The 55,633-nt window shown below is 73.6% G+C and carries 48 protein-coding genes, 1 tRNA gene and 1 riboswitch (1 of these 50 cut by a window edge); of the genes, 26 read left to right on the forward strand and 23 right to left on the reverse strand.

Annotated features, from left to right (window positions below; all coding sequences use genetic code 11):
* Positions 1–89 precede the first annotated feature (89 nt).
* The gene (locus tag ACFQ6N_RS28205; protein ID WP_380654745.1) at positions 90–842 is read right to left on the reverse strand and encodes a DUF5324 family protein; all 753 of its coding nucleotides are present in this window, start codon (positions 840–842) and stop codon (positions 90–92) included.
* Between the two features lie 221 nt (positions 843–1,063).
* Between ACFQ6N_RS28205 and ACFQ6N_RS28210 the strand changes: the two genes are divergently transcribed.
* Positions 1,064–1,957: a rhomboid family intramembrane serine protease gene (locus ACFQ6N_RS28210; RefSeq protein WP_380654748.1), complete on the forward strand. Its 894-nt coding sequence runs from the start codon at positions 1,064–1,066 to the stop codon at positions 1,955–1,957.
* 338 nt (positions 1,958–2,295) lie between these two features.
* Here ACFQ6N_RS28210 and crgA read toward each other — a convergent pair whose 3' ends face one another.
* Positions 2,296–2,544, reverse strand: a complete 249-nt coding sequence (gene crgA, locus ACFQ6N_RS28215; RefSeq protein ID WP_380654752.1) for a cell division protein CrgA — start codon at positions 2,542–2,544, stop codon at positions 2,296–2,298.
* Between the two features lie 166 nt (positions 2,545–2,710).
* Here crgA and ACFQ6N_RS28220 point away from each other — a divergent pair, with 166 nt between their 5' ends.
* From ACFQ6N_RS28220 to ACFQ6N_RS28240, 5 genes are all read left to right on the forward strand, one after another.
* Complete coding sequence (locus ACFQ6N_RS28220) at positions 2,711–3,475, forward strand: DUF881 domain-containing protein (RefSeq protein ID WP_380654754.1); 765 nt, start codon at positions 2,711–2,713, stop codon at positions 3,473–3,475.
* Between the two features lie 68 nt (positions 3,476–3,543).
* Positions 3,544–3,723 (forward strand): hypothetical protein, encoded by a 180-nt coding sequence (locus ACFQ6N_RS28225; protein ID WP_380654757.1) that lies wholly within the window; start codon positions 3,544–3,546, stop codon positions 3,721–3,723.
* A gap of 55 nt (positions 3,724–3,778) precedes the next feature.
* Positions 3,779–4,441, forward strand: coding sequence for an aminodeoxychorismate/anthranilate synthase component II (locus tag ACFQ6N_RS28230; protein WP_380654760.1), 663 nt, complete (start codon positions 3,779–3,781; stop codon positions 4,439–4,441).
* 5 nt (positions 4,442–4,446) lie between these two features.
* Positions 4,447–5,634, forward strand: coding sequence for a class E sortase (locus ACFQ6N_RS28235; RefSeq protein ID WP_380654763.1), 1,188 nt, complete (start codon positions 4,447–4,449; stop codon positions 5,632–5,634).
* 37 nt (positions 5,635–5,671) lie between these two features.
* Positions 5,672–6,487 carry a class E sortase gene (locus ACFQ6N_RS28240; RefSeq protein ID WP_380654765.1) on the forward strand — a complete coding sequence of 272 codons (816 nt, stop codon included), beginning with the start codon at positions 5,672–5,674 and terminating at the stop codon, positions 6,485–6,487.
* 185 nt (positions 6,488–6,672) lie between these two features.
* Here ACFQ6N_RS28240 and pknB read toward each other — a convergent pair whose 3' ends face one another.
* The 6 genes from pknB to ACFQ6N_RS28270 all read right to left on the reverse strand — a co-directional run bounded on the left by pknB (position 6,673) and on the right by ACFQ6N_RS28270 (position 15,155).
* Complete coding sequence (pknB, locus tag ACFQ6N_RS28245; protein WP_380654768.1) at positions 6,673–8,781, reverse strand: Stk1 family PASTA domain-containing Ser/Thr kinase; 2,109 nt, start codon at positions 8,779–8,781, stop codon at positions 6,673–6,675.
* A 260-nt stretch (positions 8,782–9,041) separates the two neighbouring features.
* Positions 9,042–10,499 carry a peptidoglycan D,D-transpeptidase FtsI family protein gene (locus tag ACFQ6N_RS28250; protein WP_380654771.1) on the reverse strand — a complete coding sequence of 486 codons (1,458 nt, stop codon included), beginning with the start codon at positions 10,497–10,499 and terminating at the stop codon, positions 9,042–9,044.
* Entirely contained in the window at positions 10,496–11,872 is a 1,377-nt protein-coding gene (locus ACFQ6N_RS28255; RefSeq protein ID WP_380654865.1) for an FtsW/RodA/SpoVE family cell cycle protein, read from the reverse strand. The genes ACFQ6N_RS28250 and ACFQ6N_RS28255 overlap by 4 nt, the downstream gene beginning before the upstream one ends.
* Before the next feature lie 154 nt (positions 11,873–12,026).
* Entirely contained in the window at positions 12,027–13,643 is a 1,617-nt protein-coding gene (locus ACFQ6N_RS28260) for a protein phosphatase 2C domain-containing protein (protein ID WP_380654774.1), read from the reverse strand.
* Positions 13,644–13,696: 53 nt separating this feature from the next.
* Complete coding sequence (locus tag ACFQ6N_RS28265) at positions 13,697–14,242, reverse strand: FHA domain-containing protein (protein ID WP_380654776.1); 546 nt, start codon at positions 14,240–14,242, stop codon at positions 13,697–13,699.
* 46 nt (positions 14,243–14,288) lie between these two features.
* A complete protein-coding gene (locus tag ACFQ6N_RS28270; protein WP_380654778.1) occupies positions 14,289–15,155 on the reverse strand; it encodes an FhaA domain-containing protein in 867 nt (288 codons plus the stop codon).
* A 421-nt stretch (positions 15,156–15,576) separates the two neighbouring features.
* On the opposite strand from ACFQ6N_RS28270, the gene ACFQ6N_RS28275 reads away from it, so the two are divergent.
* Positions 15,577–15,660: transfer RNA gene (locus ACFQ6N_RS28275), tRNA-Leu, on the forward strand.
* A gap of 177 nt (positions 15,661–15,837) precedes the next feature.
* On the opposite strand, the gene ACFQ6N_RS28280 is transcribed toward ACFQ6N_RS28275, so the two are convergent.
* Together ACFQ6N_RS28280 and ACFQ6N_RS28285 are read right to left on the reverse strand one after the other, a co-directional pair.
* Positions 15,838–16,986, reverse strand: coding sequence for a sensor histidine kinase (locus ACFQ6N_RS28280; protein ID WP_380654781.1), 1,149 nt, complete (start codon positions 16,984–16,986; stop codon positions 15,838–15,840).
* The gene (locus tag ACFQ6N_RS28285; protein ID WP_363442505.1) at positions 16,983–17,636 is read right to left on the reverse strand and encodes a response regulator transcription factor; all 654 of its coding nucleotides are present in this window, start codon (positions 17,634–17,636) and stop codon (positions 16,983–16,985) included. The genes ACFQ6N_RS28280 and ACFQ6N_RS28285 overlap by 4 nt, the downstream gene beginning before the upstream one ends.
* A gap of 339 nt (positions 17,637–17,975) precedes the next feature.
* Between ACFQ6N_RS28285 and ACFQ6N_RS28290 the strand changes: the two genes are divergently transcribed.
* Entirely contained in the window at positions 17,976–19,805 is a 1,830-nt protein-coding gene (locus ACFQ6N_RS28290) for a phosphatidylglycerol lysyltransferase domain-containing protein (RefSeq protein WP_380654783.1), read from the forward strand.
* Between the two features lie 256 nt (positions 19,806–20,061).
* Positions 20,062–20,775, forward strand: a complete 714-nt coding sequence (locus ACFQ6N_RS28295; RefSeq protein ID WP_380654785.1) for a hypothetical protein — start codon at positions 20,062–20,064, stop codon at positions 20,773–20,775.
* 236 nt (positions 20,776–21,011) lie between these two features.
* Here ACFQ6N_RS28295 and ACFQ6N_RS28300 read toward each other — a convergent pair whose 3' ends face one another.
* Positions 21,012–23,804, reverse strand: coding sequence for a SpoIIE family protein phosphatase (locus ACFQ6N_RS28300; RefSeq protein WP_380654787.1), 2,793 nt, complete (start codon positions 23,802–23,804; stop codon positions 21,012–21,014).
* 249 nt (positions 23,805–24,053) lie between these two features.
* Between ACFQ6N_RS28300 and ACFQ6N_RS28305 the strand changes: the two genes are divergently transcribed.
* The 4 genes from ACFQ6N_RS28305 to ACFQ6N_RS28320 all read left to right on the forward strand — a co-directional run bounded on the left by ACFQ6N_RS28305 (position 24,054) and on the right by ACFQ6N_RS28320 (position 29,479).
* Positions 24,054–25,241: a rhodanese-like domain-containing protein gene (locus ACFQ6N_RS28305; RefSeq protein WP_380654789.1), complete on the forward strand. Its 1,188-nt coding sequence runs from the start codon at positions 24,054–24,056 to the stop codon at positions 25,239–25,241.
* Between the two features lie 111 nt (positions 25,242–25,352).
* On the forward strand, positions 25,353–26,015 hold the full coding sequence (locus tag ACFQ6N_RS28310; protein ID WP_380654791.1) for a DUF5819 family protein: 663 nt from the start codon (positions 25,353–25,355) through the stop codon (positions 26,013–26,015).
* Positions 26,012–27,277, forward strand: coding sequence for an HTTM domain-containing protein (locus ACFQ6N_RS28315; RefSeq protein WP_380654793.1), 1,266 nt, complete (start codon positions 26,012–26,014; stop codon positions 27,275–27,277). The genes ACFQ6N_RS28310 and ACFQ6N_RS28315 overlap by 4 nt, the downstream gene beginning before the upstream one ends.
* 9 nt (positions 27,278–27,286) lie before the next feature.
* A complete protein-coding gene (locus tag ACFQ6N_RS28320) occupies positions 27,287–29,479 on the forward strand; it encodes an FUSC family protein (protein WP_380654796.1) in 2,193 nt (730 codons plus the stop codon).
* Positions 29,480–29,714: 235 nt separating this feature from the next.
* On the opposite strand, the gene ACFQ6N_RS28325 is transcribed toward ACFQ6N_RS28320, so the two are convergent.
* Complete coding sequence (locus tag ACFQ6N_RS28325) at positions 29,715–30,380, reverse strand: hypothetical protein (protein WP_380654799.1); 666 nt, start codon at positions 30,378–30,380, stop codon at positions 29,715–29,717.
* A gap of 105 nt (positions 30,381–30,485) precedes the next feature.
* On the opposite strand from ACFQ6N_RS28325, the gene ACFQ6N_RS28330 reads away from it, so the two are divergent.
* Together ACFQ6N_RS28330 and ACFQ6N_RS28335 are read left to right on the forward strand one after the other, a co-directional pair.
* Positions 30,486–31,133, forward strand: a complete 648-nt coding sequence (locus ACFQ6N_RS28330; RefSeq protein WP_380654801.1) for a TetR family transcriptional regulator — start codon at positions 30,486–30,488, stop codon at positions 31,131–31,133.
* A 5-nt stretch (positions 31,134–31,138) separates the two neighbouring features.
* On the forward strand, positions 31,139–31,888 hold the full coding sequence (locus ACFQ6N_RS28335; protein ID WP_380654804.1) for a TrmH family RNA methyltransferase: 750 nt from the start codon (positions 31,139–31,141) through the stop codon (positions 31,886–31,888).
* A gap of 40 nt (positions 31,889–31,928) precedes the next feature.
* Here the strand turns inward: ACFQ6N_RS28335 and ACFQ6N_RS28340 are convergent, their stop codons facing one another.
* From ACFQ6N_RS28340 to ACFQ6N_RS28360, 5 genes are all read right to left on the reverse strand, one after another.
* Positions 31,929–33,260 carry a peptidoglycan-binding protein gene (locus ACFQ6N_RS28340; protein ID WP_380654807.1) on the reverse strand — a complete coding sequence of 444 codons (1,332 nt, stop codon included), beginning with the start codon at positions 33,258–33,260 and terminating at the stop codon, positions 31,929–31,931.
* A gap of 203 nt (positions 33,261–33,463) precedes the next feature.
* Positions 33,464–34,375, reverse strand: coding sequence for a pyridoxamine 5'-phosphate oxidase family protein (locus ACFQ6N_RS28345; RefSeq protein ID WP_380654810.1), 912 nt, complete (start codon positions 34,373–34,375; stop codon positions 33,464–33,466).
* A gap of 59 nt (positions 34,376–34,434) precedes the next feature.
* Positions 34,435–34,905 (reverse strand): VOC family protein, encoded by a 471-nt coding sequence (locus tag ACFQ6N_RS28350; protein ID WP_380654813.1) that lies wholly within the window; start codon positions 34,903–34,905, stop codon positions 34,435–34,437.
* Between the two features lie 216 nt (positions 34,906–35,121).
* Positions 35,122–36,165, reverse strand: coding sequence for a hypothetical protein (locus tag ACFQ6N_RS28355; RefSeq protein ID WP_380654815.1), 1,044 nt, complete (start codon positions 36,163–36,165; stop codon positions 35,122–35,124).
* Positions 36,166–36,484: 319 nt separating this feature from the next.
* Positions 36,485–38,641 (reverse strand): protease pro-enzyme activation domain-containing protein, encoded by a 2,157-nt coding sequence (locus ACFQ6N_RS28360; protein ID WP_380654818.1) that lies wholly within the window; start codon positions 38,639–38,641, stop codon positions 36,485–36,487.
* A 255-nt stretch (positions 38,642–38,896) separates the two neighbouring features.
* On the opposite strand from ACFQ6N_RS28360, the gene ACFQ6N_RS28365 reads away from it, so the two are divergent.
* Entirely contained in the window at positions 38,897–39,463 is a 567-nt protein-coding gene (locus ACFQ6N_RS28365; protein WP_380654821.1) for a CGNR zinc finger domain-containing protein, read from the forward strand.
* 105 nt (positions 39,464–39,568) lie between these two features.
* On the opposite strand, the gene ACFQ6N_RS28370 is transcribed toward ACFQ6N_RS28365, so the two are convergent.
* The 3 genes from ACFQ6N_RS28370 to ACFQ6N_RS28380 form a co-directional block, all read right to left on the reverse strand.
* On the reverse strand, positions 39,569–41,059 hold the full coding sequence (locus ACFQ6N_RS28370; protein ID WP_380654824.1) for an FAD-dependent monooxygenase: 1,491 nt from the start codon (positions 41,057–41,059) through the stop codon (positions 39,569–39,571).
* Positions 41,060–41,205: 146 nt separating this feature from the next.
* Positions 41,206–42,906 carry a phenylacetic acid degradation protein PaaN gene (paaN, locus tag ACFQ6N_RS28375; protein WP_380654827.1) on the reverse strand — a complete coding sequence of 567 codons (1,701 nt, stop codon included), beginning with the start codon at positions 42,904–42,906 and terminating at the stop codon, positions 41,206–41,208.
* Positions 42,907–43,170: 264 nt separating this feature from the next.
* Positions 43,171–44,436, reverse strand: a complete 1,266-nt coding sequence (locus tag ACFQ6N_RS28380; protein ID WP_380654829.1) for a hypothetical protein — start codon at positions 44,434–44,436, stop codon at positions 43,171–43,173.
* 152 nt (positions 44,437–44,588) lie between these two features.
* Between ACFQ6N_RS28380 and ACFQ6N_RS28385 the strand changes: the two genes are divergently transcribed.
* A complete protein-coding gene (locus ACFQ6N_RS28385; RefSeq protein WP_380654831.1) occupies positions 44,589–45,173 on the forward strand; it encodes a TetR/AcrR family transcriptional regulator in 585 nt (194 codons plus the stop codon).
* A gap of 91 nt (positions 45,174–45,264) precedes the next feature.
* Here the strand turns inward: ACFQ6N_RS28385 and ACFQ6N_RS28390 are convergent, their stop codons facing one another.
* On the reverse strand, positions 45,265–45,711 hold the full coding sequence (locus ACFQ6N_RS28390; protein ID WP_380654834.1) for an Lrp/AsnC family transcriptional regulator: 447 nt from the start codon (positions 45,709–45,711) through the stop codon (positions 45,265–45,267).
* A 164-nt stretch (positions 45,712–45,875) separates the two neighbouring features.
* On the opposite strand from ACFQ6N_RS28390, the gene ACFQ6N_RS28395 reads away from it, so the two are divergent.
* The 4 genes from ACFQ6N_RS28395 (at position 45,876) to ACFQ6N_RS28410 (ending at position 51,403) form a co-directional block, all read left to right on the forward strand.
* Positions 45,876–47,015, forward strand: coding sequence for a thiamine pyrophosphate-dependent dehydrogenase E1 component subunit alpha (locus ACFQ6N_RS28395; RefSeq protein WP_380654837.1), 1,140 nt, complete (start codon positions 45,876–45,878; stop codon positions 47,013–47,015).
* A complete protein-coding gene (locus tag ACFQ6N_RS28400; RefSeq protein ID WP_380654841.1) occupies positions 47,015–48,025 on the forward strand; it encodes an alpha-ketoacid dehydrogenase subunit beta in 1,011 nt (336 codons plus the stop codon). Before ACFQ6N_RS28395 ends, ACFQ6N_RS28400 begins: the two co-directional genes overlap by 1 nt.
* A 5-nt stretch (positions 48,026–48,030) precedes the next feature.
* Entirely contained in the window at positions 48,031–49,431 is a 1,401-nt protein-coding gene (locus ACFQ6N_RS28405) for a dihydrolipoamide acetyltransferase family protein (protein WP_380654868.1), read from the forward strand.
* Between the two features lie 232 nt (positions 49,432–49,663).
* Positions 49,664–51,403, forward strand: coding sequence for a globin domain-containing protein (locus tag ACFQ6N_RS28410; RefSeq protein ID WP_380654843.1), 1,740 nt, complete (start codon positions 49,664–49,666; stop codon positions 51,401–51,403).
* Positions 51,404–51,508: 105 nt separating this feature from the next.
* Here the strand turns inward: ACFQ6N_RS28410 and ACFQ6N_RS28415 are convergent, their stop codons facing one another.
* Positions 51,509–52,078 carry an NUDIX domain-containing protein gene (locus ACFQ6N_RS28415; protein ID WP_380654846.1) on the reverse strand — a complete coding sequence of 190 codons (570 nt, stop codon included), beginning with the start codon at positions 52,076–52,078 and terminating at the stop codon, positions 51,509–51,511.
* 259 nt (positions 52,079–52,337) lie between these two features.
* Between ACFQ6N_RS28415 and ACFQ6N_RS28420 the strand changes: the two genes are divergently transcribed.
* Both ACFQ6N_RS28420 and ACFQ6N_RS28425 read left to right on the forward strand, forming a co-directional pair.
* Positions 52,338–52,523, forward strand: a complete 186-nt coding sequence (locus ACFQ6N_RS28420) for a hypothetical protein (RefSeq protein WP_380654849.1) — start codon at positions 52,338–52,340, stop codon at positions 52,521–52,523.
* 208 nt (positions 52,524–52,731) lie between these two features.
* Entirely contained in the window at positions 52,732–53,157 is a 426-nt protein-coding gene (locus ACFQ6N_RS28425) for an SsgA family sporulation/cell division regulator (protein ID WP_380654852.1), read from the forward strand.
* Positions 53,158–53,247: 90 nt separating this feature from the next.
* Here ACFQ6N_RS28425 and ACFQ6N_RS28430 read toward each other — a convergent pair whose 3' ends face one another.
* On the reverse strand, positions 53,248–53,628 hold the full coding sequence (locus ACFQ6N_RS28430; RefSeq protein WP_380654854.1) for a phage holin family protein: 381 nt from the start codon (positions 53,626–53,628) through the stop codon (positions 53,248–53,250).
* Positions 53,629–53,735: 107 nt separating this feature from the next.
* On the opposite strand from ACFQ6N_RS28430, the gene ACFQ6N_RS28435 reads away from it, so the two are divergent.
* The 3 genes from ACFQ6N_RS28435 to ACFQ6N_RS28445 all read left to right on the forward strand — a co-directional run bounded on the left by ACFQ6N_RS28435 (position 53,736) and on the right by ACFQ6N_RS28445 (position 55,330).
* Entirely contained in the window at positions 53,736–54,053 is a 318-nt protein-coding gene (locus tag ACFQ6N_RS28435) for a cupin domain-containing protein (protein WP_380654871.1), read from the forward strand.
* Between the two features lie 147 nt (positions 54,054–54,200).
* On the forward strand, positions 54,201–54,881 hold the full coding sequence (gene tenA, locus ACFQ6N_RS28440) for a thiaminase II (RefSeq protein WP_380654857.1): 681 nt from the start codon (positions 54,201–54,203) through the stop codon (positions 54,879–54,881).
* A gap of 248 nt (positions 54,882–55,129) precedes the next feature.
* Complete coding sequence (locus ACFQ6N_RS28445) at positions 55,130–55,330, forward strand: DUF5326 family protein (RefSeq protein WP_380654859.1); 201 nt, start codon at positions 55,130–55,132, stop codon at positions 55,328–55,330.
* A gap of 195 nt (positions 55,331–55,525) precedes the next feature.
* Positions 55,526–55,633, forward strand: a riboswitch (TPP riboswitch); it runs 28 nt beyond the window's last position.

The following is a 55,633-nucleotide window of genomic DNA, read 5'->3' on the forward strand; positions in this document are numbered from 1 at the left end:
TTTGGTTTTTTTTTATACGACACCGGGTGCCCGGGATCCCGGTCAGCGGCCGATCGGCGTTTCCGGGCTCGCCCGGGCCTTCCGTACGGTCAGTCCGCCGTGGGGCCCTCGTCGGTGGCGGGTCCGTCGGGCTTGCCGGGGCCGCCGGCCGGGGTCTCGGGGGCGGCGGTCCCGGTCGTCGCGCCCTCGGGGCCGGAGCCGTTCACCGGGGCGGTGGCGGCGTGCGCGCCGGTCGGCCGGGGCTCCTGCGCGGCCGGGGGCTCGACCAGCCACTCGGGGTTGCTGTGCCGGCGCCACCACTGCCAGGCGACGATGCCGCTGCCGATCGCCAGCAGGCCGGCCACGGCGAGGCCGGTGGACCAGCCGCCGCACCGGTCCCTGCGGGCGTTCCGGGCGGCGAGTTCGCTGATCTCGGCCGAGCTGACGTTGCCCTGGAGCGCGGTCAGGGCGGCGGCGCCCCGGGCCTGGGCCTCGTGGGCCACCGGGGTGACGGCGGCCCGGGCGTCCCCGACCGCCTGGGCGACCCTGGGGGCGACCGTGGTGCGGGCCTGGTCGGCGGCCCGGGTGGCGGAGAGCCGGGCCGCCAGGGCGGCCTCCTGGGTCCGGTGGAGGGCCCTCAGGGCGTTCTGCTGGGCCTCCGGCGGCAGGCTGGCGAACGCCTGGACGAACTGTGGGGCGAGGTGCCTGTCGTACTGGACGCGGAGGTTGTGGGCGGCCTGGGCGGCCTTCGGCCCGAGGGTGTCCAAGGTCGGGCCGAGGCGCTGCTTGGCGCCGTCCGCGAACTGTGCGGCGGTGTCCCGGGTCCTGGTGGCCGTCTCACGTGCCGAGTCCGAAAAGCTCACGAGTCTCTCCTCCTGGGTGGCGTCCTATATGCACATATCCACCTGAATGCTGATCATGCATCCTGATTTGTCCGATGGCACGCCGGGGTGGGCCGTACGCGGGCACCCGGGGTGCGGAGCGGGCAGTGGGGGACGGGATCCGCGGGGGAGCGGGCCGTACCGGCCGGGTGCGGCAGTAGGGTGGCTGTTTCGGAGGTCGTGTACGGGAAGGGGACCCGCTGATGCTCCCGGACGAGTCGCGGTCGTCGGCCGAACGGCCCCCGGAGGGCGGGCCGCCCGGCTGCTACCGGCACCCGCGGACGCCCACCGGGATCTCCTGCACCCGCTGCGAGCGCCCGATCTGCCCGCAGTGCATGGTGGCGGCCTCGGTGGGCTTCCAGTGCCCAGACTGCGTCGGCGGCGGGCACGCCGGGACGCGGCGGGCGACCACCCGCTTCGGCGGGGCGCTCGCCGTCGACGGCGGGCTGGTCACCAAGCTGCTGGTCGGGACCAACGTGGTGGTCTGGCTGCTGGCCGCCTACGTGCTCGCGCCGAGGCTGGGCCAGACCTGGTCGCTGTTCAGTGCCGGGCGGGACATCCTCGGCGGCCCGGCCGGCATCGCGGACGGTCCGGACCAGTGGTACCGGCTGCTGACCGCCACCTTCCTGCACCTGGAGTGGTGGCACATCGGGCTGAACATGCTGGTGCTGTTCTGGCTCGGCCCGCCGCTGGAGGAGGCGCTCGGCCGGCTGCGGTTCCTGGCCCTCTACCTGCTCTCCGGCCTGGGCGGCAGCACCTTCGCCTTCCTGGTGGCCGGCGACTGGATGAACTCCGTGGGGGCCTCCGGAGCGGTCTTCGGCCTGATCGGCGCCACGATCGTGATGCAGCTGCGGAGCAGGGGCCCGCTGGCCCCGGCGATGGCGTTCCTGGTGTTCAACCTGATCGTCACCTTCTCGCGCCCGGGCATCGACTGGCGGGCGCACATCGGCGGCCTGGTGCTGGGCGGGCTGACCGCGGCCGGCCTGATGTACGCCCCGCGCGAGCGCCGCGGCCTGGTCCAGGGGCTGGCGGTGGCCGGGGCGGTGGCGATCGAGGCGGCGATGCTGCTGATCGGGATGTCCCTCTACGGCGCCTGACGGTTCGGGCGTTTGTCCACAGCGGGTGCGGGGTTGTGCACAGGCTGTGTGCCAACCCGGTTGTGGACTGTTGTTCTACGCGTGTCCTGCTGTGCGGTTCTTCCGGCTCCGGGAGGTTGTGCACAGCTGTGGACGGTCGCGGCACGGAAAGTTATCCACAGGCTGGGGGGACTTTTCCCCAGTGTGGATAACCATGTGGATAAGCCTGACCGTCCGATGGTGGGGATAACCGATCGGATGCGCGGGGCCGGGTCGAGGCATGCCTGACCGCCGCCCCGGGACGAGCATCCGAAGCGGCGGTATCCGGCCCGGAACCGGGCCTCAGGACGAGCGGGTCGCTACTTCCACTGGGTGGAGACGCCGAACCCCGCGGCGATGAAGCCGAAGCCCACCAGGATGTTCCAGTTCCGCCAGCCCTCGACCGGGTAGTTGCCGCTCGTCACGTAGTACGTGACGATCCACACCAGGCCGATCAGGAAGAGCGCGAGCATCAGCGGTGCGACCCAGCTGCGGCCCGAGCTGATCTTCACCGCCGCCGCGGTCGGCGGGGTGTAGTCGGACTTCTTGCGGAGTCGAGACTTCGGCACGAGGGGTTCTCCTGTCGATGCGCTGTGAGACCGCGCAGTGGTGCAGCGGGTGAGTCGGTCGCAGCCGGTCGTGGAGAACGCTCTGGGGACGCTCCGCACGTGCCACCGGCGTCCGTTAGCGTAGTGGCTCGGCGGGTCTTGAGGAGATAAGGGTACGGTGACTAATTTGTCGATTCCCCCTGGGCCGGCCCGTACCCGTCGTTCCGGTGCCCGAATTGTCGGACGCGCCCTGACCTGTGCCGTGTTCGCGCTCGCCGGTCTGCTCTTCTACATCAGCGCCCAGACCGCCCGCGGCACCGATCTGCGGACCGACAACTCGCTGCTGAGCCTCGGCGACGTGATCCGCCAGCGCAGCGCCCAGAACCAGCAGGCGCAGTCCCAGCTGGCCGACCTCCAGGCCCGCGCCCAGGAGCTCACCGAGCAGCAGGGCCGCAACCCCGCCGACGCGGCGCAGCTGGACGGCCTGCGGCGCGTCGCCGCCCTGGAGCCGCTGCAGGGCGGCGGGCTGACCGTCACCCTCAACGACGCCCCGCCGAACGCCACCGCGCGCATCCCCGGCGTCCCCGAGCCCGGCGTCAACGACCTGGTCATCCACCAGCAGGACATCCAGGCCGTGGTCAACGCGCTGTGGCGGGGCGGCGCGGAGGGCGTGCAGGTGATGGACCAGCGGCTGATCTCCACCAGCGCCGTCCGCTGCGTCGGCAACACCCTGCTGCTCCAGGGGCGGGTCTACTCCCCGCCGTACGTGGTCAGGGCGGTCGGGAGGACGGATGCGATGCGCTCGGCCGTCGACGCCGATCCGACCGTCCGCAACTACCTGCAGTACGTCCAGGCGTACGGGCTGGGCTGGAAGGTCCAGGAGAGCGGGGAGCTGTCGCTGCCCGGGTACTCCGGCACGGCCGAGCTGCGGTCGGCGGGCGGGCAGCAGTAGCGGACCGGCCTCGCGGCCGTGGAGGGCGGGTCTACTCTTGACCCAGTCTGTTACGACGAGGGAGCACCATGTACGGCTTCATCTGGCGTCACCTCCCGGGGAACACCCTGGTCAAGGCCGTCATTTCGGTGCTCCTGATCGTGGGGATCGTCTACCTCCTCTTCACCTACGTCTTCCCGTGGGCGGAACCGCTGCTCCCCTTCGGCGACGTCACAGTGGACGGCGGCGACGGCGCCGCCACCGGCTGAACCGGCGGGCCCGGCACTTCCATCCAGCACCGCATCCCACGGAGACCACGCGCGCATGACCACTCAGTCGACCCCGCCCCGCATCCTGGTGGTGGACAACTACGACAGCTTCGTCTTCAACCTGGTCCAGTACCTGTACCAGCTCGGCGCCACCTGTGAGGTGGTGCGCAACGACGAGGTGAGCGTCGAGCACGCCGTCCGCCGCTCGGGCGAGGAGGGCTTCGACGGGGTGCTGCTCTCCCCGGGGCCCGGCGCGCCGGAGGAGGCCGGGGTCTGCATCGAGATGGTCCACCACTGCGCGCGGATCGGGCTGCCGGTGTTCGGCGTCTGCCTGGGCCTCCAGTCGATCGCGGTCGCGTACGGCGCGGTGGTCGGCCGGGCGCCGGAGCTGCTGCACGGCAAGACCTCGCCGGTCGAGCACGAGGACGGCGGGGTGTTCGAGGGCCTGCCCTCGCCGCTGACCGCGACCCGCTACCACTCGCTCGCGGTCGAACCGGCCACCGTGCCGGCCGAACTGGTGGTCACCGCACGGACCGGGAGCGGCGTGATCATGGGCCTGAGGCACCGTGAACTGCCGGTCGAGGGCGTGCAGTTCCACCCCGAGTCGGTGCTCACCGAGGGCGGCCACCGGATGCTCGCCAACTGGCTCGCGGAGTGCGGCTACCCGCAGGCGGTGGACCGGTCGGCCGGGCTCGCCCCGGTGATCGGCCGGGGCTGAGCGGCGTGACGGCGCTGCGTCCGGAGGGGCGTTACCAGCCGGAGGCCGACCCGTACGGCGGCGCGCAGCACCACGGCGGGCCCCGGCAGGGCGAGCCGCAGTACCCGGAGCCGCGGTACACCGAGCCGCAGTACGCGGGCTCGCCGTACCCGGAGCCGCAGTACGCGGGGGCGGCCCACGGCGGGCCGCAGTACGGCGACGGCGGCGCCCCCTACCGGCAGGAGCAGCCGGCCCCGGCCGTGCCCGAGGACGCCTGGGGCGTCTACGAGCAGGCCGAGGAGCCCCTCACGGGCGGGCCCGAGTACCCCTGGCTGCCCGACCAGACCCTCCAGCTGCGCCTGCCCTTCGGGGCCGACGCCGCGACCGCCGGGCCGGTCCCGGCCACCGGGGGCCGGGCCGAGCGCCGTCGAGCCGCCCAGGGCCGCACCGCGATCCGCTCCGGCAACGGGCGGCGCCGGGCGGGCGGCCGGGCCGGCGGGCGGGTGCGTCCCCGGGAGTCCGTGGTCGTGGTGGCGGCCCGGGCGGTCGGCGAGCTGTGCATAACGCTGGGCCTGGTGATGCTGCTCTTCGTCGCCTACCAGCTCTGGTGGACCAACGTGCAGGCCGACGCGGCCGCCGACGGGGCCCGCAACCGGCTGGAGCAGCAGTTCGACGCGGCCGCGCCGCCCGTCCAGCCGGGGCAGCCGGCCCCGGACCCGAACAAGCCCGAGGTGTTCGAGCCCGGCAAGGGCTTCGCCATCGTCTACCTGCCCAAGCTGGGCCTGAAGTTCCCGATCGCCGAGGGCACCTCCAAGTCGGCGGTGCTCGACAAGGGCCTGGTCGGCCACTACGCCGGCACCGCGATGCCGGGCGACAAGGCGGGCAACTTCGCGCTGGCCGCGCACCGCAACACCCACGGCGAGCCGTTCCGGTACATCAACGAGCTCGGCAAGGGCGACAAGGTCGTGGTGGAGACCGCCGCCGGGTACTACACGTACGAGATCACCGGGGGCATCCCGGAGACCTCCCCCAACAACGTGAGCGTGATCAAGCCGGTGCCGAACGGTGCCGGGTACGCCGGCCCCGGCCGCTACATCACGCTGACCACCTGCACCCCGGAGTTCACCTCCAAGTTCCGTCTCATCGTCTTTGGGAAGATGATCGAGGAACGGCCGCGCAGCCAAGGCAAGCCGGCCGCGATCTCGGGCGGGTAGCCGCCCGGACGCCCGGCCCGGAGGGGGAGCACCGCAGATGCAGGACGACGAGACCGCGCAGCCGGCCGAACCGGGGCGGGAGGCCTTCCCCCCGCCCGGGCCGCGGCCGGCCGGGCGCGGGCGGAGCCGGGCGCTGGCCGCGCTCGGGGTGTTCGGCGAGCTGCTGATCACCCTCGGCCTGGTGCTCGGCCTGTTCGTGGCCTACTCGCTGTGGTGGACCAACGTGCAGGCCGACCGCGCGGCCTCGGAGGCCGCCGACCGGCTGCGCGGCTCCTGGGCCGCGGGCCCGGTCCCGGGCCCGTCGGCCGCGCCGGGCGGCACCCCCGCCCCCGGGGCCCCGCCCGCGCGGAAGGAGTTCGCGGTCGGGGAGGACGTCGGCTTCCTGCACGTCCCCGCGATGGGGCGGGACTTCCAGGTGCTGATCCGGATGGGCACCTCCACCGAGGTCCTGGACGAGGGCGTGGCGGGCGTCTACGAGCAGCCCTACAAGGCCGCGATGCCCTGGGACCAGACGGGCAATTTCGCGCTGGCCGCCCACCGGGACGGCCACGGCGCCAAGTTCCACGACCTGGACGCCGTCCGCGACGGCGACGCGGTCGTCGTCGAGACCAAGGACAAGTGGTACGTCTACAAGGTCGACAACACCCTGGCCGAGACGTCCAAGTACGACACCGGCATCGTGGCGCCCGTCCCGCCGCGCTCCGGGTATGCCGGCCCCGGCCGCTACATCACCCTGACCACCTGTACGCCGGTGTACACCTCGCGGTACCGGATGGCGGTCTGGGGGAGCCTGGTGCGGGTGGACGACATGGACGCCAAGCGCACCCCGCCGCCGGAGCTGCGCCGCCCCTGAGGCCGGGCGCCCGGCCTGTGCGCGGGGCCGTGCGCGGGGTCGTGGGCGGGGGGCGTGCACCCGGGCCCGGCACGGAGGAACGCCGAGGGCCCGCCGCATCCGCTGCGGCGGGCCCTCGGGCGTGTCGACCGGGGTCACCGGGCTCCGGGCCCCTGGTTCAGTTGAACCAGGGGAATATCGGAGGCTTAGTTGTTCCCTTTGGTGGGTGGGGTGGTGGGGTCGCCCCCTTTGGGCGGCTCGGCGGCCTTCGTGAACAGCTGGACCTGGGTGTTCGGGTCCAGCGTGGTGCCGGCCGCCGGGTTGCTCATCTGGACGATCGCGTTCGGGTCCTGCGGGCCGACCACGGTGTAGCCGAGGTTGACCTTCGCGAGCTGGGCGATGGCGTCCGACAGCTTCTGGTTCTGCAGCGGCGGGACCTGGGACTTCTCCGGGGCCTTGAAGATCGTCAGCGCGACCTTGGTGTTGGCCGCGACCTTGCTGTTGGCCTGGACCGACTGCGAGGCGACGGTGTTGACCTTGGTCGGGTCGTTGGTCGGCTGGGTCTTCGAGGAGTCGACCTGGAGGCCGAGGCCCTGCAACTGGTTCGTCGCGTCGTCCTTCTGGGCGCCGACCACGTTCGGGACGGTGACCTTGCTCTTGCCCTGGGAGACCGTCAGCTTGACCGGTGCCGCCGGGTCGACGGCCGCGTTGGCCGCCGGGTCCTGGGCGGTCACGGTGTCCTGGGCGGCGGTGTCGTCGTCCTTGTACTCAGGGGTGCCGACGTTGGTGAAGCCCGCCGCGGCCAGCGCCTGGAGCGCCTGGTCCTTGGTCTTGCCGACCAGGGACGGCATGGTCGCCTTCGCCGGGCCGGAGGAGACCTGCACCGTGATGGTCGAGGTCTCGGCCACCTGGTTGCCGGCCGCCGGGTTCTGCGTGCAGACCTGGTCCTTCTTGATGTTCGCGTCCGGGCAGGCGATCTTGTCGCCCTCGGCCACCACGAGCTTGGACCCGGCCGCCGCGGCCGCCGCCTTGGCGTCCGCCAGAGTCTTGCCGACCAGGCTCGGCGCGGTGACCTTCGGCGGGTCCTTGGGGCCCTTGTCGCCGAACATCGCCTGGGCCACGAAGAAGGTGCCGACCAGGACCAGCACGGCGGCCACCGCCAGCACGATCCAGGAGGTGTTGCTCTTCTTCGGCTGGTCGTCGCCGCGCCGTCCGGCGCGGCCGTGGCCGTCGTCGCCGCCGCCCTGGCCGGCGTAGGTCTGGCCGTAGCCGTCGTCCTGGTAGCCGCCCTGCTGGCCGTAGCCGGGCTGGCCGCCGGCCTGCGGCAGGACGGTGGTCGGGCCGCCGCCGGGCTGCTGCGGCAGCACGTTGGTCTGGCCGTACGGGTCGTGCTGCTGCGGGTAGCCGTTCTGGTCGTAGCCGTAGCCGGCCGCGCCCATGCCGTAGGCGGCGGCCTGCTGGGCGGCGGCGACCGGGAGGCCGTCGAGGAAGCGCTCGATGTCATCGCGCATCTCGTCGGCGCTCTGGTAGCGGTAGTCGCGGTCCTTGGCGAGCGCCTTCAGCACGATCGCGTCGATCTCGGGGCGGACCTCGGGATCGTAGACGGACGGCGGCTGCGGCTCCTCCCGGACGTGCTGGTAGGCCACCGCGACCGGCGAGTCGCCGACGAACGGCGGCCGGACGGTCAGCAGCTCGTAGAGCAGGCAGCCGGTGGAGTAGAGGTCGGAGCGGGCGTCGACCTGCTCGCCCTTGGCCTGCTCGGGGGAGAGGTACTGGGCGGTGCCGATGACGGCGGAGGTCTGCGTCATGGTCATCCCGGCGTCACCCATCGCACGGGCGATGCCGAAGTCCATGACCTTGACGTTGCCCTGCCGGGTCAGCATCACGTTGGCTGGCTTGATGTCGCGGTGCACGATGCCGGCCCGGTGCGAGTACTCCAGGGCCTGGAGGATGCCGATGGTCATCTCCAGCGAGCGCTCGGGCAGCAGCCGTCGGCCGGAGTGCAGCAGCTCCCGCAGCGTGGACCCCTCGACGTACTCCATCACGATGTACGGGATGGAGATGCCGTCGATGTAGTCCTCGCCGGTGTCGTACACGGCGACGATCGCGGGGTGGTTCAGTGACGCCGCCGACTGTGCCTCACGGCGGAAGCGGGCCTGGAACGACGGATCCCGGGCCATGTCGGCCCGGAGCGTCTTCACGGCGACGGAACGGCCGAGCCGGGTGTCATGGCCGAGGTAGACCTCGGCCATGCCGCCGCGTCCGAGGACGCCGCCGAGCTCGTACCTGCCGCCTAGGCGACGAGGCTCTTCCATAGTTCCGACCCTCTCCCTCACCCGCCGGTGAGGTTGTGACGTAGGTGTCCCCGCACGCTCTGGGTGACGCCGCGCGGACCGCGACCGGTTCTCCGGCCGGGCCGTGCGGTGCCTCGCGGGCGGCAACGGGCACACCCGCTGCTGGCGGATACGCTACCGGTCGCACCGCACCGGACCGGAGTCAGCCGTCGGCCGATACCAGACCGGTATCCGGACGGGGGTGTCGATCGTGACCTTCCCCTCATCCCGCGACCGGTTCGCTACTTGCCGAGTGCGGCCTGCATCACCGCCTTGGCGATCGGGGCCGCGAGCCGGCCGCCGCTGATGCCGTCGCGGTTCTGGGAGCCGTCCTCCACGACCACCGCGACCGCGACCGAGCGGCCGTCCGAGGCCTTGGCCCAGGACGTGAACCAGGCGAAGGGCAGTCCGGCGTTGTCCTCGCCGTGCTGCGCGGTGCCGGTCTTGCCACCGACCTGGAGGCCGGGGATCTTGGCGTTGGTGCCGGTGCCGTTGTCGACCACCGAGACCATCAGGTCCTGCATCTTCTGCGCGGTGGCGGGGCTCATGGCCTGGGAGAACTGCTTCTCGGTGTGCTTGGAGATGGTGGTCAGCGAGGCCGAGCGCTCCTGGTCGACCAGGTACGGCTGCATCAGGCTGCCGTTGTTGGCGATCGCGGCGGAGATCATGGCCATCTGGAGCGGGGTGGCGCGGGTGTCGTGCTGGCCGATCGAGTCCTGGGCGGTGCCGTCCAGGCTGGCGCTGTCCGGGAAGATGCTCTTCTCGGAGCGGACCGGGGTGTCGATCGTGCTGTTGAAGCCGAACTTCTCGGCCTGCGCCCGCATCTTCTCCTTGCCCAGGTCGGCGCCCATCTTGGCGAAGACCGTGTTGCAGGACTGGTCCATGCCGGACTTCACCGTGGCGTTCTCGCAGCGCTCGTTGGGGCTCTCGTTCTTCAGCACGGTGTCGGTGTTCGGCAGCTTGTACGGCTCCGGGGTCGACGTGGCGTCGTCGATGTTCTGGTAGAGGCCGTTCTCGAACGCCGCGGTCGCGGTGACCAGCTTGAAGGTCGAGCCGGGCGGATAGGTCTCCTTCAGCGCCCGGTTGAGCATCGGCTTGTTCGGGTCCGCGTTGAGGTCCGTCCAGGCCTTGGAGTCGGTGGAGTCGCTGCCGGAGAAGGTGCCCGGGTCGTAGGACGGGGTGGAGACGAGGGCCAGGATCGCGCCGGTCTTCGGGTCGATCGCGACCGCCGCACCCTTCTTGCCGCCCAGGCCGTCGTAGGCGGCCTTCTGGACCTTGGCGTCGATGGTCGTGACGACGTCGCCGCCGCGCTTCTGCTCGCCGGTCAGCATGTCCAGGGTGTTGCGGAAGAACAGCCGGTCGTCGGTGCCGGAGAGGACGCCCTCCTCCAGGTTCTCCAGCTGGCTGGAGCCGAAGACCTGGGAGGAGTAGCCGGTCACCGGGGCGTACATCGGGCCGTCGGTCCAGGAGCGCTTGTACTTGTAGCGCAGGCCGTTGACGAAGTCGGACTTGGTCACCGGCTGGCCGCTGACGATGATGTTGCCGCGCGGGTGGGCGTACCGGTCGTACAGCTGGCGCTTGTTGTTCTTGTTGCTCGCCCAGGAGTCGGCCTGGACGCCCTGCACCCAGTTGGTGCGGACCATCAGGGCCAGGATCAGGACGAGGCAGAAGATCGAGACCCGGCGGATCGGCTTGTTCATCGGGCGGGTCCTCCCTGGCCCTCGGTGGCCGGGGCGGGTTCGACCCCGGGTCGGCGGGCGCTGTCGCTGATCTTCAGCAGGATCGCGACCAGCGCCCAGTTCGCGACCACGGACGAACCGCCCTGGGCGAGGAACGGCATGGTCATACCGGTGAGCGGGATCAGCCCGGTCACACCGCCGGCGACGACGAACACCTGCAGGGCCATCGCCGAGGAGAGCCCGACGGCGAACAGCTTGCCGAAGGGGTCGCGGGCGGCGAGCGCGGTGCGCAGGCCCCGCTGGACCAGCAGGGCGTACAGCAGGAAGATCGCCATCATGCCGGTCAGCCCGAGTTCCTCGCCGAAGGAGCCCAGGATGAAGTCGCTCTTGGCGGCGAAGTTGATCAGCCAGGAACGGCCCTGGCCGAGGCCGGAGCCGGTGACCCCGCCGGAGCCGAGCGCCATCAGCGACTGGCCGATCTGCTCGGTGGCCCCCGGCGGCGGCTTCGGGTCGAAGGCCGCCATCGGGTCGAGCCAGGCGTTGATGCGGACCTTCACGTGGGCGGCGGTCGAGGCGACCGCGACCGCTCCGCCGACCGACATCAGCAGGCCGAACAGGATCCAGCTGGTCCGCTCGGTGGCGACGTAGAGCATCACCACGAACAGGCCGAAGAACAGGAAGGACGTGCCGAGGTCGTTCTCGAAGATCAGGATCAGCAGGCTGAGCAGCCAGATCACCACGATCGGGCCGAGGTCGCGGCCGCGCGGCAGGTACAGGCCCATGAAGCGGCGGCTGGCCAGGGCCAGGGCGTCCCGCTTGACCATCAGGTAGCCGGAGAAGAACACCGTCAGGACGATCTTGGCGAACTCGCCGGGCTGGATGGAGAAGCTGCCCATCCGGATCCAGATCTTGGCGCCGAAGTCCTCCGCGCGGGCCGGGAAGAAGGCCGGTGCGGCGAGCAGCACCAGGGCCACCACCATCGAGATGTAGGTGTAGCGCTGGAGCACCCGGTGGTCCTTCAGGAGGACCATCACGCCGATGAAGCCGGCGATGCCCAGGCCCGACCACATCAGCTGGTTCTGGGCCGCCGGGAAGTTGCCGCTGAGCAGCTTGCCCGCCTTGTCCAGGCGCCAGATCATCACCACCCCGAGCCCGTTCAGCAGGGTGGCGATCGGCAGCATCAGCGGGTCCGCGTACGGCGCGAAGCGGCGCACCAGCAGGTGCGCGACCACCGCCAGGGCGCCCATGCCGAGGCCGTAGCCGAGCATGCCAGCGGGCAGCTTGCCGTCCATCGCGAGGCCGACGTTGGCGTAGGCGAGGACCGGCAGCAGGACCGCGAAGATCAGCAGGACCAGCTCGGTGTTGCGCCGGTTCGGCGCCTCCTGCAAGGAGATGGTGGTGTTGCCCCGGGGGACGGCGCGTCCGGCCGCGGCCCGGCGCCGGCCGGCCCGGCCGGTGTCTTCACTCAGTGGGTAGCTGCTCACGTGGTGACCGCTCCCTGACGGCCGGCAAGCCCGCGCGGGGCGGTCCTATGTCGGATCACGGACGTCACGGCTTCGGGCAGGCGTTGGCCCGGCTGAGTTCGTCTTCGGTCAACTGGTTCTCGCCGCCCTGGGCGCCGGCCGCCGGCGCGGTGGCGTTCGGGGTCGGGGCGGTGCCCGGGGCGCTCGGGGCCGGTGTGGTCGAGGGCCCGGTGCTCGGGGAGGTGGCGGCCGGGCCGCGGTTCTTCTCGCTCGGGGTGGGTGTGGCGGCCAGGAACGCGGCGTGGGTGGCCTGGGTCGCCTGGGCGCCCTGGGCCGCGGCCGTCGTCGCCTTGGCGGCCTTCTGGCACAGCTGGACCCAGCCGTCGAGCTCCTGGACGGTCGTGTTGGCGTCCGGCAGGCTGTTGACCGAGATGGTCTTGCTCACGTGGGCGCGCTGGTCCGCCGGCAGCCACTTGAGCGGGATGTTGCTGTACGAGTCGTGCACCGAGGACAGGCTCAGGCCGGCCAGGTTCTGGTTGATGCCCTGGTAGACCGCGACGTGGTCGCCGTCCTCGCCGATGTAGTACTGGTCCTGGGTCCACTGGTAGCCGAAGTAGCCGGCGCCGCCGAGCAGGCCGAGCGTGACCAGGACGGCCACCGAGACGGTCAGGCCCTTGCGCTTGCGCTTGCGGGGCGGCTGCTCGTCGAACTCCTCGGTGCCGTAGACCGAGGGCTCCGCGGCGCCGTAGCCGTACGCGCCGCCCTCGTAGCCCTCGGCGGGGCCGAAGCCGTCCTGCGCGGCGCCGTAGCCCTCGGCCGGGCCGAAGGCGCCCTGCGGACCGCGGCCGAGCCCGGCGGCGCGGCCGGCCGGGGTGTCGGCGATCGAACGGTCGGCGGCGGCCGAGGACGGCGGGGCGTCGGCGACCGCGCCGACCACCACGGGGACGTCGTTGAACTGGCCGCTCATGGTGTCCGTGACGCCGACGTCGATGACGTCCGCCACGATGCAGGTGATGTTGTCCGGACCGCCGCCGCGCAGTGCGAGCTGGATCAGCTCCTGCACGGTCTGCTCGGGCGCGTAGAAGCTGCCGAGGGTGTCCTGGAGGGTCTGGTGGCTGACCGGGCCGGAGAGGCCGTCGGAGCAGATCAGGTAGCGGTCGCCGGCCCGGACCTCGCGGATCGACAGGTCGGGCTCGACCTGGCCGCGGCCGTCCAGCGCCCGCATCAGCAGCGAGCGCTGCGGGTGGGTCTCGGCCTCCTCGGGCGTGATCCGGCCCTCGTCGACCAGGCGCTGCACCCAGGTGTGGTCCTGGGTGATCTGCACCAGCGAGCCGTCGCGCAGCAGGTAGGCGCGGGAGTCGCCGACGTGGACCATGCCCATCCGCTGGCCCGTCCAGAGCATGGCGGTCAGCGTGCAGCCCATGCCCTCCAGCTGCGGGTCCTCCTCGACCATCTGCCGGAGCCGGTCGTTGGCGCCCTGGACGGCGTCACCCAGCAGGGTCAGCAGGTCGGCGCCCGGCACGTCCTCGTCCAGTCGGACGATCGAGCCGAGCACCTCGGAGGAGGCGACCTCGCCGGCCGCCGCGCCGCCCATGCCGTCGGCCACGGCCAGCAGCCGCGGCCCGGCGTAGCCGGAGTCCTCGTTCCCCTCCCGGATCAGTCCCTTGTGGGAGCCGGCGGCGAAGCGCAGCACCAGGGTCATGCGACCTGTGCCCCCCTCTGGGTCATGGACGGGATGCTGTCCCTCATGCGCTACTACTTCCGCAGTTCGATGACGGTCCTGCCGATACGGATCGGCATGCCCGGCTGGAGCGGGGTGGGCGCGGTCAGGCGCTGCCGGTCCAGATAGGTGCCGTTGGTGGAGCCTAGATCCTCGACCGTCCACTGCCCAGTCTGATCCGGATAGATCCTGGCATGCCGGGAGGACGCGTAGTCGTCGTCCAGCACGATGGTGGAGTCGTGCGCGCGGCCGAGCGTGATGGTCTGGCCCTGGAGCGCCACGGTGGTGCCGGCCAGCGAGCCCTGCACCACGACCAGCTGGGTCGGGCCGCCTCGGCGGCGTCCGCTGCCGGGCTGGGTCTGGCCCGCCGCGGTGGCGGCGGCCGGGGAGGGCGTGGGGCGACCGGCGGCCGGGGCGGGCGCGGCACCGCCCGCCGTGGCGGAGGCGCCGCGACGGGAGGAGCGCGGGTTCACCTTGGTGCCGAAGAGGTCGCTGCGGATCACCTGGATCGCGACGATGACGAACAGCCACAGCACGGCCAGGAAGCCCAGCCGCATGACCGTGAGGGTCAGTTCGGACATGACCGTCCCGCCAGTCGGTGAGCGAGGCGCGCGAACAATTCGGACACTACCCTTCGACCTGCCGGTAGACGATGGTGGTGGAGCCCACGACGATTCGGGAGCCGTCGCGGAGCGTAGCGCGCTGGGTGTGCTGTCCGTCCACCACGATGCCGTTGGTGGACCCCAGGTCGAGCACCATCGAAGGGGTGCCGGGCCGGATCTCGGCGTGCTTGCGGGAGACCCCGGGGTCGTCGATCCGCACGTCCGCCTCGGTGGAGCGGCCGAGCACGCAGCCCGAACCGGAGATCTGGTGGCGCGCGCCGTTCACCTCGATCCAGCGGCGGACCGAGGCGCCGCCGTGGCCGGCGCCGGGGAAGTTGCGGACGTTGCCGGCGGCGGGCGCCGGTGCGGGCGGGCCCGAGGGCATCGCGGGGGGCGCGGCCGGCGGCGGGGGCGCGCCGTACTGGCCGGCGCCGGGCTGCTGCCACGGAGCGCCGGGGGCCGGGGCGGCCGGCGGACGGTCGTAGCCGGGCTGCGGCGGGGCGTACTGCTGGGGCTCCTCGGCGGCGAGGGTGCGGCTGCGCACCCGGTACAGGCCGGTGTCCAGGTCGTCGGCCTTCTCCAGGTTCACCTGGAGCGGGCCCATGAAGGTGTAGCGCTGGGCCTCGGCGTACTCGCGGACCATGCCGGCCAGCTCGGTGCCGAGCTGCCCGGAGTAGGGGCTGAGCCGCTCGTGGTCGTGCGGGCTGAGCTCGACGATGAAGTCGTTCGGCACGACGGTGCGGTCGCGGTTCCAGATGCTCGCGTTGTTGTCGCACTCGCGCTGCAGCGCGCCGGCGATCTCCACGGGCTGGACCTCGGACTTGAACACCTTGGCGAAGGTGCCGTTGACGAGACCCTCGAGTCGCTGCTCGAACTTCTTCAGCACTCCCATGGGGCACCCCCTTCCAGGGTTCGTTCGCCTGCCTGCCGACCGGATCCCGCCGGGGGACCGGACACGCCTACTTGCGGTACTTCCGTACTGATCGTATCCACGCCGGGCCCTTCCGTACGGTTCCCGGACCGTGTGGTGGCCGGGGGTGGGCTCGGACACACAGGGTGACGCATGTCGGGTACGGCACGCCAGGTGTGCCCGTCGGAGCGGCCGCCCGTTCCTTCGCGCACGCGTTCGGTCGGGCACCCGTTCGGATGCGGTCGGTCTCTCCGGGAAACGGATTCGGAGCTGCCCCCCGGGCCGTGCTAATGTTTTCCACGTCGGAAGGGCCGCCCGGAAGGGAGGCCGCTCCAAGGAAACGCGAAGGCCTCATGGTACCGAGCGGTTCGGAGGATCGGTCGGCAACGAGGACAACACCCATGCGCGGGTGGCGGAATAGGCAGACGCGCTGGATTCAGGTTCCAGTGCCCGAAAGGGCGTGGGGGTTCAACTCCCCCCTCGCGCACAGCGAAGCCCCGCAGATCTACGGATCTGCGGGGCTTTTTTGTTGCCCTTTGCCCCGTCGTGGCCCCGCTGTTCCCCGGTCGGTCCGCCGGCTCCGCCGTTCCCCGGTCGGTCCGCAGGCTCCGCTGTTCCTGGTCGGTCCGCCGGCTTCGCCGGGGGCGGGTGCGGCGGGCGGAGGTCAGGAGCGGGTGGCGGGCAGCTCGGCGCGGACCTCGAAGCCGCCGTCCTGGGTGGGACCGGCGGTGAGGGTGCCGCCCAGCAGCTGGGCGCGCTCGCGCAGGCCGACCAGGCCGTGGCCGCCGCCCGGGAGGGTCTCCGCCGGGTGGACCGGAGGGGCCTCGTTGCGCACCTCGACCCGCAGCCGCCGGCCCTTCGCCCGGACCCTCACGTGCACCGCCGCCTCCGGCGCGTACTTGGTGATGTTGGTGAGCGCCTCCTGCACCGTCCGGTAGGCGGCCCGCTCCACCGCCTCCGGCCACGGGCGGTCACCGGGGTTCAGCTCGGCGTCGGCGGCCAGGCCGCTCGCCTCGATCAGCCGGGGCAGGTCGGCCAGCCGGGGCTGCGGGGCGAGCGGGGCGTCCGGCAGCCCGCCGCCGGTGCCGCGCAGCACCCCGACCATCTGGCGCAGCTCGTCCAGGGTCCGGACGGACAGCTCGCGGATGGTGCGGGCGGTGGTCGCGGCGGCCGGGTCGGCGGTGCTGACCTGGAGCGCCCCGGCCTGGATGCTGATCAGGCTGACCTGGTGCGAGACCACGTCGTGCATCTCCCGGGCCAGTCGGCCGCGCTCGGTGATCAGCACCCGCTCGGCGAGCAGCCGGCCCTCCCGCTCCTGGCCGCGGGTCAGCTCGTCGAGGCGGGCGGCCAGCTCCCGCCGGGTGCGGGCCAGCAGACCGGTGGCGGCCGGCCCGGCGGCCAGCATCACGGCCTGGATGGCGTCCAGCGCGGTGGCCCGGCTCAGGTCGACGACGTTGTCGGGCAGCGGCCAGTGGAAGAACTCGACCAGGGTGAAGAGGACGCCGCAGGGGACCACGATCCGGGGTCTGGGGCGTTCGGCGGCCACCGTGTAGACGGCGGTGATCGGGGCCAGCCAGATCGCGTCCACCCAGCTGCCGGGCATGGTGAGCAGCAGCACCGTGACCGGGAAGCGGCGGCGCCAGAACAGCGCGACGGCGGCCAGCGAGGAGAGCGACACCTGCCACCAGGCGGCGTCCCTGGCCACCAGGGCCGCGTCCAGCAGGGAGTACAGGACGGGCAGCAGCAGCATCAGCCAGGGGGCGGTGCACCAGGCCGGCAGCCGTCGGGACGGCAGCTGGTCCGCGGTGGTCATGCCCCGTCGCCGGGCTTGGGCCGCACCAGGCCGGCCCGGTGGGCGAGGACGGCGGCCTGCACCCGGTTGGCGGCGCCGAGCTTGCCGAGGATCGCGCTGATGTGGTCCTTGACGGTGCCGGTGCCGAGGAAGAGGCGGTCGGCGATCTCGGCGTTGGACAGCCCCTCGCCGAGCAGCGCGAGCACGTCGAGCTCCCGGCCGGTGAGGGTGCGGGCGAGCGCGGTGGCCTCGGCGTCCGGGCCCCCGCCGTCCACGTAGCCGCCGATCACGGTGCGGGTGACGGTCGGGGACAGTATGTTGCCGCCGGCCGCGAGCACCCGGACGGCGTGCACCAGCTGCTCGGGGGCGGTGTCCTTGAGCAGGAAGCCGGTGGCGCCGGCCCGCAGCGCGGTGCCGATGTACTCGTCGGTGTCGAAGGTGGTGAGCATCGCCACGGCGGGCGGGTCGGGCAGGGCGCGCAGGCGGCGCAGCACCGAGATGCCGTCGAGGTCGGGCATCCGGATGTCGAGCAGCACCACGTGCGGGCGCAGCCGCCGGACGTGGTCCTCGGCCTGTCCGCCGGAGCAGTCGCCGACCACCTCCAGGTCGGGGGCGGAGCCGACGATCAGGCCGAGGCCGGAACGGACCAGGATCTCGTCGTCGACGATCAGCACGCGGGTCGTGGTGATGGTGCCTCCTCGGTTGGGGCGGCCGGGTGGGGGCGGTCCGCGTGGGTCGTTTCGAGGGTAGGGGTAGCCGGGGCGGGGTGCCGAACGGTCGGCGGGCGGTCACCCCCGCCGTTCGGCGGGGGTGGGAATCCGCTACCCGGTTCACGCAATTCTCAGGCTTCGTGCGGAACCATGGAGTTGGCTGACCCTCTCCGGCCTGCGCCGCTCACCCCGGCAGTCGGTCGGGCGGGGCCCGCCGGTCAGTCCGTCGGGCCCGTGCGGGCGCCCGGCGCCGGGCCGTTCGCGGATGCGCCCCACCATCTGATCGTTTGGAATTGAGCTGTGTCGTCCACTGTGAAGTCGGAGCCGTCCGCCACGTCCCCCGGGCCCCGGCCCGTCGGCGCGCTCGGCCGCTGGCGCCCGAGGGCCGCCGTGGCCTCCGTCTGGTACCTGCGGCTGATCGCGCTGCTGAACGTGGCGACGGTCCTGCTGGTGCCCTTCCGGGACCAGGTCAGCGAGCACAACGAGGGTGAGTACTTCACCCCGTACCTGATGACCTCGGGCCTGGCCAGTGCGGTGCTGTCGATCTTCCTCGCCGTCGCGATGCGCCGGCGCAAGCGGGCCGCGTGGATCTTCAACGCGGCGCTCGGCAGCCTGTTCGCGCTGCTCTACCTGGCCCTCATGCTGCTGCCGGACGAGCGTTTCTACAAGCACCCGCTCAACTACTTCTCCACCGTCCTGACCTGCCTGTTCGTCCTGGCGCTGCTGATCGGGCGCAAGGAGTTCACCTCCAAGGGCGACAGCTCCAACCCGAAGACCGCGGCCGCCACCTTCGTCGGCGGCCTGCTGTTCGGCGGCGGGGTCGGCGCGCTGCTGGTCTGGGCGACCAACGAACTCTCCGGCGCCGGCTTCTGGGACCTCTTCCGGTACTCGGTCGGCCGGATGATCACCATCACCCCGTCCGAGCACCTGCGCTCCGTGATCGCCGCGCCGACCTGGGTGAACGCCGCGATCAACGCGATGGGCGCGGTGCTCTTCCTGCTCGTGCTGTACGTGGCCTTCCGCAGCCCGCGGGGCAAGGAACTGCTCACCCCGGAGGACGAGGCCAAGCTGCGCGGCCTGCTGGACAAGCAGGGCGAGCGGGACTCGCTCGGCTACTTCGCGCTGCGCCGCGACAAGGCGGTGGTCTTCTCCCCCAGCGGCAAGTCGGCCGTCACCTACCGGGTGATCGGCGGCGTCTCGCTCGCCTCGGGCGACCCGATCGGCGACCCGGAGGCCTGGCCGGGGGCGATCGACGCCTGGCTGTCCGAGGCCCGCGAGCACGCCTGGGCGCCCGCCGTGATGGGGGCCTCCGAGGAGGCCGGGGTGATCTACGCCCGGCACGGGCTGGACGCGCTGGAGCTGGGCGACGAGGCCATCGTCGAACTGGACGAGTTCTCGCTCGACGGCCGCGCCATGCGGGTCGTCCGGCAGGCGTACAACCGGGTCAAGCGGGCCGGGTACACGGTGCGGATCCGCCGCCACGAGGACATCTCGGAGGAGGAGATGGCCGAACTGGTGGCCAAGGCCGACGAGTGGCGCGACGGGGCGACCGAGCGCGGCTTCTCCATGGCGCTCGGCCGGCTCGGCGACCCCGGCGACGGCCGCTGCGTGATGCTGGAGTGCAGCGACGGCGAGGGCGAGCTCAAGGCACTGCTCAGCTTCGTCCCGTGGGGCCCCGACGGGCTCTCGCTGGACCTCATGCGCCGGGCCCGGGACACCGAGAACGGCCTGATGGAGTTCATGGTCATCGAACTGCTGCAGCGCGCCGACGAGGTCGGACTGAAGCGGGTCTCGTTGAACTTCGCGATGTTCCGCTCCGTTTTCGAGCGCGGTTCGCGGCTGGGCGCCGGTCCGGTACTGCGGCTGTGGCGTTCCGTCCTGGGATTCTTCTCGCGCTGGTGGCAGATCGAGTCGCTGTACCGGGCGAACGCCAAGTACCGGCCGATCTGGGAACCGCGCTACCTGCTGTTCGAGAAGAGCAGCGAGATCCCGCGGATCGGCATCGCGAGCGCGCGCGCCGAGGGATTCATCGTCGCGCCCAGCCTGCCCGCCCTGTTCCGACGCCGGCACGCCCGGGCCGCCGTCGCGGTGCCCCGGGTGCCGGTGACGGCCCGGGACGGGAAGGGGTAGCCCTCCGTCGGGGGGCGGAGGGGGCCGACCGGCCGGATGGGGGTCCGGTGGGGGGCCCGCCCTCCCCCCTGAGGATGACCCATATCCGCATCCGTGCCGATGTGGCTTTGTTAAGAGGCTTCTAATGTTGGAGTAGACGAGAGTTCGGGGATTCGGAGAAACGGTTGTGATTCACAGGACCCACGCGGGGGGCGTGCGAAAGGGGCCGCTGGCGCTAGCCGGAAAGGCCGCTGTCGCCGAGTGGGGGACGTTGTTCGTGACGGTGCGGAACGCGGTCGTGCGGAAGAAGTTCGCCGCAGTTCCACTGGCCTCGCTGGCGACGTTTCTGATCCTGCTGTTCAGCATCGTCCAGCACCTGCCGGGCGGAGAGCGTTTCGTCAACCACATCGGGGTGGTGCGGGCGGCCCTGCCGCTGGAGGTCTCGCTGCTGCGGACCCCGCTGTCGCTGTACGTTCCGGCGCTGGACCTTCCGGTCTGGGGGGCGCTGGCCCAGGTGTTCGTGGTCTTCGCGATCGCCGAGATCGTCCTCGGCCGGCGGATGACCCTGGTCGTCGCCTACGCCTGCACCCTGGCGGGCACGCTGTTCGCCCGGGTGGGCGTGGCCATCGGGCCGGGGCACCTGTTCGGCTTCCCGAAGTGGGTCGCCTACGTGCGGGACACCGGGCCGTCGGCCGCGGTGGTGGCGCTGGCGATCTGCATCGCGTTCCGGTGCCGGGCCTGGTTCACGGCCGGCCTGGTGGTCGTCCTGATGGTCGGCGAAGCGGTCGTCCTGCCGAACCTGGCAGGACTGGAGCACGTGGTCGCGGTGCTCACCGCGCTGCTCATCGCGGTCTCGGTGGAGGTCTTCGGAGACTTCTGGCCGCGGGTACTGGCCGGGGTCGGCGCCGCCACCTCGGTGGCCGCGGCCGCCTCGCGGGAGGTCGCGGTGGAGGCACGGCGGCGCGGGTCGGCGGGGGCGGTCATTCCGTGATTCGCGCCGCTCGCCTCCGGGGCGCTTCTCGTCCGGTGCCGACGGTCGGCGCTCCCTCGCTCCTACGTCGCTCCCTCGCTTCTCCCTTTCGGCACCGGCGCGCCCCTTCGGCTCGGGGCGGGTACTTGCCCGCTCGGGCCCGCACGGCGGGGTGCGGGCTGCCGGGGTGGCCAGTGGTCGGTGCGGGGCTTGCCTGTTCGGGGCCCGGGGGTGGTCACTCTTCGTTGGCCCGGGGGTCACTGGTGGGGGAGGGGGAGCTCGAACCAGACGACCTTGCCGACCGCCTTGCGGGCGGTGCCCCAGCGTTCGGCGAGCTTGGTGACCAGGGTCAGGCCGCGGCCGGTCTCGCCGAGCTGTTCGGCGGGCTCCAGCGAGGGCAGGTTGTGGTTGTCGTCGCTGACCTCGACCAGCAGCTTGTCCACCCGGATCAGCTGGAGCCGGACCCGGTCCCGGGCGACCCGGACGGCGTTCGTCACCAGCTCGCTGACCAGCAGCTCGGTGGTGTCGCTGAGCGCCTCCAGGTGCCAGCCGGCCAGCTTCTCGCGGACCAGTGAGCGGGCCCGGCGGACCTCGCGGTGGTCGACGGTGAGGTCCCAGGTCGCCACGTCGGACGGGGCGACCCCGTCGAAGCGGGCCACCAGCAGGGCGACGTCGTCCTTGCGGTCGTCCGTGTGCAGCCGCCGCAGCACCTCGTCGCAGGCCTGCTCGGGGCTCTGCTGCGGGTCGATCAGGTTCCCGCAGAGCGCGGCCAGGCCCGCTCCTATGTCCCCGCCCCGGACCTCGACCAGGCCGTCGGTGCACAGCACCAGCATCGAGCCGTCCGAGACGTCGATGGTCTTGGCGACGAACGGCACCCCGCCGACGCCGATCGGTGCGCCGGCCGGGATCTCCAGCAGTTCGCCGGTGCCGTCCGGGTGGACCAGGACGGGCGGGACGTGGCCGGCGCTGGCCAGCTCGCAGGTCCGGTTGATCGGGTCGTAGACCGCGTACAGGCAGGTCGCCAGATGGTCGTCGCCGAGTTTCTGGGCCAGGTTGTCCAGGTGGCGCAGCAGCTGGCCGGGCGGGAGGTCCAGGGCGGCGAGGGTCTGCATGGCGGTGCGGAAGCGGCCCATCGCGGCCGCCGAGTGCAGGCCGTGCCCCATCACGTCGCCGACCACCAGGGCGACCCGGCTGCCGGGCAGCTGGATCGCGTCGAACCAGTCGCCGCCGACCTGGGCCTTGGGGTCGCCCGGCAGGTAGCGGTGGGCGATCTGCACCCCGGGGATCTGCGGCGGCCGGGTCGGGATCATCGAGCGCTGCAGGGTGGTGGCGACCCGGGCCTCGGCGCGGTGCAGCCGGGCGTTGTCCAGTGACAGCGCGGCGCGGACGGCCAGCTCCTTGAGGGTGGCGGCGTCGCTCTCGTCGAAGGGGGCGCGGTCGGGCAGCCGCAGCAGCTTGAGGATGCCCAGTACGGTGCCCCGGGCGGAGAGCGGGACGACCAGCATCGAGCGGCCGGAGACCACCGGGGCGAGCCGGGCACCGCCGAGCGCGATCGCGTAGTCGACCGCGACGTCCGCGCTGACCACCGGGACCAGCACCGGCTGGTTCAGCTGGAGGGCCATCCCGGGCGGGGTGCGGCGGGGCATGCTGACCAGCGCGCCCTCGGCGAGCACGTGGTCCCAGGCGCCGCCGGTCTCGTTGAAGACCAGGGCGACCCGGCGCAGCATGGTGTCGTCGTCGGGGCGGGCGGCCGGCAGCTCGGAGTCCGAGATCAGCCCGTCCACCAGGTCGACGCAGGCGAAGTCGGCGACCCGGGGGACCAGGACCTGGCACAGCTCGTGGGCGGTGAAGCCGAGGTCCAGGGTGGTGCCGACCTTGCCGCCGACCTCGTTCAGCAGGGCCAGTTGCTCGCCGGCCTGCCCGTTGGTGAGGAACGGGCCGAGCCGCCCGCCCGGCGGGGCCTCGGCGCTCGCCGGGGCGGGCACGGGCACGGCGACGGGCGGGGCCTGGTCGGCGCGGCGCGGCGGGTGGCCGTTGGCGGACGACTCGACGGCGGCGCGGTCGATGGCGGCTCCTCCTCCGGTGGGTGGGGCTGTCTCCCGGCCGGAGGCCGGGGGCGGGACGGACGGGCCGCCGCCCGCCGCGGCGCCGTTGACGGCGGCGGGCACGGCGACGGGCGGGGCGGCCTGGTCGGCGGCCTCGCGCTGGGCCGGGAGCGGGGCGGCCGGACGGCGGCCGGGCGCGGTCTGCTCGGGCTGCGGCGGCGGGCCGACCCGGGCGGCGCGCTGCTGCGGCGTCGGGTAGCGGCGGCCGAGACCGGCGGCCGCGTGCGCCGTCCCCGGTTGGGCGTCGGCGGGCAGCACCGGCAGCACCGTGACGGCGTCCAGCCGCAGCGCGGGCAGTCCGCCGGCTTCGAGGGCGGTCAGCAGCGGTGCGCGCAGGGAGGCGGGCAGCAGCCGGGCCAGTGGTTCGGGCACCGGGCCGGCCGCCGGGGCGAGCGTGGCGGTGATGCCGTGGAAGCCGCCCCGGGCGCCCGGGGCGGCGGCGAACGGGAGCATCCGCTCGCCGAGCGCGAGCCGGGGGCCGGTGGTGCGCAGCGGCCGGGCGTCGGCGGCCAGGGCGAGCAGCCCGCCGGACGGGCCGGGCAGCTGGTAGGCCCACCAGAGCACGTCGCGCTGGTGCTCCTCGCGGTCGGTGACGGTCAGCCGGCCTGCCCAGGGGCGGCCCGCGGCGGTCAGCTCGGCGAGGGTGTCGAAGGTGTCGCAGGCGCGGCGGACGGAGCACCGGCCGAGCACCCGTGACTCCACGGCGGGCAGCAGGCCGGAGGCCGGGCGGTCGTGGGCGACCTCGGCGCGGTGGCCGAACAGCTCCTCGGCGGCCCGGCCCCACTGCGCGATCCGGCCGGACCGGTCGACCAGGACGAGGGCGAGCCGGACCAGGGCGGCCACGCCCGTCGGGTGGTCGCCCGGTGCGGTCCTGTCGACCGCCGGACGCGGTGTGGAGTTGGACTCGGCCACCATGGGTTCGGTCTGCTCCCGCCTGGCCGCCACGCCTGGAGGCGGCCGTCTCTCCGGAGGAAGGCACGCTGTGTGGATACCAGCGAAGCACGGACCGGGCCGGGCTTGATACCGAAACGGGGAGATTCCTCAGTATCGGTTGCGTGTCACGCGCCGCGCGCCGGTTCGTACCCCCGGTTCACCCGGACGGGGCTTTCGCGCACGGCGGTAGGGTGGCAGGCCGGGCCGCCCGCACGGCGGCCCCCGCAGGACGCAGCCGGCCGGACGAGACAGAGGCGAGAAGTGAGCGCGCAGAGCCCCGCCCGCTGGACGGACCCGGAGCAGCAGGAGCTGGAGGAGCGGGTCGCCGCCGCCGAGCTCGCCTGGCTCACCATGGACGTGGACGTGCAGACGCTGCGGGTCGAGATCGACAACTTCGCCCTGATCCACCATCAGCTGCTCGGCCCGCTCTACGCCCGGCTGGACGAGCTGGACGCACTGGTCGCCGAGGCGGTCGCCGCCCGCACCGGTCGGCCCGAGGACCTGCGCCGGGCCGCCGAGGCCCGCCGGCAGGTCGAGGAACTGCCGGACCTGGACGCGCTGTTCGACTCGGTGCGGGAGCAGTCCGGGCAGGCGGAGGACGGCACCCCGCCGCCGCCCGCCGCGCCGACCCGGGTCCGCCCGGGCAAGGACGCCCAGCGGATCTACCGCGAGCTGGTCCGCCGCGCCCACCCCGACCTCACCACCGAACCCGCCGAGCAGCAGCGCCGGGCCGCCTTCCTGGCCCGGGTCAACGAGGCCTACGCGTACGGGGACGCCGCCGCGCTGGAGGGCCTGGCCGCCGAGTGGTCCACCGCGCCCGAGGCCGCGCCCGCCGTCGACGCCCCCGACCGGGCGGACTGGCTGCGCCGCCGGCTGGAGTGGCTGACCGCCAGGATCGCCGCGACCGCCACCGAGCAGGTCCGGCTGGAACAGACCCCGATGGGCGAACTGCTCGCCCTCGCCCCGCAGGACCCGGACCGGCTGCTGGAGCAGCTCGCCGAGGAACTGCTCGCCAAGGCCGCCGAGCGGCAGGCCGAGCTGGAACGGCTGCTCGGCGGCCGCGACCCGGCGCCGGTGGGCGACAATGACACCGACCCTTCCTACTCCCAGGAGAGCCACACGATGTTCGCGCAGATCCCCTCCACCGACGCCGCCGCCGTGCCCGCCGACGCCGCCCTGCTGGACGTGCGCGAGCAGGACGAGTGGGACGCCGGGCACGTGGACGGCGCGCTGCACATCCCGCTGGGCGAGGTCATCGCCCGGCTCGGCGAGCTGCCCGACGACAAGCTGTACGTGCTCTGCCGGGTCGGCGGCCGCTCCGCGCAGGTCGTCCAGTACCTGGTGCAGCAGGGCCGGGACGCGGTGAACGTGGACGGCGGGATGTACGCCTGGGAGGGCGCGGGCCGTCCGATGGTGAGCAGCACCGGCCAGGAGGCCTTCGTCCTCTAGGACTACTGCTCCCCGGGGCCTGCTGGAGCGTCTTCCGGTAGGGCAGGATGGGCGCGCGCGAGCGCGCCGGTACCGGGCCGGGTGCCGCCCGCCGACCGGGCTGGGGAGGCCATGACGGACACGACGGACCGGTCGGACCCCCGGCGGGCCTGGTCGAGACCCGCCCGGGTCGTCCTCGGCCTCGCCGGGTCGGCGCTGGTCGCCGGCACCGGGCTGTTCCTCGCCGCGGTGTTCCTGCACGTCGCGCCCGCCAACTCGCTGTCCCGGCAGTACCGGGACGAGGTCGACGGCGTCGTGTACCCGGAGTTCGAGCAGAACTGGAAGCTGTTCGCGCCCAACCCGCTGCAGCAGAACGTCAGCCTGGACGCCCGGGTGCGGACCGTCGCGCCCGACGGCCGGACCACCACCCGCGACTGGATCGGGCTGACCGCGCGGGACATCGCGGCGATCCGGGGCAACCCGGCGCCCAGCCACGTCGACCAGAACCTGCTGCGCCGCGCCTGGGACTTCTACGACGGCACCCACGACCCGCAGGACGAGACCCCGGCCGACCCGCGCGGCGGGCTCGCCGAGCAGTACCTCAAGCGGATCGCGCTCCAGCGGATCGGCCGGGACGCGCAGGGCGAGCGGGTCACGGAGATCCGGTTCCGGGTGACCACGGCCACCGTCCCGCCGCCCTCCTGGAGCGGCGAGGCCGCGCCGCCCGCCCCCAAGGTGCGGGAGCTGCCGTGGTGGCCGGTGGCGGACGGGGACTACCGGGGGCTGCTCGGATGACCGAGGTGTCGGCGCAGGCCCCGCGGGCGGACGGGCCGGTGGTGCCGGACGGCTTCCCCCGGCAGGCCGGGCCGCCGCCCGGGACCGGACCGGAGCCGGCCGGCCCGGGCCGGCCCGGGGTGGCCGAGCCGGTGCGCCGGGCCGTCCGGGCCTTCACCGGGCGGGCGCTCGGCCGGCACCAGGCCGCGGTGGTGCGGATCGGCTTCGGGCTGGTCTGGCTCGCCCACCTGCTGCGCGAGTGGCCGCACCGGCGGGTGCTGTACGGCGACCGCTCCCCCTGGTCGACGGAGCTCGCCGACCGGCTGCTGAGCGACAACGGGGCGTTCACCGTACTGCCCTGGTTCGGCGGGCGGCTCTGGTTCGAACTGGTCTACCACCTGGCGGTGCTGGCCGCCCTCGCCGTCCTGCTGGGCTGGCGGACCAGGGCGAGCACCGTGCTGTTCCTGGTCACCGTCCTGTCGCTGCAGAACCGCGACGTCTTCCTCGGCGACGGCGGCGACAACGTCGTCCACCTGATGGCGGTCTACCTGGTCTTCACCCGCTGCGCCGAGGTCTGGTCGCTCGACGCCCGCCCGGGCCGCGCCCGGACCGGGCCGAGCGGGGTGGTGCTCTGGGCCGTCCTCGGGGCCGTCCTGGCGGCCTGTCAGTACGGGGGCTTCGCGGGCGGGAGCCTGACCTGGACCGGCCGGACCTTCCCGTACGTCGGCTGGTCGCCGCTGTTCTGGGGGCTCTGGGCGGTGGCCGGGCTCTGGTGGCTGCTCGGGCGGCTGCGGCCGGACGGCGAGCCGCGGGCGGTGCTCGACGCGCTGGCGAACATGGTGCACAACTGCGCGATGCTGGTGATCGCCGTCGAGGTGGTGCTGATCTACGCCACGGCCGGCTGGTACAAGGTGCAGGGATCGCGCTGGCAGGACGGCACCGCGCTGTACTACCCGCTGCACCTGGACTACTTCACCCCCTGGCCCGGGCTGTCCGCGCTGGTCGGCTCGATGCTGCTGCCGGTCTTCCTGATCTCCTACGGCACCGTGATCGCGCAGGTGGCCTTCCCGTTCACGCTGCTGGACCGGCGGGTCAAGAACGCGCTGCTGGCCGTCATGATGCTGGAGCACGCGGGGATCGCCGTGGTGCTCGGGCTGCCGGTGTTCTCGCTCGCGATGATCGCGGCGGACGCGGTGTTCCTGCCGACCGGAGCGCTGCTGTGGGCGGCGGCGCGGCTCGGTCGCGTCCGTGGCGGTGGGTTCCGACGGAGGCCCGCCCCCTAGGATGTCGGTATGTCCTGGTTCGCCGCGCTTCGTGACACCGCGCGGACCGGACTCACCCTGGACCGGACGCTCACCGACCCCAAGCGGGCCGCGCGCGGAGCCGTCGCCGTGGCGCTGGTGCTCTTCCCGACGCTCGCGCTCGGCGGGGTCGCCCTCGCCACCTCGGCCGCGATGGGCGCGTTCATCGCCGGTTCGGCCACCTTCCAGCGCAGCTTCCGGCCGCGGGCCAGCCTCGCCGTCGCCGCCGGGGCCGGACTGGGCATCAGCACCTTCCTCGGCTACCTGGCGGCCGGGGTCACCGGGCTGTTCCCGGTGCTGCTCGCCGTGTGGGCCTTCGGCGCCGGGCTCGCCTGGGCGATCGGACCCACCGCCGGGGTGGTGGCCGCCAACACCGTCTCGGTGATGCTGATCGTCGTCCAGCTCCCGGTCAGCGCCACCGCCGCGCTCGGCCACGGACTGGTCGCCGCGCTCGGCGGCGTCGCCCAGGCCGTCGTCATCACCGTCTGGCCGATCGGCAGCTGGAGCGCCCAGCGGGACGCCCTCGCCGACACCTACGCCGAACTCGCCGACTACGCGCGCAGACTGCGGCAGGACCCGGTCGCGCACGTCGACCCGACACCCTTCATGACCGCCCGGCACGCCGCCGCGCTCACCCCCTGGCAGGACCGCCACCGGCCGCCCGAACTGCGCGGCCTGCGCGGCCTCGCCGAACGGATCCGGCCCACCCTCGCCGCCCTGGCCGACCCCAAGATCGGCGCCCCCGAGGAAGGACCGGAACGCGACCGGGCCCGGGAGGTGCTCGCCGCCGCCGCCGAGGTGATGGATTCCCTCGCCCGGGCGATCCGCACCGGCGACCCGGTCCGGCTCCCCCGCTCCGCGCCCGCGCTCACCCTGGTCCGGCCGGACGACGACGGGCCCCGGCTGCAGGGCGCCGCCCGGCGCTCCGCCCGGCGGCTCGGCGGACTGCTGCGCAAGGCCGCCGACACCCTGGACCGCGGCGACGAGGACACCATCACCACCCCCGTGGTCGGGGCCGGCGGGGCGCTGCACAAGCCGTCGATCGGCCGGATGCTGCCGGTCGCGCTGCGGGCCGTCCGGCGCCAGCTGCACCCGCGCTCGGCGATCTTCCAGCACGCCGTCCGGCTCGCCGGAGTCGTCACCGCCGCCTACCTGCTGGCCCGGCTCGCCGGGTTCCACCACGGGTACTGGGCGCCGATGACCGCCGCGATGGTGATGCGGCCCGACTTCGCCCAGACCTACAGCCGGGGCGTCGCCCGGCTCGCCGGGACCGTCGTCGGGGTCGCCGTCTCCACCCTGGTGGTGCAGCTGACCCACCCCGGGGAATGGGTGCTGGCCGCGCTGGCCGTGCTCTGCATCGGCGGCGCGTACCTCGCGTTCCGCACCGGGTACGCGCTGACGACCGTCGGAATCTCCACCTACGTGGTCTTCCTGCTCGGGCTGCAAGCGGGGAACCCGCTCGTCACCGCCTTCGAACGGGTCGGGCTCACACTGCTCGGCGGATCGGTCGCGCTCGTCACCTACGCGCTGTTCCCGACCTGGCAGACCGCCCGGCTCGGGGAACGGCTCGCCGAATGGCTGGCCGCGGCCGGACGGTACGCCGGGGCGGTCGTCGCCTGCTACGAGACACCGGCGGCGCCGCGCGGACGGGCCGTCCGGGGCGCGCTGCTGGACTCGCGGGAAGCGCGGTCCGAACTCATCCAGGCCATGCAGCGGGCCGACGCCGAACCCGGACGCCACGAGACCGGGCTGGCCGGAGTGAGCCGGCGCCAGATCGACCGGGCCCGGGCGGCGGTCGGACACCTCGGACGGGCGGCCGTGCTGCTGGAGGCCCACCTGCCCGCGGCGGACGCCGAACCGGTCGCGGGGACGGCCGAGTACGCGGAGGAACTGCGGTTGGCGACGGCGCTGGCGGCGGGAGCGCTGCTGACCGGGCAGCCGGTGGAGTTCGGGGCGGTGCGGGACGCGCAGGCGCGGCTGGAGGAGCGGTTGGCGCAGGCTCCGGCGGGGGTGCAGGGGGATGTGGTGCGGGCGGGGACGCGGTTGGTGGGGGTGGCGCTTCGGGATCTGGAGCGGGCCCTGCGGGGGTCGGCTGGGGAGGGGGGCTCTCGGGAGGGTGGGGGCTCTCGGGAGGGTGGGGGTGGCGGGGCGGCTCCGGGGGTGGGTGCTCCGGGGGCTGGATGATTTTCCGACTGCCGACTCTGTGGGTGGGGGGTGGAGACCGTTGGCAGTCTGAAAATCACCCGTCACGCCCCTCTCCGCACCCACCCCCTGCGCCGCCCCGCCCGCAGCACGTCCCTCTCACCGGGGGTAACCGCTTGGTGGGGGAGGGTGGGGGCCTGTGCTTGGGTGGGGGACGGAGGGGGTGGGGGCCTGCGCCGGGGTGGGTGGGGGTGGGGGTGTTGGGGGTGTTGGGGGGTCAGGCTTGGGGGGCGGCTTCTATCCAGTTGGCGAACTCGCAGGCGAAGTGCCACTGGTGGCCGGTGGGGAGGTGGTCGGGGGCGGCTTCGGGGAACTGGACGGTGAGGCGGATCCGGAGGCCGTCGGGGGTGTCGGCGAACTCGTGCATGACGCGGAGGATCTCGGTGCCGTCGGCGAGGGTGCCGGTGCCGCCGATGCGGACCGGGAAGGTCGCGTCGTCGGGGGCGGTGATGGGGACGTCGTCGTGGAAGTGGAGGAAGAAGCGGGTCGGGGTGGTGCCGATGGTTTCGATGATCTCGACCCGGTCGCCGGTGGAGTCGGCGAGGTAGTGCTCGGGGTTGGCGGCGAGCAGGGCGGCGCGGTCGCCGGTGTGCAGGCGGCCCTGCCACCAGGTGAGGAAGCTGGCGGCGTCGGTGCCGGTGGTGGTGAGTTCGGTGACGGCGGTGCGCCAGCGGCCGGCGGAGGCGTGGGCCCAGGCGGTGAGGGCGGTGTCGGCGGCGGTGGTGTCGGGGGTGAGCAGGTCGCGGATCCGGTCGTCGCCGAGGCGCTGCTTGAGCAGCCGGAGGGCGGCGCGGGCGCGGTCGAGTTCCCAGGCGAGGACGGCCTCGCGGGGGTGGGTGGTGCCGTCGATGTCGGTGCGGATGGCGGGTGCGGTGGTGGTCATGACGTCACTCCTGGGCAACGGGAACCATGATGCGGAGAGATTTTCTCCGCTTCGTTGGTGACGCTAGCATAGGGGGAGAGATTTTCTCCGGTTAGGGAGTGGTGGATGAGGGCCGACGCGGAACGCAGCCGGCGCAGGATCCTGGACGCCGCCTGCGAGGTGTTCCTGGAGCGGGGCCCGGACGCCCCGCTGGACGCGGTGGTCCGCCGGGCCGGGGTCGGCCCCGGCACCCTGTACCGGCGCTTCCCCGACCGGGAGGCGCTGGTCCGCGCGCTGGTCACCGACCTGCTGGCCCGGCTCGCCGGGGCCGCCGAGGAGGCCCGGCAGGCCGAGCCGGACCCGTACCTGGCGCTGCGCCGCTTCGTGCACGCCGCCGCCGACCTGCGGATGGGCGCGGCGATCGTGGTGCTGCTGGAGCGCCTGGTGGTGGACGAGGAGCTGGTGGCCGTCCGCGGTGGCGCGGTGGCCGCGGTCGAGGAGCTGCTGCGCGCCGCCCGGGAGGCCGGGCGGCTGCGGGCGGACGTCGGGATGGGGGACCTGGTGCTGCTCTGCGTCCGGGTGTCCCGTCCGCTGCCGGGCGCGCTGGCCGCGCTCGACGCGGACGGCTCCCTGGTGCACCGGCACCTGGACCTGGCGCTGGCCGGGCTGGCCGCCGCCCCGGCGGGCGCCTCGGGACGGGCGCTGGGCTTCGACGAGGTGATCGCCGCCGCCGGCCGGCCCGGTGAGCCCGGTCGGACGGGGGTGGCAGAGTGAGCGGCATGGACGACGAGCTGGTGCGGGCGTGGCGGGCGGCCGAGCGGGAGCCGGGGGCGGTGCTGCTGGACGGCTTCCACGCGCTGAAGCACGCGCTGCGCTTCGGCGGTGACGTCCGGCAGGTGCTGACCGCCGACCGGGCCGGGCTGCTGGCGCTGGCCGCCGAACTGGCCGGGGACGTGGTCCCGGCGCTGGACGCGGTCGCCGTGGAGGCGCCCGGGGCGGTGCTGCGGACGCTGGCGCCCCGGCTGCACCCGACCGGGGTGATCGCGCTGGCCGTCCGGCCCTCCCCCGAGGCCAACCTGGCGGCGCTGGCCGGGCGTCCGCGCCGGGCACCGGTGGTGCTGTTGGAGAACCCGCGCAACCTGGGCAACGTCGGGGCGGTGATCCGGCTGGCGGCCGGGTTCGGGGCGACCGGGGTGGTGACCACGGGCGAGTTGGATCCCTGGCATCCGACCGTGCTTCGGGGCAGTGCGGGCCTGCACTTCGCCACCGCGGTGGAGCGGGTGAGTCTGCCGGAGCTGCCGGCCGGGCCGTTGTACGTGCTGGATCCGGAGGGCACCGACATCCGGGACCTGCCGTTCCCGGACGACGCGCTGCTCGCCTTCGGTACCGAGCGGCACGGGGTCTCGGCGGAGCTCAAGGAGCGGGCCGACCGGTTGGTCGCGGTGCCGATGCAGGCGGGGGTGTCCAGCTTCAACCTGGCGACGAGTGTGGCGATGGGCCTGTTCCACTGGATGTCCGGCAAGCGCTGAGGCGCGGCGCCCGGGCGGGCACCGCGCCTCGGCGGGGGCGTCAGGAGAAGAGCCGGCGCCAGGTGTCCGGGCCCGGGTAGCCGTCGGCCTCGGCGCCGCGCCAGCCCTGGGCGAGCTGGAAGGCCTGGGTGGCCCTGCGGTCGCTCTCGCTCCAGCGCGGGCCCGGGCCGACGGTGTACGAGCCGCCGAAGCCCTTGCGGACCAGTTGCTCGCCGAGCTGCCGGACGTGGTCGTTGCTCTGGCCCGGGCCGAAGTACTGCGCCCCCGGGAAGGCGGCGGTGGTGGGCGGTGGCGGCGGGGGCAGCGGGGCGCCGCCGTCGATGTTCCGGCCCTTGCCGTTGACCAGGTAGTCCCAGGTGTCCTTGCCGGGGATGCCGTCGGCCTCGGCGCCGCGCCAGCCCTGGGCGAGCTGGAAGGCCTGGGTCGCCTTGCGGTCGGCCTCGCCCCAGCGCGGGCCCGGGCCCTCCGTGTAGAAGCGGCCGCCGCCGCGCTGCACCAGCATCCGGCCGAGCCTGGTGACGTACGCGTTGTCGGCGCCCGGCCCGAACTTGTCGGCGCCGGGGAAGGCGGTCGAGGAGGTGCCGCCGCCGTCGCTGCTGCCGGCGGACAGCCCGGTGTAGCGGTACGGGACGTAGGCGCCGGAGTTGTTCCAGTACGCGTACGGGGTGGAGCGCTTCTTGGCGGCGGGGGAGGTCTGCTCGTAGGCGACGTAGCGGGTGCGGGAGGAGTCCGCCCAGCCGCCGAAGACCGTCACGTGCGAACCGGCCTGCGGGTTGGCCGGGTTGTTGTAGATCAGCACGTCGCCGGGCTGGAGGTCGTTCTTGCCGATCCGCTCGGCGAAGTCCGGCAGGGTCCAGGTGGTCTGGCTGCTGCCGAGGCCCCAGGCCATCGAGACGAAGCCGGAGCAGTCCTGGCGGTAGCCGTCCGACCAGTAGCGGCTCATGCTGTACGGCACGCCCTGGTCGACCCAGCTCTGCGCGCGCTGGATGATCTGCGCCCGGGTGACCGGGGTGGCGGCGGGGGAGGCGTAGGCGCGGGCGCCCGGGGCCTGGCCGTAGAGGCCGCTGACCTCGCCCTGGGGGGTCTGCGGGGGCTGGGCGGTGCTGCTGCCGCCCGGGGTGGGACTGGGCGCGGGGGCGGCGGTGGCCGCTCCGGCGGCGGCCGTCCCGCCGCCGATCGCGGTGCCGACGGCGGCCATCAGCACGGCGGCCCGGCGGCGGATGCTGCGGGCCGCGGCGTGGCCGCCCTCGTGTACCGGCGCGGCGTGCAGCCGGGCCCGGCGGCGGGCACTGCAGCCCCCGCATATGCAGTCCTCCGCCGGTTCGACCTCGTCGAACTCCATGAGCGGGGACAGGGGGTCGGTAAGGGTCATGCTCCGCCTCTTTCCTGCGGTCTTTCCTGGTCAGCGCCTGACGGGCTGACAGGACTGACCTTCCCGGGCCGGGCCCGTGTTATCGGGACCAAAGTCCCAAAGCGGGAGGAGTACGGCGCGGCGGGTTGAGCCGAACAGGTGATTGGCTCCCTCGGCCGAAGGTGTGGGAGCCCCGGTGGCGGTGGTGCGGACCTGAGCCGGGGTCAGTGCGGGTTGGCGGGCGAGTACTCGGGGTCGGTCCAGGTCAGCGGGGTGGCGTCGGCGAGTTCGAGCACGCCGGTGACGGCCAGTTCGACCATCCGTTCGGCGCCCGGGGCGGACCGCCGGGCCTCCTCGGACCAGTCGGTGCGGGCCTCGCCGGTGACCAGCAGGGCCCCGCCGGTCTCCCAGTCGGGCAGCAGCAGGCCGGCCCGCGGGTCCAGTTCCAGGTTGCCCAGGGTCAGGAACATGCTGTTGCCCTGGTAGTCCGGCCAGCGCAGCAGGTCCGGCGCCGGCGCCTCCAGGAAGCCGGGGAAGCCGCCGCGGTGGGAGGCGTCCACGCTGCCGTCCGGGCCGGTGGTGGCGATGAAGAAGGTGTCGGCGCAGCCTGCCGCCAGGCGCTGCGCGGTGGTCAGCCGGGAGCCCGCGGCGACCTTGCGGGGCGGGCCCGCGGCCGGGCGGTCCACCGGGGTGCGGCGCTGGATGTACTTCGGGCAGTTGGCCACCACCTCGTCGGCGCCGACCAGCAGGCCGCCCCGGCCGTCCGGGACGGAGCGGCCGTTGAGCCGCATCCGGCGGCGGCCGGCCGGGTCCAGGGCGATGGTGCCGACCCGGGCCGGGCGGGCCAGTGCCTCGGCCAGCGGGTCGGCCCCGGCCGGGCTGGCGGCGACCGCCAGGGTCCGCTCGTCGGCCGCCCGCAGGAAGCCGGCCGGTCCGGCCAGCTGGGTGGCCCAGATCCGGCCGTCCCGGTCGGCGGCGCCGACGACCAGCATCCGCCGCTCGGCCAGGAAGCGGTCGGCGACCGCGGGGATGGTGCCGCGGATCGACCGGCCGGCGTGGTCGGCCCGCACGCTCTGGCCGGCCCGGGCCTGGGCGGCCCGCTCGCCGGGGTGGTACGGCGTGGTGACGGTGGTCATGGTCGGCTCCCCCGGGTCGGTCGGACGGTGGTTGCGTACGGGGCGCGGGTCCGGCGGGTCTAGAAGAAGCCGCAGGTGGGGGCGTCGGAGGCGGGTGCGACGGCCTCGGTCCCGTCGACGCCGGTGCGGGTGTAGACCTCCAGCCGGATGCCGTCCGGGTCGGTGAAGAAGATGCCCCCGGAGGCCGAGCCCTCGCTGTGCGGGACGACGCCGTCGTAGGCGAACTCCGCGCCGAGTCCGCGCAGCAGTCGCTCGGTGGCGCGGACCTCGTCGAGGCTCTCGACCTCGAAGGAGAGGTGGTGCAGGCCGGGGTTCGCGGTGGCGAAGGCGCCGGTGCTCTGCTGCCAGAGGGTCACCACCAGGCGGCCGTCGCGGCCGAGCAGGGCGAAGCGGCGCTCGGGGTCGGTGCCCTCGGTGGTGACCTGGAGGCCGAACACGGCCCGGTAGAAGTCGACGGAGCGGGCCAGGTCGGTGACGTTCAGGCCGACGTGGCCGGTCTGCAGGGTGCGGGGCGCGGTGCTGCTGGACATGCCTGGTCACTCCCGGATGGCTGGGGGTTCCGGCGAGGCTCCTGCCTAACCGGTACTCATGAGAGTAGGAGTTAGGTAATGGGGCGTCAACCGGTTCGGCCGATCGGGGCGGTCGGTTCCCCGGGATGCCGGGCCGAGGGTCCGGTGCGCACGCGAGAGCCCCGCCGGACCTGACGGTCCGACGGGGCTCGTGGAGGCTGTGGAGGGGAGTGCGGGCTACGCCCACTCCCACCGGATGCCGATGTGGCCCGGCTGCTGGTCCGGGGCCAGGACGTGGGCGCTCGCCGAGGCGCCGATCCACAGCTGCTCGCGGCGGTGGTCGACGCCGGCGCCCGGCTCCCGGTCGTAGCGCTCGCAGTGCGCCGGGACGGCGGCCGGGTCGAAGTGCACCTGGAGCACGTACTCGCGCACCGGGGTGGCGAAGCGGCGGCTGTACTCCAGCGTCGGGCCGCCCGGCGGGATCTCCACCTCGTACTCGAAGACGGTGCTGTCGCCGAGGCCGAGCGGGCGGTCCAGCATCAGCTCGGCGACGGTCAGCCCGGCGTCCGGGCGGCGGCGGACCCGGCCCAGCCGGCCGTGCCGCACCGAGGTGATCTCGGGACAGCCGGTGGCCTCCTCGTCGGCCTTGTGCACGACCAGGCAGCGGCCCACGCCGCCGACCGTGGCGCGCACCACCTGGCGCATCCGCAGCAGGTTGCCGCGCCGCTCGGCGTCCACGTAGTACGAGTCGTGGATGCTCAGGCGCTCCAGCTCGCCGGCCGGCGGGGCGTCCAGTTCGGCGAAGATCGAGGCGATCTCCTGCTCGCCCGGCCAGACGTCCTCCAGCCCGAGGTGGCAGGTGTTGGCCGCGGCGGCCCAGCGGCCGCGCGGGCGGGGCGGGCCGAGCAGTGAGGAGAGCGCGCTGTGCGGCAGGCCGAGCAGTTCCTCCAGGAGGTGGACGGCGCGCAGCGAGCTGGCCCGCTCGGGCTGGCTGCGCCCGCGCCGCCAGTAACTCAGGGTCGTGACACTGACCCTGACGCCGCGTTGGGCGAGTGCGGCGCGGATCCGGTCCAGGCTGAGGCCGCTGGCCTCGATGGCCAGGTGGAGGGTGTCCGCGAAGCCGCCGACCGGGGCGAGCCGGGGGGACGGCGCCTGCGCCGGGGTCGGCGAAGGGGGCGGGGGCGGTACGGGAGCGGCCGCGGGTGCGGGCGGTCCTGGGCGCTCCGTATGCGACCCGACCAGTCGCAGCCGGGCGGCGTCCTGAGGCTGCTGTGCGGCCATGCGGTGACCCTCCCCACCAGGTGAGTCCGGCGGGACCGGGCCGACGCCGGGGCGCGTCGCCAGCGGCTTCACCGAGCTTTGGGGAACCCTATGCACGGTCGAGAGGCTACGTCATCAGTCGTGCGTATGACAGTGGTCACGACGGGTCGACCGGAGAGTTAGCGATCTTGAAACAGCGCGGAAACACGAGGCTCGCCGGAGCCCCCGCAGGACCCCTCCGGAGCCGGGGCGGCCGGACGTGACACCGCCGGGGCGGGCCCTCTCGGCGCCGCCCCGGCGGGGGTATCGGGTGGTACTGCCCGGTGCTACCAGGTGGGGATCACTTGACGTTCAGGGCGACGTCGTCGATCACGAAGCTGGTCTGCTGGGACGAGTCCTCGGTGCCGGTGAACTTGACGGTCACGGTCTGGCCGGCGAAGGAGGTCAGGTCCAGGGTGCGCTGCACGTAGCCGGCGGCGGCGTCCACGTTGGAGTAGGTCGCCAGCGTGGTGCTGTTGGCCTGGACGGTCAGCTTGTCGTACGCGGTGGAGCCGGTCTCCGCGGTGTCGATGTGCAGCCAGAAGGTCAGCTTGGCGGAGGCGCAGCCGGCCGGGACGGAGACGGTCTGCGACAGGGCGTCGGTGTGGGCCGAGCCGTAGCCGTCGAGCCAGGCCTTCCAGCTGCCCGAGTGGGCCGGCTCGGAGGAGCTGTTGTCGACCACGCCGCTGGAGGTGGTCCACGGGGCGGCGGTGCCGGTCTCGAAGCCGCCGTTGACGATCAGCTGGCCGGCGGTGCAGCCGCCGGACGGCGGGGTGGTGCCGCCGCCGAGCAGGGCGGTGGTCAGCGCGTCGGCGACCGGGGAGCCCCAGCCGGTGACCTGGTCGTAGCCGGCCTTGGCGGAGAAGTCCTGGTTGGCGCCGGTGGTCACGTCGTGGAAGACGCTGCCGTAGCTGCTGCTGTTCGCGACGGTGTACAGCCGCGGGCTCGCCTCGCCGAGGACCGGCTGCCCGGCGGCCTTGGCCTTCTGGTTGAACTGGGCCGCGTAGCCGGACCAGAGCGGCGCGGCCGCGCTGGTGCCGCCGTAGACCTGCCAGCCGCCGGCCGTGTAGATCGCGAAGCCGCTCGCCGGGTCGGCGTTGGAGGCGACGTCCGGGACGGTGCGCATGGTGCCGCTGACGCCGGTGCCGGTCTGCCAGCTGGGCTTGGCGAACACGGTGGAGACGCCGCCGCCGGCGGTGCTCCAGGCGCTCTCCGAGGAGTAGGTGTTGCCGCCGCCCACCTTGAGGTTGGTGCCGCCGACACCGGTCTGGTGCGGGCTGGAGGCCGGGAAGTCGACGGCCTTGACGGTCGAGCCGCTGGTGGAGCGGGTGCAGTCGCGCGAGCCGTCGTCGCCGGAGGCGGAGAAGATCGAGATGCCCTGGGCGGCGGCCTGCTTGAAGGCGTTGTCGACCGCGGTCATCGAGGCGGCGGTGGTGTCCGGCTCGCAGGAGCCCCAGGAGATCGAGATGACCGAGGCCCGGTTGTCGGCCACGATCTTGTTGGCCATGTCGATCTCGCCCTGGTCGCTGTTGGGGGCCTCGTAGACCAGCTGGGTGGCCTTGGGCGCCGCGCCGCGGACGATCTCGCTGTCCAGCTCGACCTCGCCCTGGCCCTGGCCGGGGGCGGAGTCGTAGCTCGCGCCGTCCACCGAGACGGTGGAGACGGCCGGGCCGGTCAGGCCGTACTGCGAGTCGTAGGTGGTCAGGTTCGAGGACTGGTAGCCGTCGAACTCCCACAGCGCGACCGTGGTGCCGGTGCCGTCCGCGCCGGTCTTGTTCAGGTTGTAGGCGCCGGTGTACTGCGCCGGGGCCATGCCGCCGGGGGCGGCGGTGGCGGCGTCGGGGGCGATCGCGTTCGGCTTGGCCAGGCGGTTCTTGCGCACCGCGTGGTTGTCAAGGCCGCTGATGCCCTGGACCACGGAGGCCAGGTCGGACGGGATCGAGGCGGCGGCGTCGTTGGCGAAGAAGGCGCGCTGCAGCTGCGGGTCGACGTACGAGCTCTCGTGGGTGCCGAAGGCCTGCGAGACCTGCGCGGCGGTGCCGTGGGCGTTGACGACCTGGCGGTTGGCGCTGACGCCGGAGACGGTCAGGCCCTGCTGGGCGAGGTAGGTCCTGACCTGCTCGACGGCGGCCTGGGTCGGGCCGAACCGCGCGGTGAACTGCTCCGGCGTCAGGTAGCGGCCGAACTCCGGGGTGCCCGGGGTGGCGACGGCGGTGAGGAAGCGGTCCAGCCCTGCGGAGTCACCCAGCTTCAGGCTGACGGACACCGAGATCTGCTGCTCGGCCGGGACGTCGCCCTTCTTCTCCGAGTGGGCCACCGCCGGGTTGACGGTGTTCGGGAGGGCGACGCGGGGGGCGGCGTTGGGGGTGGCGGCCTGCGCGGTGGAGACACCGAGCGAGACGGCGGTCAGCGGCAGCACGGCTATCGCCGCGGCGAGAGCGAGGGAGCGGGGGCGCAACGGATCCTCCTCTGGCCGGCTGTGGGGGCCGGCAAGGGGCCAGGCGTTCCGGGGTCAGAACGCTGGCTAGAACATGACAGAACCGGTGTGCGAAGTGGTTCATGGTCAAGCAATCCGTTGCTAAAAAACAGTCAACTGTGGAGGGGAGGAAATCCGGTGGTTCCATACAGTGAATGGCCGGAATCCCGGTCCGGTCCGTTCCGGTTCGCACCGCGGGACCCGGACGTAGAATTCGGCCGGAGCCGAGGGAGGACGATGACTGACACGACGGCCGACCCGAGGGACCCGAGGCCGCTGGTCGGCGAGCCGCTCGCACTCGACCTGCTGAACACGCGTTGGGCCGGGACACCCGTCAACGACCTGCTCACCGGGGCCGAGGGGTACGGGATCTGGCTCTCCTCCGCCGGGCTCGCCGAGCGCTGCGCCGCCGACGACGCCGGGCTGGCGGCGATCCGGCAGGCCCGGGAGGCGATCCACCTGGCCGCCCGGGACGCCCGTGAGCGGGGCGGGCTGGGCACCGGGGCGCGGGCCGGGCTGGACGAGGTGCTGGCGCACGGGCGGATCCGGCGGACGGCCGGGCCGGGCGGCGCCGAGGACCGGGTCGAGACCGACCGGCCGGAGTGGCTGGCGCCCTGGCTGGCGGCGGACGACTTCCTCACGCTGCTCGGGCAGGGCCCGCAGCGGGTGAAGCAGTGCGCGCACGAGGCGTGCATCCTGCACTTCTTCGACGCCTCGCAGAACGGGCGGCGGCGGTGGTGCCGGATGGCGGTCTGCGGCAACCGCGCGAAGGCGGCACGGCACTACGTGAAGGCGCGGGGCTGACGGACGGTCCGCCGGCCCGGGCGGACGGCCCGGCCGGCGGTGTCCGGGCGGCGGCGTCCGGGCGGGCGCGCGGGATTCCTGGGCGCGCGCCCGACCGGACGGGGGTCAGGCCGGGGCGCCGAGCCAGTCGGTGAGGGCGGCGCGGAGCTCGCCCTGGCCGGGGTCGACGGCGGCCCAGGCGACGTAGCCGTCCGGGCGGATCAGCAGGACGGTGTCGCGCAGCTTGCCGTGCGGGTCGGCGGGGGCGGCGGCGACCATCCGGTCGGCCCAGGGCTCGGCGGCGGCCAGTTCGTCGTTGCTGACGAGCACGAAGGTGCCGGCGCGCAGTGCCTCGTAGAGCCGTTCGGGGGCGGCCGGGGCGTCCTCGGCGGGCTTGCTGAGGGCGGTCAGCCGCAGGTCCGGGACGCGCTTGCCGACCTGCGGGTGGGCGTCCTTGGGCGCGGGGTAGGAGATGCCGATGCCGGAGACCAGCCGGGCGCCGCGCTCGGTGACCAGGTCGAGGTGGCCGCCCAGCGCGGTGAGTGCCCCGCGCAGGGCGCGGGTGGGGGCGGACTCGGCGAGGGCGAGCCGGATCAGCGCGCCGGAGGTGCGCAGCACCGTCTTCCCGACCGGGTGCCGCTCGGTCTGGTAGGTGTCGAGCAGGGCGTCGGTGGCCCGGCCGCGGAGGGCGGCGGCGAGCTTCCAGGAGAGGTTGGCGGCGTCCTGGAGGCCGGTGTTCATGCCCTGGCCGCCGGCCGGGGAGTGGCAGTGGGCGGCGTCGCCGGCCAGGAAGACCCGGCCGGAGCGGTAGTTGGGGACCTGGCGCTCGTCGCTGTGGAAGGTGGAGCTCCAGCGGACCTCCCGCAGGCCGAAGTCCTCGCCGAGGATGGCCCGGGTGAGGGCGGTGAGCTGCTCCGTCGTGGGGGTGGTGCCGTCCGGGAAGCGCTCGTTGCGGTCCCAGGCGATGATCCGGAACCAGCCGTCGCCGAACGGGGCGATGAAGGCGAAGCCGGTGTCGTTGGCGGCGACGGTGATCGCCTCGGTGGGCTCGTGCTCCAGCCGGACGTCGGCCAGCACCACGGAGTCGACCACCGACTCGCCGGGGAACGGGATGCCGAGCAGGTCGCGGACGGCGGAGTGGACGCCGTCGGTGCCGACCGCGTACGCGGCGCGGTGGGTGTGCCCGTCGGCGGTCTCCAGCGTCACGCCCTCGGCGTCCTGGCGCAGCCCGGTGACCTCGGTGCCGCGCAGGAGGACCGCGCCGGCCTTCTCCGCGCGTTCCAGGAGCAGCCGTTCGACGTTGTACTGCGGGGTGATCAGGACGAACGGGAAGCGGGTCTGGAGCGAGCCGAGGTCGATGCCGAAGCGGTCGAACATCCGTAGCGCGCCGAGCGGGCGGCCGGTGGCGATCAGGTCCTCGGCCAGGCCGCGGGCGTCCAGCAGCTCCAGGCTGCGGGCGTGCACGGCGAAGGCGCGGGTGAGGTTCGACTCGGCGGCCCGCTTCTCCAGCACGGTGACGCCGATGCCGGCGGCGGCCAGGTCGCCGGCCAGCAGCAGTCCGGTCGGTCCGGCGCCGACGATGAGGACGTCGGTTTCGGTCGTCGGCTTCACGGCCATGTATCAGCTCCCGTTGTTCGGAGGTCGGTTGGACGCCGTTCCCGGCGTTCTCCCAGACTCCATCATCGCGGGCCCGGTGGGAGCTGTGAACCGCCGGGCCCCGGCGGTGGTGACCGCCGGGGCCCGGGGGCGTGCCCGGAGGGGGCTCAGGCGTGCCGGCGGATCTCCACCGTGCGGAACCGGTTGGCGACGAACGCCCCGTCGCAGTAGGCCGAGTTGGCGGCCGGGTTGGCGCCGGTGCCGTGCAGGTCGGAGAAGGCGGCGGTCTGGTTGGGGTAGACGCCGCCGGTCAGGTTGAGCGAGAGCGAGACGCCGGAGTCCAGCGCGGCCTCCACCAGCAGCGCCTCCACCTCGGGCGAGGTGGTGTAGCCGGAGGCCGTCATGGCGCCCTTCTCGCGGACCGTGGTGCGCAGCAACTCGATCCCGGCGGCGGTGGATTCGACGGCGACGGCGAAGGAGACCGGGCCGAAGCACTCGCTGCGCAGGACCGCGCGGTCGTCCGGCTTGTCGGCGTCCAGCTTGACCAGGGCGGGGGTGCGGACGGTCGCGCCGGGGAAGTCCGGCGAGGTCACCGCGCGCGGGGCGAGGGCGACCTCGCCGTACTCGCCGCCGGCCGCGGCGGCCGAGCGCTGCAGCACGCCCGGGTTGACCACGGCGCCGAGGACGGCGGCGGCGCGGGCGTCGTCGGAGAGCAGGCCCTCGATCGCGCCGGCCAGGTCGGCGACGACCTCGTCGTAGGACTTGTCGCCCTGGTCGGTGCCGATGCCGCCGCGCGGGATCAGCACGTTCTGCGGGGTGGTGCACATCTGGCCGCTGTAGAGCGAGAGCGCGAAGGCCAGGTTGCCCAGCATGCCCTTGTAGTCGTCGGTGGAGTCGATCAGCACCGCGTTGACGCCGGCCTTCTCGGTGTACACCTGGGCCTGCCGGGCGTTGTCCTCCAGCCAGTCGCCGAAGGCGGTCGAGCCGGTGTAGTCGATCATCTTGATCTCGGGGCGGACGGCGAGGGTCGCGGCGACGGTGCCGCCCTCGTGCTCGGCGGCCAGGCAGACCAGGTCGGCGTCGAAGCCGGCCTCGGCGAGCACCTCGCGGGCGGTCCGCACGGTCAGCGCGAGCGGCAGCACGGCCCGCGGGTGCGGCTTGACCAGCACCGGGTTGCCGGTGGCCAGGGAGGCGAACAGGCCGGGGTAGCCGTTCCAGGTGGGGAAGGTGTTGCAGCCGATCAGCAGCGCGAGGCCGCGCGGGACGACGGTGAACTCCTTGGTCATCACCAGCGGGTCGCGCTTGCCCTGCGGCTTGGTCCAGCCGGCCTGCTTCGGCAGCCGGGTCTGCTCGGCGTACGCGTAGGCGACGGCCTCCAGGCCGCGGTCCTGGGCGTGCGGGCCGCCGGCCTGGAAGGCCATGCCGTACGCCTGGCCGGTGGTGTGCATCACGGCCTGGGCGAACTCGTGGGAGCGGGCGTTGATCCGGTGCAGGATCTCCAGGCAGACGGCGGCGCGCTCCAGCGGGGAGGCGGCGGCCCAGCCGGGGCGGGCGGCGGTGAGCGCGGCGATCAGCGCGTCCGGGCCGGCGTGCGGGTAGGTGATGCCCAGCTCGACGCCGTACGGGGAGGCCTCGCCGCCGACCCGGTCGCCGTCGCAGGGGTGGCCCGGCAGGTCGAAGGGCTTGCCGAGCAGGGCGTCGAAGGCGGCCTTGCCGTCGGCCGGGCCGCTCTCGCCGTACGCCTTCGGGAACTCGGGGTAGGGCGACCAGTAGTCGCGCTTGGCGGCGGCGGCGAGCGCGGCGTCCAGGGTGGCCTGGTGGCGTTCGACCAGCTCGCTGACGAGGGGGTGGGTGACCGCTGCGGACATCGGTGCGCTCCTCAGAGGGGAGGACGGGACACGTCACAGAGTAACCGAACGATCGGTCGGCTCAAGAGGGTTCGGGGACGGGAATCCGCGCGGCCGCACGGGCGGGGGTGTCCGCGTACGGGGGTGTCCGCGTACGGGGTCCGCGCGAACGTACGGGCGAACGTACGGGCCCGGGTGTCCGGGCAGACGAACGGGGGCGCGTCCGTGGCGGACGCGCCCCCGTGGGCTCCGGTGGCTGCCGGCCGGCGGCCGGGTGTGCTCTCCCTACGGCACGCCCAGCTCGAACAGCACGTACCCGCCGTACCAGCCGGAGGCGAGCGCGCCGGTGCCCAGCACGGCGGCCAGCACCGGCCAGCTCAGCTTGCGCATCGCCACCGCGAGGGCGATGAGCAGCGGGAACGCGGGCAGCAGGTAGCGCGAGGTGTTGCCGAAGATGCCGAGGCTGCCGAGCACCGAGACGATCGTCGCCAGCGTGTAGGCGGTCAGCACCAGCGGCGGGCGCAGCCGGATCATCAGCACGATCAGCATCGGCAGGCTGAGCACGATCAGGGTGGCGAGCAGGTCCGGCACCGGGAAGGCGAAGGGGTAGTCGCCGCGGCCCAGCAGCACGCCCCGGATCGCGTGCCAGGTGCCCTGGCCCCCGTCGAAGTAGTGCAGCCAGGCGTCGTGCTGCAGCCGGAAGTAGCCGCCCCACTCGCCGGTCCGCCAGCCCACCCAGCCGACGTAGCCCAGCAGCCCGACCGGGGCCAGCAGCATCGCGGTCAGCGGGCGCAGCACGCCGCTCTCCCGCCGGTACAGCTCGACCAGCGCGGCCAGGCCCACCGCGCCGATCAGCGCCGCCGCGGTCGGCCGGTTGAGCCCGGCGACCAGGGTGATCACCCCGGCCGCGACCCACTGCCTGGTCATCACGCAGTAGCAGGCCCAGGCGGCCAGCGCGACGAAGGTCGAGTCCGAGTAGACCGCCCACTCGGCGCCCGAGCCCGGGGCGATCGCCCAGAGCCCGGCCGCGACCACGCCCGCCCGGACGTCCCCGGACAGCTTCTCCACCACGGCGTAGATCCCGGCGGCGGCGAACAGCGAGGCCACCACCGAGACCAGCATCCCGGCGCCGTACAGGCCGAGCGGGGTGACCTCCGAGGTCAGCCGCATCAGACCCGGGTAGAGCGGGAAGAAGGCGGCCGAGTTCTGCTCGATGTTGAAGCCCTCCGGCCCCGGGATCGGGACCAGCGCCGGGTGGTAGCCGAACTGGGCCACCTGCTGGTACCACCAGCCGTCCCAGCTGGCCAGGACGTCCCACGGGTTGGCGCCGCCGCCGAACCGGGCCGGCTTCTTCGCGTAGTCGCCGGCGAAGGAGAGCAGCTTCATGAACACGGTGAAGCCGACCAGCTTGAGCACCGCGTAGCACCACACGGCCGGACCGAAGCGGACCACCAGCGCGCGGCCGCGCTCCTGCCAGGCGCGCGAGGCGTCCTCCGGCTCCCCGCTGCGCTGCTCTGGCACGTCGGAGGCGACTGCCGGTATTGCGTTCATCAGCCGTGGACCCCAGCCTGCTGGACGTGGACGGATAGTCCGCAGATTCTAGGGCCTGCACCCCTCCTGTGGTGTGGACCAAGTCCCCCGGAAGACGCGGGCGGGGAGGACCCGACGGCGTACCGGGCGGGGCGGGCGGGGATACTCGGGGGATGGCCGATCACACCACGCGCACCGCCTACACCGTGGAGTCACTGCTCGCGGTGACCGTCGACGTCTTCAACGAGCGCGGCTACGACGGCACCTCGATGGAGGACCTGTCCCGGGCGGCCGGGATCTCCAAGTCCTCGATCTACCACCACGTCCGCGGCAAGGAGGAGCTGCTGCGGCTGGCGGTCGGGCGGGCGCTGGACGGACTGTTCGGGATCCTGGCCGAGCCGGCGGCGGTCGGGGGCCCGGCGGTGGAGCGGCTGGAGCACGTGGTGCGGCGCACCGCCGAGGTGCTGCTGGCGGAGCTGCCGTACGTGACGCTGCTGCTGCGGGTGCGCGGCAACACGGCCACCGAGCAGTGGGCGCTGGAGCGGCGGCGGGACTTCGACCACCAGGTCGCCGAGCTGCTGCGGGCGGCCGTCGCGGACGGCTCGCTGCGCGCGGACGTGGAGCCGCGGCTGGCCACCCGGCTGCTGTTCGGGATGATCAACTCGATCGTGGAGTGGTACCGGCCCGGGCTCAAGGCGGCCGACGGGGTCGCGGACGCGGTGGTGCACCTGGCCTTCGACGGGCTGCGGGCGCGGTAGCCCCCTGCCCCTGTCCCTGCTTCGGCCCTGTCACGCCCTGCTTCGGCCCGGCCCTGGTCCGGCCGGGCTGTGGGGGGCCGGGGCCGGCGGATCAGTCCGGGGGGACCTGGTCGGTCTCCTCGAAGACCAGCATCGTGCGGGTGCCGAGCACCTGGGGGATGGACTGGATGCGGTTGAGCACCAGCTCCCGCAGGGCCAGGTTGTCGGCGGTGTGCACCAGCAGCAGGACGTCGAAGTCCCCGCCGACCAGCGCGATGTGCGCCACCCCCGGCAGCTCCAGCAGCTGCTCGCGGACCGTGCGCCAGGAGTTCTGGACGATTTTCAGGGTGATGTACGCGGACGCGGTCTGACCTGCGCGTTCGTGGTCCACCCGGGCCGTGAAGCCGCGGATGATGCCGTCCTCGACCATCCTGGAGATCCGGGCGTACGCGTTCGCCCGGGACACGTGCACCCGCTCGGCCACCGAGCGGATCGAGGCGCGGCCGTCCTGCTGCAGCAGCCGCAGGATCGAACGGTCGACCCGGTCGAGTCTGGACATCTGTTCAGCCGACACGACCCGCCACCCCTATCGATTGGACACACTGCCACCAGTCGACCGCCGCTCAAGCCGAATGTCCACCACCTTGTCACGCTTCTGGTCAAGATGAACAGACAACCGAACAATCGGTAGGGAGCCCCCGCCACCCCTGGAGGTGCCCCGAGATGACCGTTCTCGACCACAGACACCACACGGGCGTACCCGGATGGCTGCCCGGAGCGACCGCCCCGCGCACCGATCCGGCCCCCCTTCTGCCGGACCCCTCCCCCGTGCGGGTGCTCGGCACCCCCGCGCTGGAGAAGTACGACCCGGCGCTGCTGCGCGAGCTCCACCGGCGCCTGGTCGTCGGCCGCCGGTACAACCAGCAGGCCACCACCCTGACCAAGCAGGGCCGGCTCGCCGTCTACCCGGCGTCCACCGGCCAGGAGGCCTGCCAGGTCGCCGCCGCGCTGGTGCTCGGCGAGCAGGACTGGCTGTTCCCCAGCTACCGCGACACCCTCGCGGTGGTCTCCCGGGGCGTCGACCCGCTGGAGGCGCTGACCCTGCTGCGCGGCAACGCCCACACCGGCTACGACCCGCGCGCCACCCGCACCGCCCCGCTCTGCACCCCGCTCGCCACCCAGGCCCCGCACGCCGTCGGGCTGGCGCACGCCGCCCGGCTGAGCGGCGACCCGGTGGTCGCGCTGGCGATGCTCGGCGACGGCGGCACCAGCGAGGGCGACTTCCACGAGGCGCTGAACTTCGCGGCCGTGCTCGACGCGCCGGTGGTCTTCCTGGTGCAGAACAACGGCTACGCGATCTCCGTGCCGCTCAGCGCGCAGTCCGCCGCGCCCACCCTCGCCCACAAGGCCGTCGGCTACGGCATGGCGGGCCGGCTGGTCGACGGCAACGACGCCCCCGCCGTGCACTCCGTGCTCACCGAGGCCGTCGAGCGGGCCCGTAGCGGCGGCGGCCCGACCCTGGTCGAGGCGCTGACCTACCGGGTCGAGGCGCACACCAATGCCGACGACGCCACCCGCTACCGCACCGAGCCCGAGGTGGCCGCCTGGCGGGAGCACGACCCGATCCTGCTGATGGAGCGCGCCCTGCGCGAACTCGGCGTGCTGGACGACCGGCTGGTGCAGGAGGCGGCGGACGAGGCCGAGGCACTGGCCGCCCGGATGCGGGCCGAGTTCCACGCCGAACCGGACCTCGACCCGATGTCGCTGTTCGCCCACGTCTTCGCCGAGCCGACCCCGCAACTGCGGGAACAGGCAGCCCAGTTGTCCGCCGAGCTGGCCGCCGAGGCCGAGGTGCAGCAGTAATGACCGACACGGCTACCCCGACCCGGAGCGCCACCCGGACCGCCTCCATGGCGCAGGCGCTCAACTCCGCGCTGCGGGACGCCATGCACGCGGACCCGGCGGTCCACGTCCTCGGCGAGGATGTCGGCGCGCTCGGCGGCGTCTTCCGGATCACCGACGGCCTGACCGCCGAATTCGGCCCGGACCGCTGCCTGGACACCCCGCTGGCCGAGGCCGGCATCCTCGGCACCGCGATCGGCATGGCGATGTACGGGCTGCGCCCGGTGGTCGAGATGCAGTTCGACGCCTTCGCCTACCCGGCGCTGGAGCAGCTGTTCTCGCACGTCGCCAAGATGCGCAACCGCACGGCGGGCCGGATGCCGCTGCCGATCACCGTCCGGATCCCGTACGGCGGCGGTATCGGCGGGGTCGAGCACCACAGCGACGCCTCCGAGGCGTACTACACCAGCACCCCCGGCCTGCACGTGGTCACCCCGGCGACGGTGGCCGACGCGTACGGGCTGCTGCGCGCCTCGATCGCGTCCGACGACCCGGTGGTCTTCCTGGAGCCCAAGCGGCTCTACTGGGGCAAGGACGAACTCGACCCGGCGGCGCCGGTCGAACCGGTCGGGAAGGCCGTGCTGCGGCGCACCGGGACCTCCGCCGTGCTGATCACCTACGGTCCCTCGCTGCCGGTCTGCCTGGAGGCGGCCGAGACGGCGAAGGCCGAGGGCTGGGACCTCGCGGTGCTGGACCTGCGCAGCCTGGTGCCGTTCGACGACGAGACGGTCTGCCGGGTGGTGCGCTCGCTCGGCCGGGCCGTGGTCGTGCACGAGGCGACCGGCTTCGGCGGCACCGGCGCGGAGATCGCCGCGCGCGTCACCGAGCGCTGCTTCCACCACCTGGCCGCGCCCGTCCTGCGGGTCACCGGCTTCGACATCCCGTACCCGCCGCCGATGCTGGAGCACCACCACCTGCCCGGGGTGGACCGGATCCTGGACGCGGTCGCCCGGCTCCAGTGGGAGGACTGAGCATGATGCCCGTCGTACGGGAGTTCCGGCTGCCCGATCTCGGTGAGGGTCTCACCGGGGCCGAGGTGGTGCGCTGGATGGTCGAGGTCGGCGACGTGATCGCGGTCGACCAGGCGGTGGTGGAGGTGGAGACCGCCAAGGCCGTGGTGGAGGTGCCCTGCCCGTACGGCGGGGTGGTCACCGCGCGGTACGGCGAGGAGGGCGAGGAGGTCGCCGTCGGCGCGCCGCTGGTGACGGTCGCGGTGGCGTCGGAGGGCGGGCTTCCTGTGGCGGGCCCGTCGGGTGCCGGTGCCGGTGCCGGTGCGGCTGCCGGTGCTGCCGTCGCCGCCGAGCCGGCCGCCGGGGTCGAGCGGCCGCTGGTCGGGTACGGCGTCGCGGAGACCGCGAAGGGCGGGCGACGACGCCGGGTCGGCTCGTCGGCTCCGGGCGCGGTGGTCATGCCGGTCGCGGTGCCGGTCGTGGCGCCCGTCGCGGCTCCGGTCGCGGTGGTACCGGAGGTGCCGGTCGTGGTGCCGGTGATCTCGCCGCTGGTGCGGCGGCTGGCGCGGGAGCAGGGCGTCGACCTGGCCGCGCTCACCGGGAGCGGGCCGGACGGGCTGATCATGCGGGCGGATGTCGAACGGGCGGTCGCGGCCGGGGTCGCGGCACCGGTGGCCGCAGCCGTGGCCGCTGTTGCCCCAGCCGCTGCTGCCGCCGCCAGTCCGTCGGCGGTCGCAGCGGAGGGCGTCGTCCCGCTGCGCGGGCTGCGCCGGGCGGTGGCCGAGAAGCTCAGCCGCAGTCACCGGGAGATCCCGGCCGCGACCTGCTGGGTGGACGCCGACGCCACCGGACTGATGGCGCTGCGACGGCAGTTGAACGCCGCGCCGGGACCGAAGGTGAGCGTGCTGGCGCTGCTGGCGCGGATCTGCACGGTCGCGCTGGCGCGCTTCCCCGAGCTCAACTCCTCGGTGACCGAGGACGGTTCGGGCATCGTCCGGCACTCGGCGGTGCACCTGGGCTTCGCGGCGCAGGGCGAGCGCGGCCTGGTCGTGCCGGTGGTGCGGGACGCGCAGGCTCGCAGTACCGAGCAACTCGGCGAGGAGCTGGGCCGGTTGACCGAGTCGGCGCGCAACGGTTCGCTCACCCTGGCCGAACTGACCGGCGGCACCTTCACGTTGAACAACTACGGGGTGTTCGGCGTGGACGGCTCCACCCCGATCCTCAACCACCCCGAGGCGGCGATGCTCGGGGTCGGCCGGATCGTCGCCAAACCGTGGGTCCACGAGGGGGAGTTGGCGGTGCGCGAGGTGACGCAGCTGTCGTTCACCTTCGACCACCGGGTCTGCGACGGCGGCACCGCGGGCGGCTTCCTGCGGTTCGTCGCGGACTGCGTGGAGCAGCCGGGGATGCTGCTGCGGCAGCTCTGAGGGAGCCTGCCGCGCGCGGACGGCGGTTGCCCTGGGTGGACGGGGGGCCACTCAGGGCAACCGCGACGAGTGAGAGTAGCGCGTCGCCGGCCCGGGTGTCCGGGCTTCGCGTGATTTGTCGGATGAGCAGTTCGGGCGTGCCACGCTGCCTAGGCGTCAGCAGAGACAAGCCAGGTGGTGGCGCAGGGCAGCCGGAGGCGAAACGATTCTCTTGGGTACTCGAAACGTAGCGGTGAAGTCCCGCAGAACACTTCTGGTCCGCACCGGGCTCGGCTCGGCGGGGGCCGCCTCCGTCCCGGGCCTCCCGGAGCTCCCGCCCGAGGGGGCGGCGGCGCCGGAGGCGACCGTACGGCCGCCGCGGCCGCTGGACCCGCCGGACCTGCCGCCGGATCTGCCGCTGGTGCCGGACGCCGCCGGGCCGGACCCCGTCCGCCTGGTGATCCCGGCCATGCCGTCCGAGCCGCCGGCCGTGCCGGCGCCGAGCTACCCGGCGTCCGGCCATCCGGCGTCCGGCCATCCGGCGCCCGGCTACCCGGGGGCGGACCACCCGGGGGCGGACCGCTCCGGGCCGGGCTACCCGGCGGCGCCGGTCTCGGCCACCGGCACCTCGCCCGCCTTCCGCCCGCTGTTCGCCGACGCGCCCGGGCTCAACTGGTCCGGGCCGGGCGACAGTTGGAGCGACGCATGGTCCGCTCCTGCGCCGTTCCCCGGGACGGCGCAGGCCCCGGCCGCGCGGCCCGTCGAGCTGCCGACCGTGCCGTCCGCGCTGCCGCCCACCGCCGGGCCGGCCGACGCCACCGCGGTCGCCTCCGTCGACGCCGGCGCCGTCGAACTGCCGCTCACCGCACGGGACATCGAGCTGATCCGGGCCAGCCTCGCCGTCGTCGAGCCGGTCGCCGACCGGGCCACCGCGCACTTCTACGCGCTGATCTTCCTGAACCACCCCGAGGTCCGTTCGCTCTTCCCCGCGGCCATGGACGTCCAGCGCGACCGGCTGTTCCGCGCGCTGCTGTCCGCCGCGCGCGGTGCCGAGGACCCGGTCGCCCTGCGCGCCGGGCTGGCCGCGCTCGGCCGAGGCCACCGCCGGTACGGCACGCTGACCGGCCACTACGCGCCGGTCGGGGAGTGCCTGGTGCAGGCGCTGGCCCGGTACGCGGGCAACCGCTGGGACGCCGACACCGAGCTGGCCTGGCGGCGCGCCTACCGGCTGATCTCCTCGATCATGACCGAGGCCGCCGAGGAGGCCGCCCGCACCTCGCCGCCCTGGTGGCAGGGCGAGGTCGTCCGGCACGAGCACCGGACCCCGGACGTCGCGGTGGTCACCGTCCGCCCGGACCAGGCGTACCCGTACCGGGCCGGGCAGTACGCCGCCCTGGAGACGCCCTGGTGGCCGAGGGTCTGGCGGCACTACTCCTTCGCCTCCGCCCCCCGCCCGGACGGGCTGCTGACCTTCCACGTCAAGGCTGTCCAGGCGGGCTGGGTGAGCAACGCGCTGGTCCACCGGGCCGCGCCCGGGGACGTCCTGCGGCTGGGCCCGGCGGCCGGCTCGATGACCGTCGACCACACCGCCGGCCCGGACCTGCTCTGCCTCGGCGGCGGCACCGGCATCGCGCCGATCCGCGCGCTGGTCGAGGAGGCCGCCGCCCACGGCGCGCCCGGCCGCCGGGTCGAGGTGTTCTACGGGGCCCGCCGCGCCGAGGAGCTGTACGAGCTGGACGGGCTGTACGAGCTGGCCCGCAGCCACCCCTGGCTGACGGTCCGGCCGGTGCTGTCCGGCACCGGGCCGGCCGGGGGCCTGCTGACCGGTGAACTCCCGGAGGTGGTCGGCAGGTTCGGCCCGTGGGCGGACCGCGAGGCGGTGCTCAGCGGACCGCCCGCGATGGTGCGCCGGGGCGTCGGGGTGCTGCTGCGGTCCGGGGTGCCGGCCGAGCGGATCCGGCACGACCTGGTCGGCGACCTGGCCGCCGGGTGACGGGTGGTGATGGACGGTGTCGTCCGGTGACCGGTGGAGGCGGCCCTGCACCCGGCCCGGCGGGGTCGGCGGGGGCGGCGGGGTCGGTGGGCCCGCCCGGCCCGGTCAGCCGAGGTCGGGCGCGAGCAGCGCGCGGATGCCCTCGATGTTGGCCGCCAGGTACGCCCGCAGCCGGGGCGGGACGACGTTGACCGAGGTGACCCCCTCCCGGGTGAACGGCAGCCGGACCACCTCGTACTCGCCGTTCGGCTCCGTCACCTCCGGACCGTGCCGCCGGCTGAGGTCCATCGAGGCGAGCCGGCAGACGAAGAAGTGCTGCACCTTGACCCCGTGCGGGTGCGGGAGGGCGCCCTCGTCGGCCGAGGCGTCCCCGGCCGGCAGCGGGGGGAGCGGGTGGCTGATGGTGTCCACGAAGGCGGGCACCACGTCCACGACCTTGCCGCCGAGCTCCTCGTCCACCTCGCGGTGCAGCGCCTCGACCACCGTCCGGTCGTCCCGCTCGACCCCGCCGCCGGGCGTGATCCAGTACGGGTGCGGCGCGTCCGGCCGGACCCGCCTGATCAGCACGATCGAGGCCGGGCCCTGCGGATCGTCCGGGTCCAGCTCCAGCAGGATCGCCCGCGCGGTGCGCTTCACGACCGGGCGCGGTGGCGGGGTTCGGTTCTCGGGGCCCATGGCCACCTCCGGGGCAGGAGCGTTGTGCGGGAGTCTCCCGCGCCGGGAATGCGTCGAAACCCGGGAAATGGACCGAAACGCCGACCCAAGCGGGTGCGTCCGTTCGGGCCCCCGCTGTGCTGCAATGGGCGACCATCGGGCACATCGGAGGATTCGCTCCGGATGTCCGTTCTGGGCAGGGACCTGTACGAGGGACTCGGGCTGGGGGTGGGGTGGCATCGATCGGACCGCGCAGCCGTCCGGGAAGTCGGCACCGACCATGCCCGTGCCGGAGCGGCAGGAGTACGCGCTCGGCCCGGTCTGCGCGGCCGTGCCCGTCACCATCGGCCCGGTGGTCGCCACCATGGCCGTGTCCCTGCCGGTCCCGCAGGTCGACCGATTGGCCGTGGTCGCCCGTCAAGTGAGGTGCGGTGTGGGGGAGATGAGCCCGTCGTTCGTCCTCTGACGCTCCTTGCGCCGCACGGGGTCCCCCGGGGTTCCCCTCGTTCACCATTTGAAAAAGCACACCTTGTCCACTTCATCCCCAAACAGGGACGATGAGGATCGAACGTGGATTGGTTGCATAAACCGTCGTAAAAACCGTCGAAACCGTGTCCGGCCGCCATCGGACCCAGCGCACCGACCGTCCGGGCAGAACGAGAGGTACTGGCGCCATGCAGCACAGCACAGTCCAGGGCCACCTGGTGATGAACCTCGTGGTCTCGCACGAGCTCTCCTTCCGCATCCCGGTGGACCTCGCCTACGAGGCCGGTGACCCGTACGCGGTGCGGTTCACCTTCAACCTGCCCGGCGACGCCCCGGTCACCTGGTTCTTCGCCCGGGAACTGCTCCTCGACGGGATCAGCGGGCCGGCCGGCGAGGGCGACGTGCACATCCACCCCGTCGGCGAGGAGCTCTCGGAGGTCTGCATCGTGCTGCGCTCCCCCGACGGCGCCGCCGTGCTGCGGGCCTCGTCGGCGCCGCTGATCGCCTTCCTGGCGCGCACCGACCGGGTGGTCCCGATGGGGCAGGAGCTCGCCGGGCAGGAACTCGACGCCAAGCTCGCCGACATCCTCAGGGGGCGTGAGAACGCGGGGTGACCGGGGCCGCGGGGCCCGCCGGGACGACGAAGGGGCCCGTACCCGGGTGTACCGGGTACGGGCCCCTCGCGCGGGTGCGCACGACGGGGGTCAGTCGTCGTCCAGGGCCAGGTGCAGGCCCCAGGAGACCAGGCTGATGATCAGCGAACCGACCAGTGCGGCCCCGAAGCCGGTCACGTGGAAGTCCAGGTTCAGCTTCCCCGACGCCCACGAGGTGAGCAGCAGCATCAGGGCGTTGATCACGAAGGTGATCAGGCCCAGCGTGAGGATGAACAGCGGGAACGAGAACAGCTTGACCACCGGCTTGATCAGCCAGTTGACGACGCCGAACACGACGGCGACGCCGAGCACCGTCAGTGCCTTGTGCTGCCAGTCGGCTTTGCCCTGGGCGAGTTGGAGGCCGCTGACGATCCAGGCGGCGACCCAGATGGCCGCCGCGTTGATCAGTGTCTTGATGACGAAACCCTTCATGCCGCCCAAGCCTGGCAGGCAACACGGCCGCGGGGAACCACCACACGGCGGGTTGGTGTTGAATGCCCCTGGTCCCTGAGGTGGACGAACGAGGGAAGGAGACGGTGGTGAAGCTGTTCCGGCTGCACGAACTGGACGCCGAACGCGCCGCCAACGACGGCGCCTACCTGCGGTTCCTGCGCGAACCGCGGATGTCCGCCGGGCTGTACGCGCTCTCCCCCGGCGACACCGACCCGCAGACCGCGCACGACCAGGACGAGATCTACCAGGTGATCAGCGGCCGGGCCGAGTTGACCGTCGGGGCCGAGACGGCGACCGTCGCCCGCGGCACCGTGGTGTACGTCCCGGCGGGCACCCCGCACCGGTTCCACCACGTCACGGAGGAGCTGCGGGTCCTGGTCGTGTTCTCCCCGCCGGAGGACTGAGCAGCTCGGGGCCGGTCGCCCCGTGACCGGACTCCGTGGCCGTGCTCCGTGAGCGGGCTCCGTGAGCGGGCTCCGTGACCGGGCTCCGTGACCGTGCTCCCGGACCGGAATCCGGGCCGGGAACCCCGGCCGTCTAGGGTCGTCCGCATGACCCTTCGCATGCCCCGCAGCCTCACCGAAGAACTCTGGGCGGCCATCGAGCCGGTCTACGCCGAGATCCTCGCCCACCCCTTCCTCGCCGGCCTCACCGACGGCACCCTGCCGCGCCAGGCCTTCCGCCACTTCGTCGTCCAGGACTCGCACTACCTGCGCGACTACGCCCGCGCCCTCGCCGTCTGCGCCGCCAAGGCGCCCGGCGAGGAGGACGTCCGGGCGTTCGCCGACGACGCGGTCGGCGCGCTGGCCGCCGAGCAGGGCATGCACGCGGAGTTCCTGACCGCCTTCGGCGGCACCGCCGCCGAGGCCGCCGCCGAACCGGTGCTGCCCACCACCCGGGCCTACACCAGCTACCTGCTGGCCACCGTCTACGGCGGCTCCTTCGCCGAGGCCGTCGGCGCGGTACTGCCCTGCTACTGGATCTACGCCCGGGTCGGCGGGGAACTGCTCGCCCAGGGCTCCCCGGACCCGCTGTACGCCAAGTGGATCGCCACCTACGGCGACGAGGCCTTCCAGTCCGTGGTCCGCCGGGTGCTGGCCCTCACCGACCGGATCGGCGAGGAGCTCTCCCCGGCCGAACGCCGCAAGGTCGTCGATCACTTCGTGACCACCTCGCGCTATGAGTGGATGTTCTGGGACGCCGCGTGGCGCGGTGAGCGCTGGCCGGTCTGACCCGCCGCGGACCCGCCGCCGACCTGCTGCGGAGCCTCCGGCCGACCGTTCGGCGGGGGTCTCCTGGGGGGTGACCCCGTAGAACCGCAGGGGGTGTTCCCGGGGGTCGGGGTCGGGGTGATCTCGGGGTTCTCTCCGGGCCGTTGGGCCTCGTTCCGGCACTCGGGCCACCGTACGATCGAAGTACCGAAAGCAAGCGGGATGCGGCACCGGACGGCGGCCGACCCAAGGGGAGAAGAGGTACGGACATGGCTGAGCTCTGGAAGTCGCTGCCCTCGTGGGTGCGCAACATCGTCATCCCGGTGCTGGTCCTGGTACTGGCCTGGAACATCGTCGCCTTCGTGTTCGGCGTGGTCGGGGCGCTGCTCGGCATCGTGATCAAGCTGCTGGTCGTCGTCGGCATCGCGGCGGCCGTGGTCATCCTGGTGAAGAAGGCCGCCAAGGGCTGACCCCCTCCCCGAACCGCCGCCCTGAGGCCCGGTCCCCCACGCGGGGAGCCGGGCCTCGGCCGTTCCCGGGAAGCCCCGCGCGTGCGCCCCCCGCCGCGCCCGCCGCCGGGCCCGCGCCCCGGGCCCGCGCCGGACCCGCTCTGGACCTGCGGCGATCGGCTCGCTACGGTGTTGGGCGTCATGTGCAGGCAACACCGCCTGCGACGCGGGAGCTCGGAGCACCGGGCTGAGAGGGCGCTGACCGGACCGTCGACGGACGGACCGACGGCTGCGTCGACCGCAGGAACCTGGACCGGGTAATGC

It is taken from the genome of Kitasatospora sp. NPDC056446 (assembly GCF_042796115.1).
In the GTDB taxonomy this organism is placed as follows: Bacteria; Actinomycetota; Actinomycetes; order Streptomycetales; family Streptomycetaceae; genus Kitasatospora.

What these genes read in the sequence shown, in the direction of transcription:
- ACFQ6N_RS28390 (WP_380654834.1), bottom strand. Translation starts at nt 45,711, where the DNA reads ATGTCCAGACTCGACCGGGTCGACCGTTCGATCCTGCGGCTGCTGCAG.
- pknB (WP_380654768.1), bottom strand. Translation starts at nt 8,781, where the DNA reads ATGGAAGAGCCTCGTCGCCTAGGCGGCAGGTACGAGCTCGGCGGCGTC.
- ACFQ6N_RS28270 (WP_380654778.1), bottom strand. Translation starts at nt 15,155, where the DNA reads ATGGGAGTGCTGAAGAAGTTCGAGCAGCGACTCGAGGGTCTCGTCAAC.
- tenA (WP_380654857.1), top strand. Translation starts at nt 54,201, where the DNA reads ATGACCCTTCGCATGCCCCGCAGCCTCACCGAAGAACTCTGGGCGGCC.
- ACFQ6N_RS28400 (WP_380654841.1), top strand. Translation starts at nt 47,015, where the DNA reads ATGACCGACACGGCTACCCCGACCCGGAGCGCCACCCGGACCGCCTCC.
- ACFQ6N_RS28365 (WP_380654821.1), top strand. Translation starts at nt 38,897, where the DNA reads ATGACTGACACGACGGCCGACCCGAGGGACCCGAGGCCGCTGGTCGGC.
- ACFQ6N_RS28340 (WP_380654807.1), bottom strand. Translation starts at nt 33,260, where the DNA reads ATGACCCTTACCGACCCCCTGTCCCCGCTCATGGAGTTCGACGAGGTC.
- ACFQ6N_RS28225 (WP_380654757.1), top strand. Translation starts at nt 3,544, where the DNA reads ATGTACGGCTTCATCTGGCGTCACCTCCCGGGGAACACCCTGGTCAAG.
- ACFQ6N_RS28335 (WP_380654804.1), top strand. Translation starts at nt 31,139, where the DNA reads ATGGACGACGAGCTGGTGCGGGCGTGGCGGGCGGCCGAGCGGGAGCCG.
- ACFQ6N_RS28425 (WP_380654852.1), top strand. Translation starts at nt 52,732, where the DNA reads ATGCAGCACAGCACAGTCCAGGGCCACCTGGTGATGAACCTCGTGGTC.
- ACFQ6N_RS28240 (WP_380654765.1), top strand. Translation starts at nt 5,672, where the DNA reads ATGCAGGACGACGAGACCGCGCAGCCGGCCGAACCGGGGCGGGAGGCC.
- ACFQ6N_RS28345 (WP_380654810.1), bottom strand. Translation starts at nt 34,375, where the DNA reads ATGACCACCGTCACCACGCCGTACCACCCCGGCGAGCGGGCCGCCCAG.
- ACFQ6N_RS28325 (WP_380654799.1), bottom strand. Translation starts at nt 30,380, where the DNA reads ATGACCACCACCGCACCCGCCATCCGCACCGACATCGACGGCACCACC.
- ACFQ6N_RS28330 (WP_380654801.1), top strand. Translation starts at nt 30,486, where the DNA reads ATGAGGGCCGACGCGGAACGCAGCCGGCGCAGGATCCTGGACGCCGCC.
- ACFQ6N_RS28370 (WP_380654824.1), bottom strand. Translation starts at nt 41,059, where the DNA reads ATGGCCGTGAAGCCGACGACCGAAACCGACGTCCTCATCGTCGGCGCC.
- ACFQ6N_RS28415 (WP_380654846.1), bottom strand. Translation starts at nt 52,078, where the DNA reads ATGGGCCCCGAGAACCGAACCCCGCCACCGCGCCCGGTCGTGAAGCGC.
- ACFQ6N_RS28280 (WP_380654781.1), bottom strand. Translation starts at nt 16,986, where the DNA reads ATGACCACCGCGGACCAGCTGCCGTCCCGACGGCTGCCGGCCTGGTGC.
- ACFQ6N_RS28420 (WP_380654849.1), top strand. Translation starts at nt 52,338, where the DNA reads ATGCCCGTGCCGGAGCGGCAGGAGTACGCGCTCGGCCCGGTCTGCGCG.
- ACFQ6N_RS28395 (WP_380654837.1), top strand. Translation starts at nt 45,876, where the DNA reads ATGACCGTTCTCGACCACAGACACCACACGGGCGTACCCGGATGGCTG.
- ACFQ6N_RS28250 (WP_380654771.1), bottom strand. Translation starts at nt 10,499, where the DNA reads ATGAACAAGCCGATCCGCCGGGTCTCGATCTTCTGCCTCGTCCTGATC.
- ACFQ6N_RS28230 (WP_380654760.1), top strand. Translation starts at nt 3,779, where the DNA reads ATGACCACTCAGTCGACCCCGCCCCGCATCCTGGTGGTGGACAACTAC.
- ACFQ6N_RS28320 (WP_380654796.1), top strand. Translation starts at nt 27,287, where the DNA reads ATGTCCTGGTTCGCCGCGCTTCGTGACACCGCGCGGACCGGACTCACC.
- paaN (WP_380654827.1), bottom strand. Translation starts at nt 42,906, where the DNA reads ATGTCCGCAGCGGTCACCCACCCCCTCGTCAGCGAGCTGGTCGAACGC.
- ACFQ6N_RS28310 (WP_380654791.1), top strand. Translation starts at nt 25,353, where the DNA reads ATGACGGACACGACGGACCGGTCGGACCCCCGGCGGGCCTGGTCGAGA.
- ACFQ6N_RS28380 (WP_380654829.1), bottom strand. Translation starts at nt 44,436, where the DNA reads ATGAACGCAATACCGGCAGTCGCCTCCGACGTGCCAGAGCAGCGCAGC.
- ACFQ6N_RS28355 (WP_380654815.1), bottom strand. Translation starts at nt 36,165, where the DNA reads ATGGCCGCACAGCAGCCTCAGGACGCCGCCCGGCTGCGACTGGTCGGG.
- ACFQ6N_RS28210 (WP_380654748.1), top strand. Translation starts at nt 1,064, where the DNA reads ATGCTCCCGGACGAGTCGCGGTCGTCGGCCGAACGGCCCCCGGAGGGC.
- ACFQ6N_RS28430 (WP_380654854.1), bottom strand. Translation starts at nt 53,628, where the DNA reads ATGAAGGGTTTCGTCATCAAGACACTGATCAACGCGGCGGCCATCTGG.
- ACFQ6N_RS28445 (WP_380654859.1), top strand. Translation starts at nt 55,130, where the DNA reads ATGGCTGAGCTCTGGAAGTCGCTGCCCTCGTGGGTGCGCAACATCGTC.
- ACFQ6N_RS28265 (WP_380654776.1), bottom strand. Translation starts at nt 14,242, where the DNA reads ATGTCCGAACTGACCCTCACGGTCATGCGGCTGGGCTTCCTGGCCGTG.
- ACFQ6N_RS28350 (WP_380654813.1), bottom strand. Translation starts at nt 34,905, where the DNA reads ATGTCCAGCAGCACCGCGCCCCGCACCCTGCAGACCGGCCACGTCGGC.
- ACFQ6N_RS28315 (WP_380654793.1), top strand. Translation starts at nt 26,012, where the DNA reads ATGACCGAGGTGTCGGCGCAGGCCCCGCGGGCGGACGGGCCGGTGGTG.
- ACFQ6N_RS28405 (WP_380654868.1), top strand. Translation starts at nt 48,031, where the DNA reads ATGCCCGTCGTACGGGAGTTCCGGCTGCCCGATCTCGGTGAGGGTCTC.
- ACFQ6N_RS28385 (WP_380654831.1), top strand. Translation starts at nt 44,589, where the DNA reads ATGGCCGATCACACCACGCGCACCGCCTACACCGTGGAGTCACTGCTC.
- ACFQ6N_RS28260 (WP_380654774.1), bottom strand. Translation starts at nt 13,643, where the DNA reads ATGACCCTGGTGCTGCGCTTCGCCGCCGGCTCCCACAAGGGACTGATC.